Origin of the sequence: Pseudomonas sp. NPDC087626, from assembly GCF_044743405.1 — a bacterium.
Taxonomy (GTDB): Bacteria; Pseudomonadota; Gammaproteobacteria; order Pseudomonadales; family Pseudomonadaceae; genus Aquipseudomonas.
Genome location: NZ_JBIUWJ010000001.1, coordinates 55878 through 112491, shown reverse-complemented (window position 1 = coordinate 112491; position 56614 = coordinate 55878). Strand labels below are relative to the sequence as shown.

Here is a 56614-nt window from a genome sequence, read left to right as displayed (position 1 = left end):
GATCAAGGACGACCAGGTCACCGGCCTGCTGTGCGTGGCCATGGATGAACGCTGCGTGGCGCCCACTGGTCGCACCATTACCGTCAAGGCACGGCACTATGTGCTGGCCGGTGGCGGGATCAACAGCCCGGGGCTGTTGCTGCGTTCCAAGGCACCCGACCCTCACGAGCGCCTCGGCAAACGCACCTTCCTGCACCTGGTGAACATGTCTGCCGGGCTGTTCGATGAAGTCATCAACCCGTTCTACGGCGCGCCGCAGTCGATTTACTCCGACCACTTTCAATGGCAGGACGGCGCCACCGGCAAAATGTCCTACAAGCTCGAAGTGCCGCCGCTGCACCCGGCGCTGGCCGCGACCCTGCTCGGCGGCTTCGGCGCCGAGAACGCGGCGCACATGCAGCAACTGCCCCATACCCACGCCATGCTCGCCCTGCTGCGTGACGGTTTCCACCCGGACAGCAGCGGCGGCAGCGTCGAGTTGCGCGGCGACGGCACGCCGGTGCTCGACTATCAGGTTTCCGACTACGCCTGGGACGGCCTACGCCGGGCCTTTCACAGCATGGCCGAGATCCAGTTCGCCGGTGGCGCCAAGGCCGTCATGCCGATGCACGCCGATGCGCGCTACGTCAACAGTCTCACCGAAGCCCGCACGTTGATCGACGGCCTGAGCCTGGAGCTGTATCGCACCCGCCTGGGCAGCGCCCACGTCATGGGCGGTTGCGCCATGGGTGAAGACCCGACCCACGCCGTGACCGATAGCCTCGGACGACATCATCAACTGCGCAATCTGTCGGTGCATGACGGCTCGCTGTTCCCCACCAGCATTGGCGCCAACCCGCAACTATCGGTCTACGGGCTGACCGCGCAATTGGCCAGCGCACTGGCCGAACGCCTGCGAAATCCATGAAAAAACTGCATATTCGCCTGGTCTATAGTGCGTTCTTAGCCCAATGGCGACTTGGCCGACCGGGAAGGCTGCGATACCATCCGACTCCCCAACGGATTCCCGCCAGGACGACGCGATGAACCGAGTGTTGTACCCAGGTACCTTCGACCCTATTACCAAGGGCCATGGCGATCTGGTCGAACGCGCCGCGCGCCTGTTCGATCATGTGATCATTGCTGTCGCCGCCAGCCCCAAGAAAAACCCGCTATTCCCCCTGGAACAGCGTGTGGAGCTGGCCCGCGAGGTCACCAAACATCTGCCGAACGTCGAAGTCGTCGGCTTTTCGACGCTGTTGGCGCACTTCGCCAAAGAGCAGAATGCCAATGTATTCCTGCGTGGTTTGCGTGCGGTGTCGGATTTCGAGTACGAATTCCAGCTGGCCAATATGAACCGCCAGTTGGCCCCGGACGTGGAAAGCCTGTTCCTGACGCCGTCCGAGCGCTATTCGTTTATTTCTTCGACGTTGGTCCGTGAAATTGCAGCCCTGGGCGGCGATATCACTAAATTCGTCCACCCGGCCGTGGCCGATGCTCTTACACTCCGGTTCAAGAAATAGACCCCGACTGTAGGAGCTGGCTTGCCAGCGAAAAACGTCAACGATTACGCAGTGCTATCAGAAAGTACACAGCGCCCTGACGTTTTTCGCGAGCAAGCTCGCTCCTACAGCGTCAATGCGGCACAATTGTGCGCATTAGTTTTCAGATGCCCGGGCCGACGACCCTGGCTGGAGTCCCCAATGTCCCTGATCATCACCGACGATTGCATTAACTGCGACGTCTGCGAACCCGAGTGCCCGAACGCCGCCATCTCCCAGGGCGAAGAGATCTACGTGATCGACCCGAACCTGTGCACCCAGTGCGTCGGCCACTATGACGAGCCGCAATGCCAGCAGGTCTGCCCGGTCGATTGCATTCCGCTGGACGAAGCCCATCCGGAAACTGAAGAGCAGTTGATGGAAAAGTACCGGATCATTACCGGCAAGGCGTAAGGACCCCATCGCGAGCCTGCTCGCGATGAGGCCATAAGCAACCTCACCGCCACATCTGGATCAGCGCTGGCACCTGGGGCAAAACACACTCGCCCGCTGCCCCAGCTTCACCTCGCGAAGTTCTGTCCCGCAGACCTTGCAGCCCTCGCCGCCGCGGCCATAGACGAACAGTTCCTGCTGGAAATAGCCCGGCTGGCCGTCGCCGCCGACAAAGTCGCGCAAAGTGGTGCCGCCGCGCTCGATGGCGGCGGCCAGGATGCGCTTGATCTCGATCGCCAGCTTCAGGTAACGCGCCCGGGAGATGCCCTTGGCCTCGCGGCGCGGGTCGATCCCGGCGGCGAACAGCGCTTCGGTCGCGTAAATATTGCCGACCCCCACCACCACCGCGTTGTCCATGATGAACGGCTTGACCGCCATCGAACGCCCACGTGACAGTTGAAACAGGCGATCGCCGTCGAACAGGTCCGTCAGCGGCTCCGGCCCCAGGCGCAGCAGCAGTTCGTGGTTGAGCGGGTCAAGGCTCCAGAGCATCGCCCCGAAACGGCGCGGGTCGGTGTAGCGCAGGGCCAGGCCGGACTCCAGCTCGATGTCCACATGCTCATGCTTGGCCGCCGGCAGGCCGATTTCCACCAGGCGTAGATTCCCCGACATGCCCAGGTGACTGATCAAGGTGCCGACCTCGGCGTTGATCAGCAAATACTTGGCACGCCGCTCCACCAGCACAATGCGCTGCCCGGAAAGGCGCACATCGAGGTCCTCGGGGATCGGCCAGCGCAGGCGCCGCTCACGCACCACCACCCGGCTGACGCGCTGGCCTTCCAGGTAGGGCGCAATCCCGCGGCGGGTGGTTTCGACTTCCGGTAATTCAGGCATGGCGTACTCGGCTCAGGAAAGGTCCGGCGCTCAATGGTGCGCGCCGAGTTCACGGATCGTCTGTTTGAGGTTCTCGAAGTCGTAGTCCGAGAGGCCGACATAGTCGAGCACCAGGTGACCGATGCTGTCCCACTCGTGGTCTTCGGTCTGGTTGCCCAAGACCCGGTACGAGGCACAGATGTGTTCCGCCATCTTGAGGATCGCCAGCAGGTTCTTCAACTGACTGTTGCGCGAGGACTCGTCACTGAAGATCGCCAGGGCGTTGTGGTGATTGGCGATGGCGTGGCTGACATGTTCCGGCAGGCGCCAGGACTTTGCCGTGTAGTAGCCGACCACCGCATGGTTGGTGTTGAACGCATGGTTTTCCGTGTCCACCACCCGGCAATCGACGCCGGCGTTGGCATAGGCCTGTTCCAGCACCGCCATATAGTTGGGGAAGCGCTTGAGCATCAGCGGCACGCCACAGTCGTGGAACAGCCCCAGGGCATAGGCTTCGTCCACCGCTTGCGAGCCGATGCGCTTGGCCAGGCTGAGGCTGGTCATGGCCACGTCCTGCGCCGTGTCCCAGAAACGGTTGAGGGTGACGATGGTGTCGTCATTCATCTCACCCTTGATCGACTGCGCGTTGATCATGTTGATCACCGAGCGGCTGCCCAACAGGTTCACCGCCCGCTGGATCGAGGCAATCTTGTTGCTCAGGCCGAAATACGGCGAGTTGACGATTTTCAACAACGCGCCGGAGAGACCCGGGTCCTGGGAGATCAGCTTCGCGATCACTTCAAGGTCCGGGTCCGGCATGTACTGCTCCATCTGCAAATCCACCATGATTTGCGGTTGAGGCGGAACGCTGATGCCTTGCAGGGCCTGCTGAATCTGTTCGGAAGATAGCTCTTGGGACATAAGTACTCACTCTGGACAGGCGGCGATTCTACCCCTTAAGCGCAGGTTGCCGACACCTCAAACCGCTCCCGCAGTCCATCCGGTGAGCCCGCCAACGGCTGCGCAACAGGGTATACTCCCGCTCTTTTTTCTGGAGCGACGTCATGTCCCTGCCAAGCTTGCGCCTCAAAGCCAATGCCGACCGTCGCCTGCGCGCCGGCCACCTGTGGGTCTACAGTAACGAAATCGACGTAGCCGCCACCCCGCTGCACGGCTTCAAGGCCGGCGACCAGGCGATCCTGGAAGCCGCCGGTGGCAAGCCGCTGGGCATCGTCGCCATGAGCCCGAACAACCTGATCTGCGCCCGCCTGCTGTCGCGCGACATCAAGCTGCCACTGGACAAGTCGCTGCTGGTGCACCGCCTGAACGTCGCCCTGTCGCTGCGCGAGCGTCTGTTCGACAAGCCGTTCTACCGTCTGGTCTACGGCGATTCCGACCTGCTGCCGGGCTTGGTAGTCGACCGTTTCGGCGACATCCTGGTGGTGCAGATCGCCTCGGCGACCATGGAAACCCATAAAGACGACGTGATCGCCGCGTTGACCCAAGTGCTCAAGCCGAGCGGCATTCTGTTCAAGAATGACTCCGCCGCGCGCGACGCCGAAGGCCTCGAGCGCTACGTCGACACCGTGTTCGGCCTGGTGCCGGAGTGGGTTGCGCTGGAAGAGAACGGGGTGAAATTCGAAGCACCGGTCATTCAGGGCCAGAAAACCGGCTGGTTCTATGACCACCGCATGAACCGCGCCCGCCTGGCCCCGTACGCCAAAGGCAAGCGTGTACTGGACCTGTACAGCTACATCGGTGGCTGGGGCGTGCAGGCTGCCGCATTCGGCGCCAGCGAAGTGTTCTGCGTCGACGCCTCGGCCTTCGCCCTCGACGGCGTTGAGCGCAACGCTGCGCTGAACGGCTTTGCCGACAAAATGACCTGCATCGAGGGCGACGTATTCGAAACCCTGAAAGAGTTGAAAGCCAGCGAAGAACGTTTCGACGTGATCGTGGCCGACCCGCCGGCGTTCATCAAACGCAAGAAAGACATGAAGAACGGCGAAGGCGCCTACCGCCGCCTGAACGAGCAAGCCATGCGCCTGCTCAACAAGGACGGCATCCTGGTCAGCGCCTCGTGCTCGATGCACCTGCCCGAAGATGACCTGCAGAACATCCTGCTGACCAGCGCCCGCCACCTGGACCGCAACATCCAGCTGCTGGAACGCGGCGGCCAGGGCCCGGACCACCCGGTACACCCGGCCATTGCTGAAACCCGCTACATCAAGAGCATCACCTGCCGGCTGTTGCCCAACAGCTGATAACGCAAAACCTATGTAGGAGCGAGCACCCGCTTGCGGCGCCCGCTTGCGGCGCCCGCTTGCGGCTTGCTCGCTTGCGGCTTGCTCGCGATGCGGGTCAACGATAACGCGGGGAACCTGATACTCCGCGGTGTCATTGAACTCATCGCGAGCGGGCTCGCTCCAGGTGCAGGTGCAGGTGCAGGTGCAGGTGCAGGACACATTCTGATCCACTGCCGAAGCGACAACCTCCCACCCAACGCCTACCGTTTTCTCTTCCCATCACCGAAGAGGACAACGGAATGTCCAACACGCCAAAAGCCCATCGATTACGCACAGGTCGGCACTCGCAATCCGGTCGTATCTATCACCTGACCGCTGTCACCCATGAACGACAACCGATCTTCAATGATTTGTACGTTGGACGCTTGGTAGTGAGTGAATTCAGAAGAGCTCATGAAGCCGGCAATGCCACCTCAATAGCCTGGGTCGTCATGCCGGATCACTTTCATTGGCTGGTTGAATTGCACAACGGTGATTTGCCGAGACTGATGCAGGCGGCCAAATCCAGAAGTGCTCGCGCCATCAACCAGCAAAGAGGTCGCCACGAAACGCTATGGCAAAAGGGTTACTTCGATCGGGCCTTGCGTCGCGAGGAAGATCTGAAAGCCATCGCCCGATACATCATCGCCAACCCTTTGCGCGCCGGGCTTGTGACTCGAGTTGGAGACTATCCGCTGTGGGATGCCATGTGGATTTAATACTGTAGGAGCGAGCTCGCTCGCGATGGTGGTCAACGATAACGCGGGGAACCTGACACCCCGCGGCGTTCTCGGGTTCATCGCGAGCGAGCTCGCTCCTACGGGGGTGGTCGCCGAACGTATTGTGAATGCTTGCAGCCATTCCTTCCTGACGCCAGCGGTGTAGAATCGAACGATTCATCGCCAGTCATCCCCCGGCGGGTTTATGAGCTCAAGCTGAAGCGCGCGGCGATCCCGCAAAGTTCTCGGCAACTTCCGGACACCCGGCTATTTCTGAGTGTTCCAGACGTCAATAGAAGCTCACTTCCCTTTTGATACCTGATTAGCCGCCCGGAGTGCTTCATGCCAGATTACCGCTCGAAAACATCCACCCACGGTCGCAACATGGCCGGTGCTCGCGCTCTGTGGCGCGCCACGGGGATGAAAGATGACGACTTCAAAAAGCCGATCATCGCCATTGCCAACTCCTTTACCCAATTCGTCCCGGGCCACGTGCACCTCAAGGACCTGGGTCAACTGGTTGCCCGCGAGATCGAACGCGCTGGCGGTGTGGCCAAGGAATTCAACACCATTGCAGTCGATGACGGCATCGCCATGGGTCACGACGGCATGCTCTATTCGCTGCCGAGCCGCGAGATCATCGCCGACTCCGTCGAGTACATGGTCAACGCCCACTGCGCCGACGCGATCGTCTGCATCTCCAACTGCGACAAGATCACCCCCGGCATGCTGATGGCCGCCTTGCGCCTGAACATCCCGGTGATCTTCGTTTCCGGCGGTCCGATGGAAGCCGGCAAGACCAAGCTCGCCTCCCACGGCCTGGACCTGGTTGACGCCATGGTGATCGCCGCCGACTCCAGCGCTTCTGACGAGAAAGTCGCTGAGTACGAGCGCAGCGCCTGCCCGACGTGCGGCTCGTGCTCCGGCATGTTCACCGCCAACTCGATGAACTGCCTGGTTGAAGCCCTCGGCCTCGCGCTGCCGGGCAACGGCTCGACCCTGGCCACCCACAGCGACCGCGAACAGCTGTTCCTGCAAGCCGGGCGCACCATCGTCGAACTGTGCAAACGCTACTACGGTGACAACGACGACTCGGTACTGCCGCGCAATATCGCCAACTTCAAGGCGTTCGAAAACGCCATGACGCTGGACATCGCCATGGGCGGTTCCACCAACACCATCCTGCACTTGCTGGCCGCAGCCCAGGAAGCCGAGATCGACTTCGACCTGAAGGACATCGACCGCCTGTCGCGCCACGTACCGCAACTGTGCAAGGTCGCGCCGAACATCCAGAAGTACCACATGGAAGACGTGCACCGCGCCGGCGGGATCTTCTCGATCTTAGGCTCGCTGGCCCGTGGCGGCCTGCTGCACACCGAGCTGCCGACCGTGCACAGCAAGACCATGGCCGAAGGCATCGCCAAGTGGGACATCACCCAGACCACCGACGAAGCCGTGCACCACTTCTTCAAGGCCGGCCCGGCGGGCATCCCGACCCAGACCGCATTCAGCCAGTCGACCCGTTGGGAAACCCTGGACGACGACCGTGAAAACGGCTGTATTCGCAGTGTCGAGCATGCCTACTCGCAAGAAGGCGGCCTGGCCGTGCTGTACGGCAACATCGCCCTGGACGGCTGCGTGGTGAAAACCGCCGGTGTCGACGAGTCGATCCACGTGTTCGAAGGTCGCGCCAAAATCTACGAAAGCCAGGACAGCTCGGTGCGCGGCATCCTCGCCGACGAAGTCAAAGAAGGCGACATCGTGATCATCCGTTACGAAGGCCCGAAAGGCGGCCCGGGCATGCAGGAAATGCTCTATCCGACCTCCTACCTCAAGTCCAAGGGCCTGGGCAAAGCCTGCGCCCTGCTCACCGACGGTCGCTTCTCCGGCGGCACCTCGGGCCTGTCCATCGGCCACGCTTCGCCAGAAGCCGCTGCCGGCGGTGCGATTGGCCTGGTGCAGGATGGCGACAAAGTGTTGATCGACATTCCCAACCGCTCGATCAACCTGTTGGTCAGCGATGAAGAACTGGCGGCACGCCGCATCGAGCAGGACAAAAAAGGCTGGAAGCCGGTTGAAGTGCGCCCACGTAAAGTGACCACCGCACTGAAAGCCTACGCCCTGCTGGCCACCAGCGCCGACAAGGGTGCCGTGCGCAACAAGGCGATGCTCGACGGGCTGTGATCGTTAGCCGTTGAACTGAAAATGCCCCGCCAAGTGCGGGGCATTTTTGTTTGTGCCGATCCACTGTAGGAGCGAGCGCCCGCTTGCGGCTTGCTCGCGAAGAACTCAAAAACAACGCGTTTATTCAGGTAATACGCGTCATCGTTGGGGTCCATCGCGAGCAAGCTCGCTCCTACAAAGTACTGCGCATTTGTGCAGCCCTTGTAGGCGCTGGTTTGAGAGCGCAAGTCTCAGGGCATTCAGAACTGCGGCTTGTAGGTCACGCTGAACATCATGTTGCGCGGGTCGCCGTAGTAGTTGTTGCCGGCGAGTTGCGCGTACGAGGGGATGAAGTATTTCTTGTCGAACATGTTGTTCAGGTTCACCGCCAGGGTCACTTCGTCGCTGGCGTCATAGGCCACGCGTGAGTTCCAGATGGCAAAGCCGGCCTGTTCGAAAGCGCGCTCGAAACTCAAGGTGCTGCTCTGGGCATTGACCCCCGCACCGACACGAACCCGGTCCAACTCACCCGGCAAGCGGTAATCACTCCACACCCGCAGCATGTGCATCGGGGTCGCGGTGCTGAAGATCTTGCCTTCGAGCTCCGTGTCCTTGAGGAATTTGGTGGTGTTGTAGGTGTAGCTGCTGGTCAGTTGCAGGTTCGGCAGCACTTCGCCGCTCAACTCGGCCTCGATGCCCTGGCTGCGCACCTTGCCCGACGCCGTCGAGCAGTACCAGCCGCCGCACGCATTGGGGCCTTCAATGTCGGTAGTGAAGTCAGTCACTGCGCGGTTTTCGTGGATATAGCGGAACATTGCCAGCGAGGCGTTGAGCTGGCCGTCCATCAGCTCGCCCTTGATGCCCACTTCATAGTTCTTGCCCTCGACCGGTGGCAGGCCGGTTTTCTGCTGGGTTATCTGGACCTGAGGGATGAACACCTCGGCGTAACTGCCATAGACCGACCATTGATCGTTGAGCGCATAGATCAGGCCCGCGTAAGGCGTGACCTTGCCGCTGGCCTTGACCGAATTCTTCTCGCCGCCTTCCAATTGCTCGCGGGCGAAATAGTTGTCCTGGGCAAAATCGAAGTCGTACCAACTGCTGCGCGCGCCCAGCACCAGGGTCAGCGGATCGGTCAGGTGGATATTCCACGAACCATAGAGGCCTTTCTGCCGGACATCGTAGGTGCTGACGGCCAGGTTGGCCTTGTCGGCGATACTGTCGAAGCTCTGGAAGGGCCGATGGTGGTCAATGTTGAAGATATCGACGCCCGGGGCAAATGCGCGAGCGTAGCTGTCATCAGTGGTGTACTTGGAGTAGTTGCCGCCCAGCACCACGCTCTGCTTGAACGACAGCGCCTCGAAATCGCCATTGATGTAGATGTCCAGGCCACGGTTGCCATAGAAGTCGGTGGAATAGTCAGCGAACCGCGAACCGCTCGAAGTGCCAGGGGTGATCGCGCCAGTGGTGAATTGATAGGTCGCCTCATTGGACTCGTTCATCGCCGTCGCCGACGCCTTGAGCTTCCAGCTGTCGTTGAAGTGGTGCTCAAGATCCATATACACCGCCGTCTGGTCGTTCTCCGAGCGGTTCCAGGTGGCGCCGGTGTAGGTGGAGCGCGACAGGTCGACCGCGCTGCCATCGGTGTAGCGCGGCAAGGCGATGTAGTACGGTCGGCCATGACTTTTCTTGTTGCTGAAACCGACGCCGAGCACGGTGTCTTCACTCAGGTCGAAATCCAGCGCGCCATACACAGTCTGTTCCCAGCTCCACGTATAGTCGGAAAACGAGTGGCCCTTCTCGTAGTTGACCACTGCGCGGCCGCGCACGGTGCCGGCTTCATTCAACGGTCCGCCGACATCCGCCTGCGAGGCATAGCGGTCCCAACTGCCGGCCTTGGCGCTCAGGGTCACGGTCGGTGCCGCCTGTGGGCGCTTGCGCACCAGATTGATCGCGCCGCCCGGGCTGTTGGCGCCTTGCAACAGAGCGGCAGAGCCGCGCAGCACTTCCATGCGGTCGTAGATCACCATGTTCTCGGTGATGTAGCTGCCCAGCGCATAGACGTTGCGGGGCACCGGGACGCCGTCATATTGCAGCGCCTCGATGTCGAAACCGCGGGAGAACATGAACATCCCCGGCCCCGGGGACTTGACCGACGCCAACCCCGGCACCGCTTCGATGGCCTGGGTCAGGGTGGTGATGTTCTGGTCATCCATGGCCTTGCGGGTCAGGACGCTGACCGACTGCGGGATGTCCTTGAGCTTCTGGGTACCCTTGCCGATGGTCACGGCACCGGTGGTGTAGGAACCACTGCCTTCGGTGGTCGTCCCCAGACGCTGGGCACCAATCTTGGTCGCCCCCAGTTCCAGGGCCGAACCGCTGCTCTGCGGCTGGTGCAGGGTGACGCTGTCATCGTCTATGAAGCTAGCCACCAGGCCGGTGCCGGCGAGCAAGTGCGAGAGCGCCTCGGCACCGGAGAAACTGCCCTTGACCCCAGGGGACAACACGCCTTGGGTGACGTCGGCGGACACCAGCACTTGCAGGCGCGTCACCGAGGAAAACGCCGTCAATGCGCCATCCAGCGACTGCCCGGCAATCTCGAAGCGATAGACCTGCGTCTGCTCGGCGGTCGCCGCCTGCAGGTACAACGGCGCTGCGCCCGAGGCCAGGCCGATAGCCAGCGTCAGCAAAGTCGGCAGGCCAGGCAGGCGACGCGTGGCGGTCAGATGTCCCATGAGTGTTTCCCCAAAGATCGAAGTCGGTGATTCAGCGCCGCACTACTTGAGAGTGCTTATTATTTGCGCGTCTCTGATCAAGGACGACCACGCCCGGAGAAACCCTGAAAGTTTTTGAGAATTATTTACAAAAGACAGCGAATCGCTTTCAACCCGCGCGCAGCACCAACAGATACGGCGTGTAATGCTCGGCCTGCAGGTTGAGGGTGTGGACCAATGCCTTGAGCACGGCGTCTGGTTTATCGATATCGAATACCCCCGATACCCGCCGCTCGCGCAGCTCATCACCGAGCACCAGGGTGCGACCGGGCCAGTAGCGGTTCAACTCCGCCACCACGTCGGCCAGCGACTGCTGGCGAAACACCAGTTGCCGCTGCCGCCAGGCAAACCCGGCGGCCGGGTCGAAGCCGTGGACCTCGCTCAACCGGCGATCCTGATACTCGACCGCCCTGCCCGGCTCCAGGTACACCGGCGCCCCATCGCCAGCGCTGACTGCAACCTTGCCCTGGGCCACCTGCACCTGAGTGCGAGCGTTGCGCTGGGCAACGCTGAACTGGGTGCCGACAACCGTCACCGTTCCCGTGCCGGACTCGACGACAAAAGGCCGGGCCGGGTCCTTGGTGACCTCGAACCAGGCTTCGCCGCGCAACAGGCGAACCTGGCGCTGACCGGCACTCAGGTGGATCTGCACGGCACTGTCGGTATTGAGTTGCAGCCGCGAGCCATCGGCCAGTTCGATCCGCCGAGTTTCCCCGGTACCGGTGGCATAGTCCGCGCGCCAGCGATCCAGCCAGGGGGTCTGCGCCGCCAGCAGACCGATCGTCATCAGCACCACCGCCGCCGCGCAGGCCTTGGGCAGCCAACGCTGGCCAGCAGGTTTTTTCCAGCGCGCCTGCTCGGCCTCGCGCATCTGCCGGGCGGGCTCGCGCAGACTGCCCAGCAGCAACTGCACCTCCTGCCAGGCCTCGTACTGCGCAGCGCCCTGAGCCAGCCAGCAGGCAAAGCGGTCGCGCTCGGCCGTGGTCACGTCTTCGGCCTGGAGGCGGAAATACCAGCCAGACGCCTCGGCGAACAGGTCATCGCGGTCCGGTGCAGCGGGTTCGGTCATCAGGGTTTCCACAGCCACAGGCGCGTCAGTCATGGGCGCGCGCCTCGCTTGTCGTTGGCCAGTCGCGCCTGGATAAAGGCCCGGCAATCGATCAGCGCACGCCGCAATTGGTACTCGACACTGCGCGGACTGATTGCCAGACGCTCGCCAATCTCGCGGTAGGAGCATTCGTCGACATGATAAAGCAGGAAGATGTTTCGAGTCGCTTCGGGGAGCGCCGCAATTGCATCATGCATCAGCCTTTGCTCCTGCAGCGCCGATAGCTGGTCCACCGCCGATGGCGTGCTGCAAGGCAGTTCGTCGCTAGGCTCACCCGCTTCCACCCGCTCACGACGAATCGCCTGGCGCTGATGATCGCGCACCAGGTTGCTGGCAATGGTGAAGAGAAAGGCCGGGAGATTGTCGATCTTCTCACCGGACTCGAGCCGCGCCAGGCGCAGGAAAGATTCCTGGGTCAAGTCGGCCGCCACCTGCGCACTACCGGTGCGCCGGGTGACGAACGCTTCCAGGGCTTTCTTCTGTTCAGCGAACAGGCGCGCGATCTGCGTATTCCAGGAGGACACAGCACTACCTTGATCGAAAGGGTCGTTCAGGAGCGCGCACGCTAGCAGAAGATGCGAGTGATTCGCAATTGATATGTTTTTGTCGATAGCCCTGCCGCTGCTGAGACAAAGGCAAAAAATCGTTATTTTCCGGAGCAGGAGATCTGCACAACTTGCCACATGTAGTGAAGTGCCAATAGTGTTGGCCCCAGGATTGTCCAGCTAATCCATAGGTCGTGGTTAGGGTCTGTAAACAACATCAGCAGCGCAGGAGACATCGCTAGCAATCCCATCATTAACATTGCTGTTATAGCCAGCCTACGTCTTGAATCAGTAGTCATGGGCCTGTTTAGCGCCGCCAAAACAAGTCCACAGGTTCCTATCCATGCGAGCGTGATAAATAACACGTAAAAAAATCCACCGCTCCCCATAAAAACCAAACTGAGTAACGCCAGCCCTAAGGCAGGCAGGACACCTCCAGCCATATACATAGCTGACCGAAGGATGACGTTTACTAAACGCAGACTCATGGTCTTCCCCATGGAGTGGCAAGCTGCAACGTGATGAGGTAGCGCTCTTCTGTGGGCCGCTTATCGTCCCTGAACCGATTAACTCCCAGCATCACCTGGTACTTGTCGTCAGCTCGCCAGTAGGCCGTGCCACCCGTGTTCACGTCTCGTAATCTGGCACGCCATTGAGGTGTGTCGGCGAACGATGGAAAGTCATTGAGCCGGATTGGTGCCCACCCCCCTTGGCGCCATTGGTCTTGCAGATCCAACAGAACCTTGAGCGTGTCGTCGAGCAATAGCGGCTCTATCTGCGGGGACATACGGACACTGCTGACTAACCCACCCCTATCGAAACTAACCGTGAAAAAACGAGCTAGCGGGGTCTCGAATCCGAGTTGAGGGTCGATAAAACGTAGACGCGCATCAGATATGGGCATATTGAACCAGGAATACCCAGGGAAAGCCGGAGCGATAACCGCAGAGGAGCGCTGACGCATGGTTTCCCAAGGCTCGCCAATCATCAACGCGATTTCAGGCTCATCCGAAAGCGCTCGAATCACTGCCACGATCAGCAGAACCGCGGCTGCCATTGCCAGAACCTTGCGTCGCCAATCTATGCGACGTAGCAGACTCATCGCACGCCCAGACCTGCGGCAATGTCGAGAATCGCATGTTCAATCAGGTGGCGATCAGAGCGCCGCAGCAGCTCATCAAATTGCGCCGCGGCCTTGAGTACGAAGGGCATGCGCTGATGGATGTCGGCCAGATTGGCAAAGTAATTGTTGCTGAAGCCAACGGTGCGTCCATCTTCGCTGGGGCGGCATTGGCTGGCCAGAGTCAGTTCGACGGCTGCAGCGGCGCCGGACGGAAAATTCGTCACATAAGAGAGGTGATTGCCAACGAGCAAAGCCACCAGATTCAGGTCACCGTACATTGCTGGCTGAAGGATGTTCTTCTGTTCATGCTCGGCAAGAAAAACAACACTTTCGACAATGCTGCCTGCATCAATGGCCTCGAAGGCTTGCAGGATTTCCTTATGGTCATAACCGAATCTCAACCTCTGCTGCTCAATCGGCCACAGGACTGGATGCTGATCATTACCATAAATTTTTTGACGTGAGTCCAGGCAAGTCGTGAGCGCCAACAACCCCTGCTCCTTGTAAAACACATGCAGCGGATACACATCCAGAAACAACGTGGTATTACCCAATGCCAGCATGTCATGCACCGACTGCAGTTGCTGCTGCACCAGCGACAGCGGTTCGCCGTCGCGCCTGAGGTCGATGCCCGGCACCGGGTTGTTTTTGCGGGTTTGCTCGTAATGGTGTTGGGCCTGTTGATCTGTCTTGCCGAAGAGGGTCAGCCCCGGCAGTTGCCAACGGCGTTCGGCGCTATCGAGTAAGTCTTGTGCCGCTTCGTGTTGCGCCTGGATCTTTTCGATCGAGTCGGTCGCGTGCAACAGGCCGCAACCGACCTGCTTGGAAGCAAATGCCGCAAGCCCGGCCCACTGGAACCGCCGATCATCCAGCCACAACCGGGCATAGGCGGCATTGATCGCGCGATTGCGCGCCCGGGGGTCGGCGAGCAGCCTGCCGCCGGGCGCCACGATAGCTTCGGCGCGCTGCTGGTAACCCCGCCAGAGGTTCTCGCAGCCCAGCCCAGGTCGTTCGCCAAAGGGCATCGAGGGCGCAACGCCGTGAGTACCCGGCGTAGTGGATGCAGGGCGATTGAGGTGGTTGTTGAGCGGCTGGCCTGTGGTTGGGCCACGGGGCGTCAAGGTGCGATCCTCGAACAACTGACTCCTGAGGGTCTGGTTGGCAATCAACCGCGGCGGCGGGTCACATTGGCACTGGCAGAGGTCGCCATCGAGGGCGGCGTTGCGCCCATCCATCAGGTCCACCAGGTGCGGGCCGTCGCAAACGATCAATCCGGTGCTGGCGCACTGTGGGCAATCGACTTCATCGCCTTCGCGGGCAATGGCCTGACCATCGATGGTGCTGTACGCCCAGCCCGTGCGTACGGTGCCGCCGGCGGTGGTTTTCGCCCCGACGGTGATGTGATAGCGCTTCATGCGTGAGTTGTCCTTGTCTGATCTGCAGGGACAAGCACGCTAGGCGAAGGGAAATGTGGCGGGCTATCAGACGTTTCGTTATCTGGTGTGGGGTGCGTCTTTAATCAGGCGATGAGGTGATTGGCACAGCGTAGGTTTTTGCCCAGAGGTGCCCAGCTCGCTGCGATGCAACGAGCCAGGCGCCTGCGTGTTACTGAATCTCCTCCGGCTTGACGATCACCCAGTTCTTGTCCGCCGTCACCGGCAGCCCTTCTTTGGCCTGGGCCGCAGCGTGCTTGGCCATCATGCCGTTGATCTGGGCCATGTATTTGTCCTTGCGGTTGACCCAGAGGTGGATGCCGCCCTTGGCCACGTCGACACTGTGAAACAGCATGTAGCCGTCGCTGGTCGGAGTGTCGCCGCCCACCAGCACTGGTTTTTTCCACTCGTCGATGTAGGTCAGGATGGCGGCCTGCTTGCCAGCCATCCAGGTCGCAGGGGTCCACAGGTATGGGGTCAGCTCCAGGCCCAGGTTGGCCTTCTCGTCGTACTTGCCGGCCGTGATCTGCTTGCGCGCGGTGGTCAGCTCGCCGCTTTTGCGGTCCTTGAGCAGCATCGTCACGCCGATCACGTTTTGCGGTTTGACGTTGTAGCCATACTTGGGATCGGAGGCGACCATGCGCACCAGCTCTTCCGAGGCGGCGGTCATCACGTAGACCTCGATGCCGTTTTCCATCAGCTTGTTGTACAGCTCGGCTTGCCCGGTGAAGATCTTCGGCGGGTTGACCTCGATGGTCTTGACCACGTCGCCTTCGTAATAGGTGCTAGGCACCGGCTTGCCGGAGGCCATCAACTCGTCGACGTAGCCCTTGAGTTCCTTGAGGGTGAAACCGGAAAAGACCTGGGCGACCCATGGGTAGCAGACCATGTCATCGAGCTCGCACAGCCGGTAGTAGTAACTGAACAGGCTTTCCTGGTGCTCGGCGGTGTCCTTGAACGGGATCAGTTTCAGGGAGGGGTCCAGCTTCTCGCGGGTGATCAGGCCTTTGTTTTCCATGAACGGCAACAGCGACTCTTCCAGGTCGTAGCGGTAGCTGGTGTTGTCCATGTCGAACACCGCGTAGTTACCCTTGTTGGCGTTGGCCGCGATCATCGCGTCCAGCTGCTTGGCCTGTGCCTGGGGCCAATGTTTGAGATCGGTGGCGAACACCTGGCCGGCAAGGCCCAGGCACATGGCGACGGCTAACACTTGCGTAGCGACTTTCATGTGCATTTCTCCCTGAATGAAAGCCATCGACGCTAACAAATCTGCATCGCCGCCCTCGTCTGAGCACGACCGCTTGCGTGCTGATTCCGTCACCGGCATAACCGACAGCGTCAGGCGTTTATTCCAAAAACGACAGTCACCATGCGTTTTTGGTATTAATTTTATAGATATCAAGCTGTTAGGCTTGCCGGTTCGCAATTGCCCCGCGAGGCGATTGGCACAAGTCTTTTTTGGAGTCTCGATGAATCTGCCGCTGATCCTCAATCTGCTGGTGTTCCTGGCCTTGCTGTTTGGCCTGGCACAAACCCGCCACACCACCTGGAGCCTGGCCAAGAAAGTGCTGCTGGCGCTGGTCATGGGCGTGGCGTTTGGCGTGGCCTTGCACACGATTTACGGTGCCGGCAATCCAGTGCTCAAAGCCTCCATCAGCTGGTTCGACCTGGTGGGTAACGGTTACGTGCAATTGCTGCAAATGATCGTGATCCCCCTGGTATTTGCTTCGATCCTCAGTGCTGTTGCCAGGCTGCACAACGCGTCCTCCCTGGGCAAGATCAGCTTCCTGACGATCGGCACCCTGCTGTTCACCACCGCTATCGCGGCGCTGATCGGCATCGGCCTGACCAACCTGTTCGGCCTGACCGCCGAAGGCCTGGTGGCCGGCACCCAGGAAATGGCGCGCCTGCAAACCATCCAGAGCGACTACGCGGGCAAGGTTGCCGACCTGAATGTGCCGCAGTTGCTGCTGTCGTTCATCCCGCAGAACCCGTTCGCCGACCTGGCCCGGGCCAAGCCGACGTCGATCATCAGCGTGGTGATTTTTGCCGCCTTCCTCGGTATTGCAGCCCTGCAACTGCTCAAGGATGACGTGGAAAAAGGTCAGAAAGTGATCAACGCCATCGACACCCTGCAAGCCTGGGTGATGCGCCTGGTACGCCTGGTGATGAAGTTGACCCCCTACGGTGTGCTGGCGCTGATGACCAAAGTGGTCGCCGGTTCCAACCTGCAGGACATCATCAAGCTCGGCAGTTTTGTGGTGGTGTCGTACCTGGGCCTGGGCTTGATGTTCGTGGTCCACGGCCTGCTGGTGGCGCTGGCCGGGATCAACCCGCTGCGCTTTTTCCGCAAGGTCTGGCCGGTACTGACCTTCGCCTTCACCAGCCGCTCCAGCGCCGCGAGCATCCCGCTGAGCATCGAAGCGCAAACCCGCCGCCTGGGGATTCCGCAGTCGATCGCCAGCTTCGCCGCTTCGTTTGGCGCCACCATTGGCCAGAACGGCTGCGCTGGTCTCTATCCGGCGATGTTGGCGGTGATGGTCGCCCCGACCGTGGGCATCAACCCGCTCGACCCGCTGTGGATCGCAACGTTGGTGGCGATTGTGACGTTGAGTTCAGCCGGGGTGGCCGGGGTCGGCGGTGGTGCAACCTTCGCCGCGCTGATCGTGTTGCCGGCCATGGGTTTGCCGGTGTCTTTGGTGGCGTTGCTGATTTCCGTCGAGCCGCTGATCGACATGGGCCGCACGGCGCTGAACGTCAGTGGTTCGATGACAGCCGGGGCAATTACCAGCCAGATCATGCAGCAGACGGATAAAGACGTGCTGCTGGCTGATGAGCATGAGGAGTTGGCGCACGCTTGAGTCTTTGAGCGGCTGAGCGGGCCTCATCGCGGGCAAGCCCGCTCCCACATGGGTCTTGGTCGAACACAAATATGTGTTCACCGCAGATCCCTGTGGGAGCGGGCTTGCCCGCGATGCTTTTAGGCTTTTTCCCAGATTTCGAAGCTGTACGCCGGCTTGTCGCCTTCGGCCGGATTCGGCACATTCGACACCAGCTTCCACTGGTTCAACTCAAACTGCGGAAACCACGCATCACCCTCGGGGCTCAGCGCCACGCGGGTCAGGTACAGCCGATCGGCCTGGGCCAATCCTTGCGCATACAGTTGCGCACCGCCAATCAGCATCAGCTCATCGACACCTTGTTCCAGCGCCCACTCCTGCGCTCGCTCGACGGCGGCCTCCAGCGACGGATAGACCTCGGCGCCCTCCAGCTGCAAGTCGGCCTGGCGACTGACCACGATGTTCAACCGCCCCGGCAGCGGGCGACCGAGAGAATCCCAGGTCTTGCGACCCATGATGATCGGCTTGCCCAGGGTAGTGGCCTTGAAGTATTTGAAATCCCCCGGCAAGTGCCAGGGCATGCTGTTGTCGACGCCGATCACGCGGTTTTCACCGAGGGCTGCGATCAGGCTGAGGGGGAGTGTTTTTTTCATGGCGAGGAGGATACCAGAGCCTCGCTTTCCCCGATAAGCGCCACAGCGGTTATGCTCAGCACTCACTTAAGCGACGGGATGACGCGTGACTGATCTGCACACACTCTGGCTGACCGAAACCATCCGTCTGCGCGAGGAACACGCCGGCGCCCTGGAGGATTCGCAAGCCAACCGCCTGGCCCGCAATGCCGGTGGCGACCTGCCCAGCCGCATCCAGGCCCGTGCACACTGGCTGGCCGAACGCGATGGCCTGACCGCGGCCCTGCGCCATTGGCTACAAGGCGCGCGCCTGGCACTGCTGGTCCTGGCCGTGCTGGCGATCCTCAGTGGCGCCGGCCTGGCATTTGCCGCCCTGGGCGATGGCCAGGCTCCGGTCAATGTGTTCTGGGCCCTGGGCAGCCTGCTCGGGCTGAACCTGATTCTGCTGCTCAGTTGGGCCTCGGGGCTGATCCTCGCCGCCGACTACGGCGCCACCCTCGGGCGCCTGTGGCTGTGGCTCAGTGAAAAACTCGCCCGCGATGCCAAGGCCGCCCACCTGGCGCCGGCCCTGCTGCTGTTGCTACAACGGCACAAACTCAATCGCTGGTTGCTGGGCCTGCTGGTCAATGGCCTGTGGCTGGTGGTAATGCTCAGTGCGCTAGTCATGGTCCTGACGCTGATGGCGACCCGGCGCTATGGGTTTGTCTGGGAGACCACCATCCTCAGCGGTGAAACCTTCGTCGCCCTGACCCAGGCCCTCGGTGCTCTGCCTGCGCTGCTGGGGTTCAGCGTGCCTACCGAAGAAATGATCCGCGCCAGCGGTGACGCCGCCCTGAACCTTGAAAGCGCCCGCCAAGCCTGGGCCGGCTGGCTGGTCGGCGTGGTGCTGGTGTACGGTGCATTACCGCGCCTGCTGCTGACCCTGCTGTGCCTGTGGCGCTGGAACCGTGGCCGCGCGGGCTTGCAACTGGACCTGAAATTGCCCGGCTACGCCCAATTGCGTGAACGCCTGATGCCCAGCAGCGAGCGCCTTGGTGTCAGCGATGCCGCGCCAGAGCGCCTGCATCAGGTCGAAAGCGCGAGCAGCGCCCTGCACAGTGACGGCGCGCTGCTGGTAGCCATCGAGCTGGACGACCAGCGCCCGTGGCCGCCGGCCCTGGCGAAGAACGTCAAGGATGCCGGGATCCTCGACAGCCGCGAGTCGCGGCAAAAGCTTCTCGAACAACTGACCCGCTTCCCGCCGGCCCGCCTGCTGATCGCGTGCGACCCCCGGCGCTCTCCGGATCGCGGCAGCCTGGCGCTGATCGCCGAACTGGCCCAGAGCGCCAGCGCTACCCGCGTCTGGCTGCTGCAGGCACCGCCCGGCCAGGCGCTGGACGCCGACCGCCTGGGGGACTGGCATGCCGCCCTGCAGCAATTGGGCTTGCCCTTCGCCGATTGCGCACCGATGAACTGGCTGGAGTCGGGTCATGACTGATGCTCAACCAAAACCGCTGAAGCTCGCCGTCGTCGGCCACACCAACGTCGGCAAAACCTCCTTGTTGCGCACCCTGACCCGGGATGTCGGCTTTGGCGAAGTGTCCCATCGCCCCAGCACCACCCGGCATGTCGAAGGCGCGCGTTTGTCGGTCGATGGCCAGGCCCTGCTGGAGCTCTACGACACGCCCGGCCTGGAAGACGCGATCGCCCTGCTCGACTACCTCGAACACCTGGAACGCCCCGGCGAACGCCTCGACGGCCCTGAGCGCCTGGCGCGCTTCCTCGACGGCAGCGAGGCGCGCCAGCGCTTTGAGCAGGAAGCCAAGGTGCTGCGCCAACTGCTGGCATCCGACGCCGGGCTGTATGTGATCGATGCCCGCGAACCGGTGCTGGCCAAGTACCGCGACGAACTGCAGGTGCTGGCCAGCTGTGGCAAGCCGCTGCTGCCGGTGCTGAATTTCGTCAGCAGCGCCGACCATCGCGAGCCGGATTGGCGTGAAGCCCTGGCGCGCCTGGGGCTGCATGCGCTGGTGCGCTTTGACAGTGTCGCGCCGCCGGAAGACGGCGAACGCCGGCTGTATGAAAGCCTGGCGCTGATGCTGGAGAACTCGCGCGGACAACTCGAGCGCCTGATCGCCGACCAGCAGGCGCAACGCCTGGCGCGCCAGCAAAGTGCCGCCCGCTTGATCGCCGAGCTGCTGATCGACTGCGCCGCCTGCCGCCGCAGCGTGGCCAGTGACGCCGGGCAGGAACAGCAGGCCATCAGCGATCTGCGCAAAGCCGTACGCCAGCGCGAACAGCGCTGCGTCGAGGCACTGCTCAAACTCTACGCCTTCCGCCCGCAGGACGCCGCCGCCAGCGATTTGCCGCTGCTGGACGGACGCTGGGGCGATGATTTGTTCAACCCCGAAACCCTCAAGCAACTGGGTGTGCGGGTCGGTAGCGGGATCGCTGCAGGAGCGGCGGCTGGGGCAGGCGTCGACCTGCTGGTGGGCGGCCTGACCCTCGGCGCAGCCGCGCTGGCCGGCGCGATTGCCGGCGGCGCCCTGCAAACCGCACGCAGTTATGGCAGTCGTTTGCTGGGCAAGATCAAGGGACAACGCGAATTGACCGTCGATGACAGCGTGTTGCGCCTATTGGCACTGCGCCAGCGCCAACTGGTTCTGGCCCTCGACCAGCGCGGGCATGCCGCGATGGACAGCATCAAGGTGGATACGCCGCAGGATAAAGGCTGGCGCGAAGGTAAGCTGCCCGAAGCCTTGAACAAAGCCCGGGCGCATCCACAATGGTCGTCGCTCAATCCCCATGGCAAGTTGAGCCAGGCCGAGCGCCAGGAGCAGGTGGAGCTTTTGGCGCAGAAGGTGATCGGGGAATAACCTCTGCGCATTGGCCAAAACCTGTAGCAGCTGCCAGTAACTGCAACGCCTTCCCCTTTAAAACGTCCAGGTCGACTACCGGCACCCGCATCTCCTTCGCCTGCTCATCCCACTGGCGCATGCGCAAACTGACAGCGCACAATGGGTCCTGCTTGAACGCTTCGGCTTCGGCGGGTGTCATCACCCCGCCCTGATATTCCAGCGTGCGACGGCTGGCTTCGCTCAGGCGCTCGTAGTACCCAGGCTCGGTCAGCGTCAGGTAACGCTTGGCTTGCACGTGATACTCCACCAGCCGCGCCATGCGCTCACCAAAACCCAGGCGACGCAGGTAGTCGGCGCCGAGGCGTTCGTGGCTGACCACCCCGAAGCCGCCCATGTTCTCGGCATTCTCGGTGCAGATGTGCCCGATATCGTGGAAGAACGCCGCCAGCACTACTTCATCGTCGAAGCCCTCGGCCATGGCCAGTTCGGCAGCCTGGGACATGTGCTCGATCTGCGACACCGGCTCGCCGATGTAGTCACTGGCACCGAAGCGCTCGTACAAGCCGAACACCTCGGCAATCACCTGCTCATTGCGATCCATCAGTGCTCCCCCAATATCGCCTTGAGATTACGTTCGGCCATCGCCGGCCCGACACTCATGCCCACACCGGTGTGCATCAACGCCGCATGCACGCCGGGTGCGGCCTGCAGAAACGAAAAAGGCGTAGGCCCTTGAGCACCATAGACGCCCTGCCAGCGCTCGACCACCTGCACCTTGCAACCCAGGGTCTGCTCGGCCAGTTCGAGCATCCAGTCATCCACCTGCTCGGCATTGAACGGCGACGGATCGCTGCCGTAATGGTGGGAGTCGCCGATGATCAGTTCGCCATGGGGTGTCGGGCTGATCAACAGGTGAATGCCCTGTTCATGCAGGTGCGGGGTCTCACGCAGGATCTGCGCCTGCACGGCCTGCGCTTGCGGCAAGTCGGCGAAAGCGCCGTAGTGCACGCAGCTCAATCCGGTGAGCAAGGCGTGTTGCAGGTTGAGGTCGATCAGCGGCCGGGCGCGGAGCATTTGCAAGCGACAGACCTGTGGCTTGAGCGCGGCGATGGGCTCGGCCAGCAGGGTTTGATAGTCGTGACCGGAGCAGACAATGATCTGCTCGCCACTGAAGCTGCCTGCAGTGCTGTGCACCCGCCCGGGTTCGACGTCGCGTACCAGTGTCGAGAAGTGGAACTCGACCGCCAACTCCCGACGCAGGTAGTCGATCAAGGCCGGGATGGCCTCGCGGGAATACAGTTGCTGATCGTCCAGGCCATGCAACGCCGCGCGGTGATGGCTGAACTGGCCGCCATACAGGTCACGCAATGCCGCGCCGCGCAGCAGTTCGACGCGGTAACCGTGCTCGATCGCGCGGCCTTCGCAGAAGGCTGACAACAGCTGCTCTTCAGCTTCGGTGCGGGCAAACAAATAGGAGCCGTTGCGCTTGAGCTGCAAACCGGCGAGCTGTGCCCATTGGCCCCAGATCTCGCGACTGGCCTTGGCCAGCTCGAGCATCTGGCCGGGCGGCTGGCCGGTGACCAACGCCTGGCCAAAGTTGCGCACCGAGGCGCCCAAAGGCGTGGCGCTGCGCTCGAAGACCCTGACCTTGAGGCCACGTTTGGCGGCGGCATAGGCGTGAGACAAACCGAGAATGCCGGCGCCGACGATCAGCAGGTCGTTGTGTTGTGTCATTAAGAAATGTCCTGAATTCAAAGCCGCCTTCGCGGGCAAGCGGGGCGGCGCTCCGCTTGCCCGCGATAGGGCCCCTCAGCCAATAGAGCGCTTACTTGGCTGCCACTTTCTCGGACTTGCCGTCATACCGCTTGCGCCACTCGGTCAGGATCTCATCGCGGTTTTTCGAGGCCCAGGCGAAGTCGTTCTTGATCAGGCGCTGCTCGTAGTCGGCCGGCAGCTCGGTCTGCGGCTTGGCGATGCCAGGCTGGGCGAGCACGGCGAAGTTTTCCTTGTACAGCTCCATTGCCGCGGTGCTTGCAGAGAAGTCGGCGAGTTTCTTCGCAGCCTCTTCATGGGGCGTGCCCTTGATGACCGCGGTGGCTTCGATTTCCCAGCCCAGGCCCTCTTTCGGCAGGACGATGTCCAGCGGTGCGCCCTGGCGCTTCAACTGCACGGCCGGGTATTCGAAGGAAATGCCGATCGGGAATTCCCCGGCGGCCGCCAGCTTGCAGGGCTTGGAACCGGAGTGAACGTACTGGCCAATGTTCTGGTGCAGGTCGTCCATGTACTGCCAGCCCTGCTTCTCGCCAAAGGTCTGCAGCCAGGCGCTGACGTCAAGGAAACCGGTACCCGAGGACGCCGGGTTGGGCATGACGATCTTGCCTTTGTATTCAGGCTTGGTCAGGTCCTGCCAGCTCACCGGCTTGCTCAGGCCCTGCTTCTCGGCTTCCACGGTGTTGAAGCAGATGGTCGCGGCCCACACGTCCATGCCCACCCAGGCTGGCGGGTTGGCGGCATCGCGGTAGTTGCCGCCGATCTTGCCCAGCTCCTTCGGCGCGTAGCTTTGCAGCATGCCTTGCTGATCGAGGATCGCCAGGCTCGACGCCGCCAGGCCCCAGACTGCATCCGCCTGCGGACGGGCTTTTTCCGCCAGCAGCTTGGCGGTGATGATGCCAGTGGAGTCACGTACCCACTTGATCTCGACATCCGGGTTGGCCGCTTCGAACGCCTGCTTGTAGGTTTTCAGCTGTTCGGCTTCCAGTGCGGTGTAGACAGTCAGTTCGGTTTTCGCCGCGAAGGCGTTCATGCTGAAAGCAGTGAGGACAGCAGCGGCTAGAGCCAAGGGCTTGAACATGGTGCGGTTCCTTTCAGGTGCGGATCAGAGAGTTGTGGGTTGGGTCGATTCAGTTGCCGGGCGCGGTCTGGCGCCAGGCCTGGGAGCGCCGCAGCAAACCGCGCGAAGCCCAGGCCAGGAGCAAGGACACGCCCGCCGAGGTGAACAGGATCAGGGTCGACATGGCGGCCGCGCCGCCGACGTTGCCGGCGTCATCCATGTTCAGTACCGCCACCGCAGCAAGGATGGTGTCGGGGCTGTAAAGGAAGATTGCCGCCGAGACGGTGGTCATGGCCGAGACGAACAGGTAGCGCACGATGTCCAGCAACGCCGGCAGGCAGATCGGCACGGTGACGCGCAGGTAGTGGCGGTACAGCGGCGCCTTGAGCGACAGCGCGGCGGCTTCGAACTCCGCGTCGAGCTGGCGCAGCGCGGTGGTGGCGGTCATTTGGGCGGTGGTCAGGTAGTGCGCAATGGTGCACACCACCAGCAGGGTCATGGTGCCGTAGAACACATGCAGCGGGTTGCCGTTGAGGTTGAAGAAGAATACGTAGCCCAGGCCCAGGACCAGCCCCGGCACCGCCATCGGCACGAAGCTGAGCATGCGCAGCGCCAGGTTCAGGCCACGCTGGCCACGGGTTTTTTCCATCAGGTAGGCGCCGGTGAAAATCAGCCCGCTGCCGATCAACGCCGTGCACAGGGCCATCTTCACGCTATTGCCGTAGGCCAGCCAGCCACCACCGGCGGTGTCGCCAAACTGATAGTGCTTGAGCGACAACGACAGGTTGTACGGCCAGAATTTCACCAGCGAGGAGTACACCGCCATGCCGAACACCAGCAACAGCACAGCGCAGATCACCAGCACGATGCCCAGGTAACAGCCATCACGCAGCCGCGAAGGCGCCGGTTGGAAGACTTGCGCCCGGCCGCTCATGGAGTCGCCATGGCGGCGACGCAACCAGGCATCGACCGCAAAGCTGAGCAGTGCCGGCACCAACAGGACCATACCGATCAGCGCACCGCGACCGAATTGCTGCTGACCGACCACCGCCTTGTAGGCTTCCAGCGCCAACACCTGATAGTCGCCACCGACCACCACCGGTACGCCGAAGTCGGTGATGGTCAGGGTGAACACCAGGCAGAACGCGGCGAACACGGCCTGGCGGGTCGCCGGCCAGGTGATGCTGCGAAAGGCCCTGGACGGACTGGCACCCATGCTCGAAGCAGCGTCGAACAGCCGCGCATCCGCCAGGGACAGCGCCGACAGCAAGATCATCAAGGCATGGGGAAAGGTATAGATCACCTCGCCCAGCACGATGCCCCAAAAACCGTAGATATTGTCCGACAGCAGCCCCCGCAACAGGCCCTGGTTACCGAACAGGTAGACCAGCGCAATACCCGGCAGCATCGACGGCGCCATCAGCGGCAGCAGCGACAGGCCGCGCCAGATAGGCTTGCCGGGAATCAACGTGCGTTGCAGGGCGTAGGCAAACAGGTAGGCCAGCGGGACCACGATGGCCGCGACGCTGAGGGACACTTTCAAGCTGTTACCGAGCAACCAGTGAAAGTTGGCGCTGGTCAGCAGCTCGCGGGCGGCGACCAGGCCACCGCCCTGCCCGGCATCGTTGCTGAAGCCGCGCCAGAAGATCGCCAGCAACGGCATCAACACCGCGACGCTGAGCAGGCACAGGAGCAGGACCTTGCCGCCGAGCACAAAAATCCGATCGCCGATCTGGGCTCGGGAAGTCTGCCGAACCTGCTTGTGCGGAATCGGCAGGGCCATCTGCGTGCTCATCAGGCAAACACCTGCAGGCTGCGCGGAGGCAAGGCGACCATGATGTCCTGGGCACCGAGGCGCGGCATGGCTTCGGGCGCCAGTTCGGCGAGCAACGCATGGCCCGGCAGGTGGTTGAGCTCAAAGCTCATGCGGCAGCGATTGCCCAGGAAGGTGATCTCGCGCACCTTGGCCGGGAACAGGTTTTCCTCATGCACCAGCGGGTTGACGCTGACGGCTTCCGGGCGACAGAACAGCCGGCCGGACGCGGCCTTGCCGCTGTTATCGGCCAGGCGCACGGGCATCCCGCCGACCTGGGCGTGGCTGTCACTGCTGCGCTGGAACGGCAACCAGTTGCCCTGGCCGACGAACTCGGCAACGAATGGGGTAGCCGGGCGGTTATAGATTTCCTGCGGGGTGGCGTACTGCTCGACCTTGCCGTTGTTCATCACGGCAATGCGGTCGGCCATCAGCATGGCCTCGTCCTGGTTGTGGGTCACCATCAGGGTGGTGATGCCCAGGCTGCGCTGCAGCTGGCGCAACTCAGTGCACAGATGCTCACGAACCCGGGCATCGAGGGCCGACATCGGTTCGTCCAGCAGCAACAGTGAAGGTGCCGGCGCCAGGGCCCGAGCCAGCGCCACGCGCTGTTGCTGGCCGCCAGACAACTGGCCGGGGTATTTCTTTTCGCTGCCGGTCAGGCCCACCAGCTCAAGCATCTGCGCCACACGCTGACGCACTTGCTCGCGGCCACTGCCGGCCAGGCCGTAGGCAATGTTGGCTTCGACGCTGAGGTTGGGGAACAGCGCGTAGGACTGGAACAGAATCCCGTAGTCCCGCGCCTGTGGGGCCAGTAGGGATACGTCACGATCACCCAGGTACAACTCGCCGCGATCCTGGCGCTCGAGGCCGGCAATGCAGCGCAGCAAGGTGGTCTTGCCGCAGCCAGAGGGGCCGAGCAGGCACACCAGCTCACCGGCCTGCACGTCCAGCGACACGTTATCCAGCGCGGTGAATGCGCCGAAGCGCTTCTCGATACCGCGCACCTTCATCGGGGTGCCGGGAAATACCTGGGCAGTTGCATTCGAGTGGTTCATGGACGGACCTCATCAAGCAGATGTCGGCCATCCTAGGGAGCGAATGCGTAGTTCGTGTGGCAGTGAGGCAAAAACCACTGATAGTGGTATTGGGGGATTTTGGTTCAAGTGAGTCAGCCATCGCGATCAAACGGAGCGCCGCCCGGCTCGCTCCCACAGAGGAGAGTTGTACACGCCGAGATTTGTGGTGTGGCGCAAATCGCCATCGCGAGCAAGCTCGCTCCCACAGGGTAGTGAACACCAGAAAAAAGCAGGCCGGCCGGTAGGCCGCCTCGCCCGCCCTTACCACTCAGGCCGACCGGCAGGTCGCCGTGCTTTTGCTCTTCATCCACCCGCCCCATCGGCAGGCTGAGCGAAGGTGTCCATCTGGGGGGAGGCGCGTAGCGCCGTGCGGCGAAGCCGCATACATCGAGAGGAGGTGCAGCGAAGCAAACCGGAGGCGATGCCCCCTGATGGGCACCGTAGCGAAGGTACCCCGAGCCTTAGCGAGGGGCCGTACGTCAGGGGCAAGAGCCCTTGGTTACTTGGGGCTTTTCCAAGTGACCCGCCGTAAGGGCGGAACCAATAGCCGCCGTTACCGCAGCAACGGATACACCCACAAAACCAAACCAAGTCGGAGCGCTCGCTCGCGATGAGGCAGCCCTGGCACAGGAGAACTCAGGCCGGGGCCATCTCCTGCGCCAAGCCAAGAAACGCCGCCGGCAACCGCGCGTTCTTGCGCTCCTTGAGGCAATACAGGTATTCCGCGATCTGCGGCGCGTTCTCGATGCTCAACACCCGTAGTTGCGGGTCATGGGGCACTTCCTGGCGGGCGATGATGCTGATGCCGATATTGCGCAGCACCGCCTCACGAATCGATTCGCGGCTGCCGATTTCCAGCAGGGGGCCAAAACTCACCCCGGCACTGGCGAGCAATTCTTCGGTCAGGCGGCGGGTGGTCGAGCCGCTCTCGCGCATTAACAAGGTATGCCCGGCCAAGGCGCTCAGCGGCACGTGATCGTGCACCGCCAGCGGATGGTTGCGGTGCACGGCCAGCACCAATGGGTCGGTGCCCAGCACCCGGCGGATCAGGCGGGCGTCTTCCACCAGTTGCGAGGACGCGGCCAGGTCCACCCGGTACTCCTCCAACGCTTCGAGAACCTGCTGGGAGTTGCCGATTTCCACCGAAACGTCCACCTGGGGCAGCCGCTCGCGGAAGGTTTTCACCAAGTCGAGGATGTAGTACGGCGCAGTCGCCGCGATGCGCAATGCACCCTGGACCTGACCACTGTTGCGCAGGAAAAACTCGATGTCGGCTTCCTGCTGCAGCAGCGTCTTGACCATGGGCAGCAGGCGCGCGCCCTCCTCGCTGACGGTCAGGCGGCGCCCGCCGCGGTAGAACAACTCGACCGAATACTGGCTCTCCAGGTGGCGAATCTGGGTGGTCACCGTAGGTTGGCTCAGGCCGAGCTTTTTCGCCGCCAGGGTAATACTGCCCAAACGCGCGACCATGTAAAAAGCCTTCAGCTCGGCACTCAGCACATCAGCCTCTCTTGATTTATTTGCGCAGCAGGCGCAGACCGTTGAACACCACCAGCAGGGCCACGCCCATGTCGGCAAACACTGCCATCCACATAGTGGCCAGCCCGAAGAAGGTTACCCCAAGAAAGATCGCCTTGATGACCAGGGCCAGGGCGATATTTTGCGTGAGGATATGGGAAGTCTGGCGAGACAGGCGGATAAACGCAGGAATCTTGCGCAGATCGTCGTCCATCAAGGCGACATCAGCGGTCTCGATGGCGGTATCGGTACCGGCCGCCGCCATGGCAAAACCGATCTCCGCCCGGGCCAGCGCGGGCGCGTCGTTGATCCCGTCGCCGACCATGCCGACTCGGTGCCCCTGGGCATACAAGGCCTCGATCGCCTTGAGCTTGTCGGTCGGCAGCAAGTCACCCTGGGCCTGGTCGATGCCCACCTGGGCGGCAATCGCCCTTGCCGTGTGCGGGTTGTCGCCGGTCAGCATCAGGGTTTTCACCCCCAGTGCGTGCAACTGCTCAATGGCCTCGCGGCTGGACTCCTTGACCGTGTCCGCGACGGCAAACAGGGCGAGCGGGCCCGAGGCATCAAGCAACAGGACCACGGTCTTGCCTTGTTCTTCCAGGGCAAAGAGTCGCTCTTCCAGCGCTGGCGAGCACAAGCCCAGCTCTTCCACCAGGCGATGATTACCCAGGTGGTAGACCTGGCCGTCGATCTCGCCGCGCACCCCGCGACCGGCCAGGGCTGCGAAGTTATCCACAGCGAGCAGGCTCAAGTGTTTATCCACAGCCGCCTTGGCGATGGCCAGCGATACCGGGTGATCGGAGCGTCCAGCGAGGCTGGCAGCAAGCACCTGAGCGCGGCTCTCGACCGTAGGGTCCAGTGCCAGGTAGTCGGTTTGTACCGGCTTGCCGTGGGTGATGGTGCCGGTCTTGTCCAGGGCCAGGAAGTCGAGCTTGTAGCCGCCCTCCAGGTACACGCCACCCTTGATCAGGATGCCTTTGCGCGCCGCCGCCGCCAGGCCGCTGACGATGGTTACCGGGGTGGAGATCACCAGCGCACAAGGGCACGCCACCACCAGCAGCACCAGCGCGCGGTAAATCCAGTCGAACCAGGCCGCGCCCATGAACAACGGTGGGATCAGCGCCACGCCCAGGGCAAAGACGAATACCACCGGGGTATAGATTTTCGAGAAGCTGTCGACAAAACGCTGGGTCGGCGCACGCGCGCCCTGGGCTTCTTCCACGGCGTGGATGATTCGCGCCAGGGTCGAGTTGTTGGCGGCCGCGGTCACCCGGTACTCCAGCGCGCCGGCCTGGTTGATGGTGCCGGCAAACACCTTATCGCCCAGCGTCTTCTCGACTGGCAGGCTTTCCCCGGTAATCGGCGCCTGGTCAATGGTCGAGTTGCCGGCAACTACTTCGCCGTCCAGACCAATGCGCTCACCCGGGCGGACCCGCACCAACGCACCCAGTTCGACACTTTTAGCCTCTCGTTCGACCCACGAACCATCAGGCTGCTGCACGGTGACCTGTTCCGGGGTCATCTGCATCAGGCCGCTGATGGCGTTGCGCGCGCGGTCGAGGGATTTGGCTTCGATCAACTCGGCCACGGTAAACAGGAACATCACCATCGCCGCTTCCGGCCACTGGCCGATCAGCACGGCGCCAGTCACCGCGATGCTCATCAGGGCGTTGATGTTCAGGTTGAGGTTCTTCAGGGCAATCCAGCCCTTTTTGTAGGTGCCCAGACCGCCGCTGAGGATCGACACCAGCGCGACCAGCGCCACCACCCAGGTCGGCGCAGCGCTGGTGAAGTGGATCACTTCGGCGGCCAGTGCCGTGACGCCGGAGAGCGCCAGCGGCCACCAGGGCTTTTTCACCGGCGCCGCGCGACTGTCATCCGCCTGCGCGCCGTCTTCGATCGGCTCGGCCAACATGCCGATGGATTTGATCGCCTCGATGATTGGCGCCGTGCTTGGCAGGTCGTGGGTCACGCCCAGCACCCGGTTGATCAGGTTGAACTCCAGTTGCTGCACGCCGGCCAGCTTGCCGAGCTTGTTCTGGATCAGCGTCTGTTCCGTCGGGCAGTCCATGGCCTCGATGCGGAAACGGCTCAGGCGCGCACCGTCGGTGGGCGCCTCGCTGATCCGCACCAGTGCCGGCGCTGCGGCGCTGGAGCAGCAGGAGCCGGCGTGGCTGGCGTGGTCGTGTTTTTTTACCGGCTGAAGTGTTGCCCCATGATTGTGCTCATGCGCAGTACCGGGTTTGTGGGTGTGCTGGGAATCGCTCATCAGGTCGCGTCCATGTAGGTGCCTGTTGCCAAGTAAAGACCCTGTAGCCACTATAGGGTCAAGCACCCATTTGGAGATTGTCGCGATGAAGATCGGAGAACTGGCGAAACTGACCGATTGCGCCGTCGAAACCATCCGCTACTACGAACGTGAAGGCCTGCTGCCAGAACCGGCCCGCAGCAACGGCAACTACCGCGTCTACACCCAGGCCCATGCCGAGCGCCTGACCTTCATCCGCAACTGCCGCACCCTGGACATGACCCTCGAAGAAATCCGCAGCCTGCTGGGCCTGCGCGACAGTCCGCAGGATCAGTGCGAAAGCGTGAATGCGCTGATCGACGAACACATCCACCACGTCAAGGCACGGATCGACGGCTTGCTCGCCCTGCAGGCGCAACTCATCGACCTGCGCCAACGCTGCAGCGAAGGGCCGGACATCGAACAGTGCGGGATCTTGCAGCGCTTGGAAGTGAGTGGTGGAGTGGTTGCAACGGAAGTCGAACATTCCCACGTAGGCCGCAGCCACGGCCACTAGGAACACCACAAAACACTGTGGGACCGGGCTTGCCCGGGATGGCGGTGGGTCAGGGGCCATAAATATTGGCTGTGCCGACCCCATCGCGGGCAAGCCCGCTCCCACAGGGGTGTTGCGTATTGCTTGTCAGACCGCCATTGGCGCGGTCATCGGCGCGTGGTGTTCGTAACCTTCCAGCGAGAAATCACCCGGCTCGATCAGTTCCAGCCACTCCGGCTGGTACACCCCGGTCTTGGCGAACTCCGGCACACGATCGGCGATTTTCAGGTGCGGCATCGGGAACGGCTCGCGCTTGAGCTGTTCGTTGAGCATGTCCAGGTGGTTTTCGTAGACGTGGGCATCGCCGATGAAATAGGTGAACCAGCGCGGTGTGTAACCGGTCAGGCGACCGATCAGGCTCAGCAACGCGGCGCCTTCGGTTAGGTTGAACGGCGTGCCCAGGCCCAGGTCGTTGGAGCGGATGTAGAGGGTCAAAGAGATCTCTTTGGTCTCGACATTCGGGTGGAACTGGTACAGCAAGTGGCACGGCGGCAGGGCCATTTCATCGAGCTGGGCGACGTTCCAGCCGTGGAACAGGATACGCCGGCTGCCCGGGTCCTTGATGATGGTATCGACACACTGGCGAACCTGGTCGATGGCCTTGTACAGCACCACGTAGGCCTGGCCGTCTTCTTCGCCTTCGGCAATCTGCCGGTAACCCTGGGCCAGGGTCTGCTCGATGGCGGCCGGGTTGCTCAGGGGGATCTGCTTGTACGCCGGCCACTTGCGCCATTGCACACCGTAGATCTCGCCCAGGTCGTCTGCGCCCTGGCGGAACGGGTTGGCCAGCCACTGCGCGTTTTCATTGGCATTCTGGTCCCAGACCTTACAGCCCAGGGCGCGGAACTCGGCGGCGTTGTTGACCCCGCGCAGAAAACCGCACATCTCGCCGATGGCCGACTTGAAGGCCATCTTGCGGGTGGTGATCGCCGGAAAACCTTCTTTCAGGTCATAGCGCAGCATCGCACCGGGGAAGCTGATGGTGTTGACGCCGGTGCGGTTGGCTTGCTTGGTGCCGTTCTTGATGACGTGGGCGACCAGATCGAGATATTGCTTCATGTATTACCTGTGTCCTTGAAGGCAGGGCTCGCGGCCCTGCGCTTCGAATATAAAGCGTCAAGCGGCCGGGACAGCCGGTGCCTTGGGTGCGCGGTGATAGGCCAGCCAGATCAGGAACAGTCCGCCAACGATCATCGGGATGCACAATACTTGGCCCATGGTCAGCCAGTTCCACGCCAGGTAGCCCAACTGGGCGTCCGGCACGCGGTAGAACTCGACGATAAAGCGGAAGATTCCGTAGAACAGCGCGAACATCCCGGAGACCGCCATGGTCGGCCGCGGCTTGCGCGAGAACAGCCAGAGGATGGCGAACAACGCCACGCCTTCGAGGGCGAACTGGTACAGCTGCGACGGGTGGCGCGCCAGCTGGGCCGGGTCGCTGAACGACGGGAAGACCATGGCCCACGGCACGTCGGTCGGCTTGCCCCACAACTCGGCGTTGATGAAGTTACCGATCCGCCCGGCACCCAGGCCGATTGGCACCATCGGGGCGACGAAGTCCATTAGCTGGAAGAACGACTTGCCGTTCTTTTTGCCGAACCACAAGGCCGCCAGCATCACGCCGATGAAACCACCGTGGAACGACATGCCGCCCTTCCACACCTCGAAAATCAAGGTCGGGTTGGCGAGGTAGGCACTCAGGTCGTAAAACAGCACATACCCCAGGCGGCCGCCGACGATCACGCCCATCGACATCCAGAAGACCATGTCGGAGAGTTTTTCCTTGGTCCAGGTCGGATCGAAGCGGTTCAACCTGCGTGACGCCAACAGCCAGGCACCGCCGATGCCGACCAGGTACATCAGGCCGTACCAGTGGATTTTCAGCGGGCCAATGGCCAGGGCCACCGGGTCAATCTGCGGGTAAGGCAGCATTGCGACTCCTCGTTAGAGTTGAAACCTAAAATTCCTGGCGCGACCCTGCCACGCCGAGATTAAGCCAGGATTGCGCCCTGCCTCAGAGCAGGAAACTGGTGCCCACGCACAGCAGCAAAGCGGCAAACAGCCGTTTCAGCAATCGCGGCGACAACCGGTGGGCCAGTCGCGCGCCAAAGCGGGCGAAGACCATGCTGGTCAGGGCAATGCCCAGCAGCGCCGGCAAATAAACGAAACCCAGACTATGAGCGGGCAACAGGGGATCATGCCAGCCCAGAATCATGAAACTTAATGCACTTGCCAAGGCGATCGGCAACCCGCAGGCGGACGACGTCGCCACGGCCTGCTGCATCGGCACACTGCGCCAGGTCAGAAATGGCACGGTCAGCGAGCCGCCACCAATCCCGAAGATCGCCGAGGCCCAGCCAATCACGCTACCGGCCACGGTCAGACCGAACTTGCCGGGAACCGTTCGACTGGCCTTGGGCTTGAGCTCCAGGGCCATCTGCACGGCGATCACCAGGGCAAACACACCAATGATCTTCTGCAGGTGCGGACCGGAAATCGCCTCGGCGGTCAGCGCGCCGAAGCCGGCCCCGAGCAGGATCCCCAGGGTCATCCAGGCAAAAATCGGCCAGCGCACCGCGCCTTTGCGCTGGTGTTCACGCACCGCGTTGATCGAGGTGAATATGATGGTGGCCAGCGAAGTGCCGACGGCCAGGTGGGTCAGCACCGACGCATCAAAACCCTGCAAGGTAAAGCTGAACACCAACACCGGCACGATGATGATCCCGCCACCCACCCCAAACAGCCCGGCCAGCACGCCTGCACAGGCGCCCAGCAGCAAATAGAGCAAAAATTCCATGATCGTCCTTGTCCGCTTCGCAAAAAAAGCAGCCGCATGGTAACGGATGCGGGGCCCCAGGCTCCACTGTGGATGACGATGGATCGATGAGCGATGTCTGCGTACAGTGGGCAGAAAAACACACAAGGACCACCTTATGTGCCTGATTGTTTTTGCCTGGCGCCCGGACCACGGCACTCCCCTGATCGTCGCGGCCAACCGTGACGAGTTCTATGCCCGCCCCAGCCTGCCGCTGGCGGCATGGCCCGAAGCGCCGCAGGTGCATGCCGGGCGCGACCTGGAGGCCGGAGGTACTTGGCTGGGCATTGGCGCAGACGGACGTTTTGCCGCCCTGACCAACATCCGCAATCCGCACCAGCCGCCGGCGCGCAAATCCCGTGGCGAACTGGTGGCGCGGTTTCTCACCGGCGAATTGCCCATAGACCAGTATTTGGCCGATGTTGTCGGCAGATCGCTGGAGTATGCCGGCTTTAACCTGCTGATCGGCAATCGCCAGGAACTCTGGCACTACAACGCGCAAGAGACCGCGCCGCGCCAACTGACGGCCGGAGTCTACGGTGTGTCCAACGCCGGGCTCGATACCCCCTGGCCCAAGCTGCTCAAGGCCAAGGCGGCGCTGAGCGAAGTACTCGATGATCCGCAGCCGCAAGCGCTGCTGGCTTTGCTGGGCGATCCCCAGACGGCACCGTTCGGTGACTTGCCGGATACTGGGGTCGGGCTGGCGACCGAGAGCCTGCTGTCCAGCGTGTTTATTGCCAGTACCACCTACGGCACGCGCGCGAGTACCGCGCTGATTGTCCAGGCGGATGGTTCACGGGTGATGGTGGAGCGCAGTTTCGGGCCGTATGGCGGGCATCTTGGGGAAGTGCAGATCAGGCTTTGAGGTGGTGTGGTGTTGCCTGGACTGGCCCCATCGCGGGCAAGCCCGCTCCCACAGTGGATTTGTGTAGGCCCACTATTTTGTGATCAACACCAAACCCTGTGGGAGCGGGCTTGCCCGCGATGACACCGCCGCAGGTTCAGAGCGGCTTGATCGCCGCCGGATTGGTCATCCGCGCCAGGCCGAGGTTCTTCAGCGCCAGTTGCAGCGAGCTGTGGATAACTTGCGGGTTGTCGATGGTCATCAGCTCGGCCAGCAGGTCCTTGGCCCAGCTGAGGTTGATCTGGCGCAGCATCCACTTCACTTTCGGCAGGTTGGTGGCGTTCATCGATAGGCTGTCAAAACCCATCGCCATCAACAGCACGGCCGCAGCCGGGTCGCCGGCCATCTCGCCGCAAATACTCACCGGCTTGCCTTCGGCGTGGGCATCGCGCACCACGGTCTGCAGGGCCTGCAGCACCGCTGGGTGCATGTAGTCGTACAGGTCCGCTACCCGCGGGTTGTTGCGGTCCACGGCCAGCAGGTACTGGGTCAGGTCGTTGGAGCCGACCGACAGGAAGTCCACCTGCCGCGCCAATTCCTTTGTCTGGTAGACCGCCGCCGGAATCTCGATCATCACGCCCACGGGCGGCATCGGCACATCGGTGCCTTCGTCGCGCACTTCGCCCCAGGCACGGTGAATCAGGTGCAGGGCTTCTTCGAGTTCGTGGGTGCCGGAGATCATCGGCAGGAGAATGCGCAGGTTGTTCAGGCCTTCACTGGCCTTGAGCATGGCGCGGGTCTGGACCAGGAAGATTTCCGGGTGGTCGAGGGTGACGCGAATCCCGCGCCAGCCGAGGAACGGGTTGTCTTCCTTGATCGGGAAGTACGACAGTGACTTATCGCCGCCGATGTCCAGGCTGCGCATCGTCACCGGTTGCGGGTGGAAGGCGGCGAGTTGCTCGCGATAGATCGCCAGCTGCTCCTTTTCGCTAGGGAACCGTTGATTGATCATGAACGGCACTTCGGTGCGATACAGGCCCACCCCTTCGGCGCCGCGCTTCTGCGCCCGCGCCACGTCCGCCAGCAGGCCGGTGTTGACCCACAGCGGCATGCGGTGGCCGTCGAGGGTCACGCAGGGCAGGTCGCGCAGGGAGTCGAGCCCCAGCGCCAGTTGCTTCTCTTCTTCGACCACCTCGGCGAATTGCTTGCGCAACACGTCGCTGGGGTTGGTGTAGACCTCGCCCCGATTGCCGTCGACGATCAATTCGATGCCATCGACCTTGGCATACGGCAGGTCGACCAGGCCCATCACCGTCGGGATGCCCATGGCTCGCGCCAGGATCGCGACGTGGGAGTTGCCGGAACCCAGGACCGAGACCAGGCCGACCAGCGTGCCTTCCGGCACCTCGCCGAGCATTGCCGGCGTCAGTTCTTCGCTGACCAGAATGGTCTTTTCCGGGTAGACCAGGTTTTGCTGGCGCTCTTCCTGCAGGTAAGCCAGCAGGCGGCGGCCGAGATCCTTGACGTCCGAGGCCCGCTCACGCAGGTAGGCGTCGTCCATCAGTTCAAAACGGTTGACGTGATCGGTGACCACCTGGCGCAACGCGCCCTGGGCCCACTGGCCGGTCTTGATCACGGTGGTGACTTCGCTGCCCAGCGCAGCATCGTCGAGCATCATCAGGTAGACGTCGAACAGTGCGCGCTCTTCCGGGCGCAACTGGGTCGCCAGCTTGGCCGACAAGGCCCGCATGTCGGCGCGCACACCTTCGATGGCGGTCTTGAACAGGCCCAGCTCGGCGTCGATGTCGGTGATGGTCTTGTCCGGCACCACATCGAGGTCCGCCGGTGGCAGCATGACCACCGCGGTACCGACCGCAGCGCCCGGCGAACCCGGGACGCCGACGAACTTGGCTTCCTGGATGCCCTTGCCCTGGCGCCCCAGGCCGCGGATCGAACCGGTGGCCTCGGCGTGGGCAATTACGCCGGCGAGCTGGGCGCTCATGGTCACGAGGAAGGCTTCTTCACCCTCATCGAACTGCCGCCGCTCTTTTTGCTGGATGACCAGGACGCCGACAACGCGGCGGTGGTGAATGATCGGCGCGCCGAGGAACGAGGCATAACGCTCTTCACCGGTCTCGGCGAAGTAGCGATAGCGCGGGTGGTCGGCGGCGTTTTCCAGGTTCAACGGTTCTTCACGCGTGCCCACCAGGCCCACCAGGCCTTCGTTGGGCGCCATGCTGACCTTGCCGATCGAGCGCTTGTTCAAGCCCTCGGTGGCCATCAGCACAAAACGGTTGGTTTCGGGGTCGAGCAGGTAGACCGAGCAGACCTGGCTGCCCATGGCCTCTTTGACGCGCAATACAATAATGCCCAACGCCGCCTTGAGATCCTTGGCGGAGTTAACTTCCTGGACGATCTTGCGCAGCGTATTGAGCATGGCTCGGGGTCGAACTCCGTCGTCAGTCGCGCGTTAGAAGGCGCGGGGCAAGCTCTTTGAGAGCGCGGCGATAAACCTCGCGCTTGAATGTCACCACCTGGCCCAACGGATACCAATAACTGACCCAACGCCAGCCATCGAATTCCGGTTTACCGGTCAAATCCATCCGCACCCGCTGCTCGTTGGAGACTAGGCGCAGGAGAAACCATTTCTGTTTCTGGCCGATGCACAGCGGTTGGCTGTGGGTACGGACCAGACGTTGCGGCAAACGATAGCGCAACCAGCCGCGCGTGCAGGCGAGAATTTCAACATCTTCGCGCTCCAGGCCGACTTCTTCGTTCAGCTCGCGATACAAGGCGTCTTCCGGCGTCTCCTGAGGGTTGATTCCACCTTGAGGAAACTGCCAGGCATCTTGATTGATACGGCGAGCCCATAGCACCTGGCCGGCATCATTCGTCAGAATGATCCCCACATTGGGGCGGAAACCATCGGGGTCGATCACGGCAACAACCTCGCAAACGCATGTCGCCGCATTGTTCCACAAAGGTTGTGAAGGCGGCAACGAAGCTTCCTACCTTATGTGCACTCTTGTGAAAAGACCGTATTCTTAACCCCTTTTTACTGACTTATCAGCGGGTAACTGCAATGCGCCTGGCTTTATTCGATCTGGACAACACACTTTTGGGCGGTGACAGCGATCACGCATGGGGCGATTACCTGTGTGAACGGGAGATCCTCGACCCCATCGCGTACAAAGCGCGCAACGACGAGTTCTACCAGGATTACCTGGCCGGCAAGCTGGACAATGCCGCGTACTTGAACTTCTGCCTGGAAATCCTCGGCCGCACCGAGATGGCCCAGCTCGATGAATGGCACCGCGACTTCATGCGCGACTGCATCGAGCCGCTCATGCTGCCCAAGGCTGTGGAACTGCTGGCCAAGCACCGCGCCGCCGGCGACAAGTTGGTAATCATCACCGCCACCAACCGTTTCGTCACCGCACCGATTGCCGAGCACCTGGGAGTGGAAACCCTGATCGCCACCGAATGCGAAATGCACGAGGGCCGCTACACCGGGCGCAGCACCGATGTACCGTGCTTTCGCGAAGGCAAGGTGACACGCTTGAATCGTTGGCTGGAGGAGACTGGGTTGTCGCTGGAAGGCAGTTATTTCTATAGCGACTCGATGAATGATCTGCCGCTGCTGGAGCAGGTGACCAACCCGGTGGCGGTTGATCCGGACCCGAATCTGCGGGCCGAAGCCGAGAAGCGTGGTTGGCCGGTGATTTCGTTGCGCGGCTGAGAATGCCATCGCGGGCAAGCCCGCTCCCACAGAGGGCTTGGGTGTGCATGCAATCTATGCCACCCGGCAAAACCTGTGGGAGCGGGCTTGCCCGGTAATTTCGCTGCGCGACTGAGAATGCCATCGCGGGCAAGCCCGCTCCCACAGGGGGCTTGGGTGTGCATGCAATCTATGCCACCCGGCAAAACCTGTGGGAGCGGGCTTGGCCGGTAATTTCGCTGCGCGACTGAGAATGCCATCGCGGGCAAGCCCGCTCCCACAGGGGGCTTGGGTGTGCATGCAATCTATGCCACCCGGAAAAACCTGTGGGAGCGGGCTTGCCCGCGATTAGGGTCACCTCGGTACCAAGCTGCTAAACCGGCTTGGCACCCATCAAGCCGGCAATCGCGATCAAGCTGACCAAGCTGACCAACGCCAGGGCAAAGGTGAATCTGCCGCTACCAACCGGCGCCGTGCGCTGGCGATTGAGCCGCGCCAGCAACCAGAAACCACTCAGCGCCGCCACGGTGTAGAGCACACTGGAGGCCAGCAACCAGGTTTGCCCCAGCGGCCAACCAATCAGGTGCACCATCCACCAGCCGGTGAACGGCATGCTCAGCAGCGCCAGGCCCATCAGCAGCCAGACGAACAGCCGTGGCCGTTGCAAGGTGCGCACCGGCGCCGTGGCATCACCATTGCGCTGGGTCCGCCAGACCCAGACCGCCAGGCCCAGAGCACCGGCCAGCAGCAACACGGTTGCCACCATATGAGCCATTTTCAGCGCGGTTAGAGTTTCCATACGTCAATTCCCTCAAGTCCTGTGCATCAGCGTAGCCGTTCAGCCCAGAAACAGCTGATAGGCCGGATTGTCGCTTTCATCCCAATACGGGTAGCCGATTTCCGCCAACGCCGCCGGCACCAGGTGGCGCTCGTCGTGCGGCACCTGCAGGCCCGCGACCACTCGGCCGTCGGCTGCGCCGTGGTTACGGTAGTGAAACATCGAGATGTTCCAGCGCCCACCGAGCTTGTTGAGGAAGTTGAACAGCGCGCCCGGGCGTTCCGGAAATTCGAAACGCAGGATCACTTCATCGACCACGTGGGCCGCACGACCGCCGACCATGTGGCGAATGTGCAACTTGGCCAGTTCGTTGTCGGTCAGGTCGAGCACCGGGAAACCCTGCTCGCTCAGGCTGGCGATCAGCGCACTGCGCGGATCGTTCTCCGGATGGGTCTGCACGCCGACAAAGATGTGCGCCTCACTGCCGGTGTTGTAGCGGTAGTTGAATTCGGTGATCTGGCGCTTGCCGATGGCTTCGCAGAACGCCTTGAAGCTGCCCGGCTGCTCCGGAATGGTCACCGCGATAATGGCCTCGCGACCCTCGCCCAGCTCGGCGCGCTCGGCCACATGGCGCAGGCGATCGAAATTGACGTTGGCGCCGGAGTCGATGGCCACCAGGGTCTGCCCGGTGACGCCGCGCAATTCGACGTACTTCTTGATCCCGGCTACGCCCAGGGCGCCGGCCGGCTCGGTGATCGAGCGGGTGTCGTCGTAGATGTCCTTGATCGCCGCGCAGATTTCATCGGTGCTGACGGTGATCACTTCATCGACATAGTCTTTGCAGATATCGAAGGTGTGCTGGCCGATCTGCGCCACGGCAACACCGTCGGCAAAGATCCCCACGGTCGGCAGCACCACCCGCTCGCCGGCGGCCATGGCCGCTTGCAGGCAATTGGAGTCATCCGGCTCGACGCCGATGATCTTGATGTCCGGGCGCAGGTATTTGACGTAGGCCGCGATCCCGGCGATCAGGCCGCCACCGCCCACCGGCACGAAGATCGCGTCTAGCGGACCCGGATGCTGGCGCAGGATTTCCATGGCCACCGTGCCCTGCCCGGCAATGGTGTGCGGATCATCGTAGGGGTGAATGTAGACGTAGCCTTTTTCGTCGACCAGCTTCAGGGAATAGGCCAGGGCCTCTGGGAACGAATCCCCGTGCAGCACTACTTTGCCGCCGCGCGAACGCACGCCTTCGACCTTGATCTCCGGGGTGGTCTTGGGCATCACGATGGTCGCCTTGACCCCCAGCACCTTGGCCGCCAGGGCCAGGCCTTGCGCGTGGTTGCCCGCCGAGGCGGTGACCACGCCGCGCGCACGCTCTTCGTCGGTCAACTGGGTCAGCTTGTTGTAAGCGCCGCGAATCTTGAACGAGAACACCGGCTGCAAGTCTTCGCGCTTGAGCCAGATCTTGTTGCCCAGCCGCTCGGAGAGCTGGCGGGCAGTCTGCAAAGGGGTTTCTACGGCAACGTCATAAACGCGCGAGGTGAGGATCTTTTTGACGTACTGTTCAAGCATCGGAAAGCATCACTGAGCGGGTTGGGCAGGACCACGGAGTCTAACCCGGCTTTTGCCCGGGCGACCACACGAATGCAGAGGTTTTAGCCGGCCATGGCGCTATAATGCCGGCCTTCTGTCCCCCTCATGGCACCTCGGAGCCCGCATGACCCAGGATCAACTCAAACAGGCAGTGGCGCAGGCCGCCGTCGATTTCATCCTTCCCAAACTCGACGACAAGAGCATCGTCGGGGTCGGCACCGGCTCCACCGCCAACTGCTTCATCGACGCCCTGGCCCAGCACAAGGGCGCCTTCGACGGCGCGGTCGCCAGCTCCGAAGCCACCGCCGCGCGCCTCAAGGGCCACGGGATCCCGGTGTATGAGCTCAATACGGTCAGCGACCTGGAGTTCTACGTCGACGGCGCCGATGAAAGTGACGAGCACCTGAACCTGATCAAGGGCGGCGGCGCTGCCCTGACCCGCGAGAAGATCGTTGCGGCCGTGGCCAAGACCTTCATCTGCATCGCCGACGCGAGCAAGCTGGTGCCGGTGCTGGGCAATTTCCCGTTGCCGGTCGAAGTGATCCCGATGGCCCGCAGCCACGTGGCTCGCGAGCTGGTGAAACTGGGCGGCGACCCGGTGTACCGTGAAGGCGTGTTGACCGACAACGGCAACATCATCCTCGACGTCTTCAACATGCAGATCACCAACCCGGTGGAGCTGGAGCAGCAGATCAACGCCATCGTCGGCGTGGTCACCAACGGCCTGTTCGCCGCCCGTCCGGCGGACTTGTTGCTGCTGGGCACCAGCGAAGGCGTGAAGACCCTCAAGGCCTGAGGCAGGCGCCACCCTGCTCGCGATAGCGGTATGCCAGGCACCATGGATGTTGGCGGTGCCGGCCTCATCGCGAGCAGGCTTGCTCCTACGGATTGGGCTTCTTGAAGACGTAGAACAGGTTCGGCTCGCTCACCAGGTACAAGGTCCCGTCGTCATCCATGGCGATCCCCTCCGCTTGCGGCACGGTCTTTTGCAGGCCCTGACGCCCCTTGTTCAACGACATGGTGCTTAGCGGCCGCCCGTCGATATCCAGTTCCAACACCAGGAACGACTCGTCCGACAGCGCCAGTAAATGGCCGCTGCGCTCATCGTATTGCAGGCTCGAGAGATCGCGCACAAACAGCCCGGCATCACGCTTGGGATTGTTGATCACGTGCACGGCGTAGGATTTCTCCGGGTTGTAATGGGGGAAACCCTGCACTTCATAGATCAGCATCGGGTCGCGTTCCTTGGCGACAAACAAGCGCTTGCCCTTGGAGTCGTAGGCCAGACCCTCGAACCCTTTGTTGCGGGTCATGTGCACGCCCAGGGTCATCTGCTCGGCATCTGCGGCGTCGAGGAAGGTGGTGTCGTCTTCGAGATGAATCTTGATCAGCCTTTGCTGGCGCTCATCACTGATCACGTAGGTGTCGGCGCTGATGAACTCCACGGCTTCCGGGTCGCCAAAGCCGATCAGCGCGACCCGGCGCAGGATGCGCCCGTCGAGGGACATCTCGACCAGTTCGGAATTCTTGTTGGTGACGGTGAACAGGCTTTTACGCACCGGATCAAAGGTCAAGGCCGAGACGTCATCGTCCAGGCCTTCGATCGGCTTCGCCTCGATCACCACTCTATAGTCGTTGAGCGCCATCGAATGCTCACCGGCCGGGTGCAACCAGGCTTGCAGGTTGAACCAGCTGCGCTCGTAAAGGCGGTAGTACTGGCCCAGCATGGCCAACGCCAGCAAGGCGGCGATCAACACGAGCAGGGCAAGGGGCTTGGGGCGGGCAAGTCGGCGCATGGGGCGAGCTCAAAAAGCAATCGGGCGGATGAAATATCACGCGTTGATGAATTCAAGCTTAATGGCATAGGAGGAACCTGTGGGAGCGGGCTTGCCCGCGATGGCGTAGGCACATTCAGCATCAATGTGTCAGATACACCGCTATCGCGGGCAAGCCCGCTCCCACAGGTTCAGTGCTGTGCCGATCAGCGCACGCTGCTGGCGAAGCTGCCGGCACCCGGCAGTTCCAGGACCAGTTCATCCCCGACATTCAGCGGGCCGACGCCCACCGGCGTACCGGTGAGGATCACGTCGCCGGCCTGCAGCGAGAAGCAGCCGGCCATGTGCTGGATCATCGGCACGATCGGGTTGAGCATGGCACTGCTGTTACCGTCCTGGCGGACTTCGCCATTGATGGTCAGGCGAATGCCGATATCAGTCAGGTCGGCAAAGGTGCTGCTGACCACGAACGGCGCCAGCACACAGGCACCGTCGAACGACTTGGCGATTTCCCACGGCAGCCCCTTGGCCTTGAGCTCGGCCTGCTTGTCGCGCAGGGTCAGGTCCAGGGCCGGGGCGAACCCGGAGATCGCATCCAGCACTTCTTCACGGCTTGGCTTGGTTGACAAGGGTTTGCCGATCAACACCGCGATTTCCGCCTCGTAATGCACCGAGCCGCGCTCGGTCGGAATCGCAAAACCACCTTCCAGCGGCACCACGCAACTGCCCGGCTTGATGAACAACAACGGCTCGGTCGGTACCGGGTTATCCAGTTCCTTGGCGTGTTCGGCGTAGTTGCGCCCGATGCACACCACTTTCCCCAGTGGGAAATGAATACGGGTACCGTCGACATACTGGTGCTGATAGCTCATTACCGCCTCCTGCCTTAGGGATTCTTCAGGTACCGCACCTTCAAACAGCGAAGATCTTGCCCGGGTTCATGATGCCGTTCGGGTCGAACACAGCCTTGACGGCTTTCATGTACTCGATTTCCACCGGCGAACGGCTGTAGGTCAGGTAATCGCGCTTGGTCATGCCCACGCCGTGTTCGGCCGAGATCGAGCCGTTGTATTTCTCGACGGTTTCAAACACCCACTTGTTGACCGTCGCGCACTTGGCAAAGAACTCGTCCTTGCTCAGGTTTTCCGGCTTGAGGATGTTCAGGTGCAGGTTGCCGTCGCCGATGTGGCCGAACCAGACGATTTCGAAGTCCGGGTAGTGTTTGCCGACGATCGCGTCGATTTCCTTCAGGAATGCCGGGACTTTCGACACAGTGACCGAAATGTCGTTCTTGTACGGAGTCCAGTGGGAAATGGTCTCGGAGATGTACTCGCGCAGTTTCCACAGGTTTTGCAGTTGGGATTCGCTCTGGCTCATCACGCCATCGAGCACCCAGCCCTGTTCAACGCAGTGTTCGAAGGTTTCCAGGGCGTGGTTGGCCACTTCCTCGGTGGTCGCTTCGAATTCCAGCAGCGCGTAGAACGGGCATTCTGACTCGAACGGCGCCGGCACGTCGCCACGAGCGAGGACCTTGGCCAGGGCCTTGTCGGAGAAAAACTCGAAGGCGGTCAGGTCCAGCTTGCTCTGGAAGGCGTGCAGCACCGGCATGATCGAATCGAAATCGGTGGTACCGAGGACCATCGCAGTGAGGTTTTTCGGCGCGCGATCCAGGCGCATGGTCGCTTCGACCACAAAACCCAGGGTACCTTCGGCGCCGATGAACAGCTGGCGCATGTCGTAGCCGGTGGCGTTCTTGATCAGGTCGCGATTCAACTCCAGCAGGTCGCCCTTGCCGGTGACCACTTTCATGCCCGCCACCCAGTTGCGGGTCATGCCGTAGCGAATGACCTTGATCCCGCCGGCATTGGTGCCGATATTGCCGCCAATCTGACTGGAACCGGCCGAGGCGAAGTCCACCGGGTAATACAAGCCCTTTTCTTCAGCCACGTTCTGCAGATGCTCGGTGACCACGCCTGGCTGGCACACCACGGTGCGATCAGTCAGGTTCACATCGAGGATCTGGTTCATGTAGTCGAACGAAACCACCACTTCGCCATTGGCGGCCACCGCAGCAGCCGACAGCCCGGTACGCCCGCCGGACGGCACCAGGGCAACCTTGTGCTGGTTGGCCCAGCGCACGATGGCCTGGACCTGCTCGGTGGTCTTGGGGAACACGATAGCCGTCGGGGCTGGGGCGAAATGCTTGGTCCAATCCTTACCGTAAGCATTCAGGGAGTCGGCGTCGGTCAACACCTTGCCAGGCTCAACCAGGGTCTTCAGCTCATCAATCAGGGCAGGATTGGTCATCGAAAGAACTCTCGAACAATTCATGGTCATCCTGAGAACGCTTCACGTCGCAGGAATGAGTGTTTAGCGGGGTGCATATGCTAGCATACCGACCCCGCAGGGTAGTGCCCAAAGGCTGTTCTGCGGTGACGGCGTTCCTGCCGTTCGGGTCAGCTCTGGGCTGCTCCCCTCCCTGCCATTTTTCTCCGGGATACAGGTTTACGCAGATGAGCAAGACTTCTCTCGATAAGAGCAAGATCAAGTTCCTTCTTCTCGAAGGCGTCCACCAATCGGCTGTCGACGTTCTCAAGTCGGCTGGCTACACCAGCATCGAGTACCTCACCGGTTCTCTGCCGGAAGCCCAGTTGAAGGAAAAGATCGCTGATGCGCACTTCATCGGCATTCGCTCACGCACTCAACTGACCGAAGAGATCTTCGATCACGCGAAGAAGCTGGTCGCCGTCGGCTGTTTCTGCATCGGCACCAACCAGGTGGATTTGAACGCTGCCCGCGAACGCGGTATCGCTGTGTTCAACGCGCCGTACTCCAACACCCGCTCCGTTGCCGAGCTGGTGCTGGCCGAAGCGATCCTGCTGCTGCGCGGCATCCCGGAGAAGAACGCCTCCTGCCACCGTGGCGGTTGGATCAAGAGTGCGGCCAACTCCTTCGAAATCCGGGGCAAGAAGCTGGGTATCGTCGGCTACGGTTCGATCGGCACTCAACTGTCGGTGCTGGCTGAAGGCCTCGGCATGCAGGTTTACTTCTACGACACCGTGACCAAGCTGCCACTGGGTAACGCCACCCAGGTCGGCAACCTGCACGAGCTGTTGGGCATGTCCGACATCGTCACCCTGCACGTTCCGGAAACTGCTGCGACCCAGTGGATGATCGGCGAGAAGGAAATCCGCGCCATCAAGAAGGGCGGCATCCTGATCAACGCCGCTCGCGGCACCGTGGTTGAACTGGACCACCTGGCCGCAGCGATCAAGGACAAGCACCTGATCGGCGCTGCCATCGACGTATTCCCGGTGGAGCCACGCTCCAACGACGAAGAGTTCGAAAGCCCGCTGCGTGGCCTGGACAACGTGATCCTGACCCCGCACATCGGCGGCTCCACCGCTGAAGCGCAAGCCAACATCGGCCTGGAAGTGGCCGAGAAGCTGGTCAAGTACAGCGACAACGGTACGTCGGTGTCCTCGGTCAACTTCCCGGAAGTGGCCCTGCCGGCTCACCCTGGCAAGCACCGCCTGCTGCACATCCACGAGAACATCCCGGGTGTGATGAGCGAGATCAACAAGGTCTTCGCCGAAAACGGCATCAACATTTCCGGTCAGTTCCTGCAGACCAACGAGAAAGTCGGCTACGTCGTGATCGACGTCGACGCCGAGTACTCGGACCTGGCGCAAGAGAAGCTGCAACACATCAACGGCACCATTCGTTGCCGCGTGTTGTTCTAACGCTCAAGCGTCAATAAAAAGGGAGCCCCGCGGGGCTCCCTTTTTTATGCCTGGACGGATTACTTCACCGTCACAGTGATTTTTTCCGAAATGATCGGTGGCTCGAAGGCCATGTGATTCTTGTCGCCCAACTCCAGCTGCAAGGTGTGTGTGCCGGGAGTCAGGGTCAGTTCGGTTTCGGTCTGGGCCTTGCCGAAATGCACGTGCTGGGCGTCAGCCGGAATCACCTGGCCTGCGGCGATCGGGCCGGTGTCGATCAGCAGGTGGTGGTGGCCGGTGTTTTTGGTGGCATCGCCCGCCGGAGCCAGCGCTACGCCTTCAATGCCGAACTTGACCTTGAAGGTCTTGTCCACGGTGGCGCCATTTTCCGGGGTGACGATAAACGCCTTGGCCCCAGCCGGGGCGGGGGTCGCAGCGCTGGCCATCATAGAAGCACCGAGTAACAGACTGGCCAAAACAGCACGTGACATAAAGGTTTTCATTCTTTTCTCCAGTTTTACGCTTAATCTTTATGAGTGTGACAACTTCGTGGCGATTCGTTGTCGAAGGACCTCAACACCATAGCAAAGCGCGCCGCAGCAGCGCGCCGCACATAACGAATTCAAGGAGTGACCATGCGCTTTTTGCCTGGCCTGATACTGTTGCTGCCCCTTGTGAGCCCATTGGCTCATGCTGAACTGATTGACGATGTAAACGACCGTGGCGAACTGCGCATTGCGCTGGAAGCCGACACCCCGCCGTTCAACTTCAAGGATGACGGCCGGCTTACCGGCTTCGAAGTCGAGCTCGGCCAACTGCTGGCCAGGGAACTGGATGTACGCGCCGACTTCGTGGTGACCGATTCCACGGACCTGCTGCCAGGCGTCGAGAGCGGCAAGTACGACATCGCCATCAATCACATAGCACTGACCCCGGAACTCAAGGATCGTTTCGATTTCAGCGAACCTTACAGCTATTCCAGTGCACAACTGATCGTGCGCCAGGAAGAACAACGTCCGCTTGGCTCCCTCCTGGCCCTCAACGGCAAGGCCCTGGGCGTGGCGCAAGGCAGCCAGTTCGTCGACCAGGCCCGCAGCGTCGAAGGCATCGACCTGCACAGCTACCCCGACGCGCAGCAGCCCCTCAAGGACGTGGCCGACAAACAGCTCGACGCCGCCATCAGCGATCGCCTGCTGATCCCCTATGCCATCCGCGACAGCCGGCTGCCGGTCAAGGAAGGCGCCAAGGTCGGCCCGACCCTGAGCCTGGCGATACCCTTCCAGAAGGGCAACCCGGCCTTCCAGGCCAGCCTCGACCAGGCCCTGCAACGGATCAAGAAAGATGGGCGCCTGATGGCGCTGTCGGAAAAATGGTTCGGCATGGACGCGACCCAGCCGCCAAAACCTTAATTGTCGATGGGTCCTTGTGGGAGCAAGCAGACGGAACGCCGCCCGGCGCGCTCCCACAGCGAATCTGCACAGCCCGTCAGGCAAGGCCAGCCAGCGCAGCCGCAGCTTCAGCCAGTTGCAGCTCGCTGAACACCTGCACCCCATGCCGGGTCAGCAGGGCTGCGGTGACGCCTTCACCGCTGACCTTGACCCCGCTGAAGGTCCCGTCATACGTCAGCAGATTGCCGCAGGACGGGCTGTTAGCCTTGAGCACGGCGATCCGGATGGCGTGCTGCTGCACCAGCGCCAGGGCCTGCTGTGCACCTGACAGGAACTCGGCGCTGACATCCTCGCCTTCAGTGGTGATCACCCGAGCGTGACCGTCCAGCACCTGCGCACCCTGACCGCCGGGAATCTCCGCCGCCGCCCGTGGCGTGGGCAAGCCACCGGCGACTTCCGGGCACAACGCGACCACCCGCCCTTCGGCGATCCACTGCTGCAATTGATCGAACGGGCCGCTGGCCCCACCGTCGTAACGTACGCGGTGGCCGAGCAGGCAGCGGCTGACCAGGATTTTCTGCATCATCAGAACAACTCGTTACCGCGACGACGAAACCAGCCGGTCAATGACAGGCGATCGCGGGTCGCGGGCAGGACTTCATGGGGCACTTCACCCGACAGGAATACCACCAGGCAACCACCGATGGGTACCACATCGTGCTCCATGCCCTCCTCCAGGTACATGCGCAACTGACCGCCATGCTCCGGCAGCCAAGCGTCGTTGAGGTAGATCACCGCCGAAACCATGCGCCGGTCGTCGTCGCGAAAGCGGTCGACATGCTTGAGGTAGAACGCCCCAGGTGGGTACAGCGCGAAATGGCTTTCGAAATCCTCAAGGCCCAGGTACAGGCCGCGATTCATGGCTTCGCGCAGGCTGTCCATCAAGCCCAGGTAAAGGTCGCACGCCTCGACCTGGCCCGGTTCCAGCCACTGGATGTGATCGCCACGGATACCCTCGCGAATCTCCGAAAACGGCCCGCGCCCGACAGCCGCCGGCGCCAGTTCACCTTCGGCCGCACGTTTACGGCACTCAGCCGCCAGTGCTCCGGTCAGAACCTGAGGCAGGAAAATGGGCTGCTGCGACCAGCCGCGCACAGCGAGGTCGTCCACGATACGTAACAGCAGCGGGTGATCGGAGGGTATTTGCATGGCGCGCATAGTATTCCTGCGCCAGCAAATCCGACAGCACCACATAGCGGAGGATCGTCGGATAAGCTGATGAACATGATACGAATTCTCGACAACCTGTGTCTGGCCCCGGAGAATAGTCGCCTGCCGACAGGAGTCCTTATGCGCCGTTTGCTTTTTTCACTGTTGATGCTCTGCACTTTCCCCTCCTGGGCAGACGGCCACGACCAGTTGTACAAGGTCGCCGGTTGGCCCGACCAGCGCGCGCATTTTAGCGATGCCCTCAGCGCCGCCCAGCAACGCTACCAAAGCAGCTTGCCGCCGGCGGTGTTCCAGGCGCTGGTCAATAACAGCAATCAGCGTTTTGCGCCGCAGGCCATGGATCGTCGGGCCGAAGCGCAATTGCGCAAGAACCTCGCCGACCCCAAGCCCGCGCTGGGGTTTTTCCAATCGCCGCTGGGTCGCAAGATCATTGCCGCCGAACTGCTGGCGACCCGGCGCGACCAACTGGCGAAGAACGCCAAGGGCCTGCCGAAAATCGAAGCCAGCGACACCCGTCAGTTGATCATTGGTCATCTGGCCCGTGCACTGCCGGCCCGTGAAGCCGGTGCCGAGGTCAGCCTGGCGATCGCCGGCGTGGCGGCGGACAGCCTGAGCCAGATGATTCCCGGCCTGCTCGGCGGCGGTCAGGCCCAGAGCATGTTGAACGGCCAGCGCCAGCGCCTGATGGAACAGATCGGCAGCGACCTGAACAACACCCTGCTGTATGTCTATCGCGACCTATCGGACGCGGAACTGGAAGAGTTCGCCAGCTTTGCCGAATCGGCCGAAGGCCAGGCGTATTACCAGGCAGCACTGGCCGCGATCCGCGCAGGCCTGGCCGTAGGCCAAAGCACCTCGAACCTGAATCAGTAAAGGTCGATGCCGGCAGGGGCGTTACGGATTACGCCCCTTGATCCGCTTGGTCAGAAACCCGAAGTACTCCTGGCGCAACGCCAGGGTTTCATTGGCCAGATGATGCCGAGCCTCGGGCAGCTTCAACACCTGGGGCCGATCGAACTTGCCCGCCAACACTTCAAGGTTGTGCTGCCAATCCACCGTCATGTCCGCCTGGCCTTGAATGATCAGCGGCCGCCGGTGGCTGCGTGGGGCCGCTTCGATACGCTTGATCCAGCGGGCTAGCGCGCCGACCCAGGCGGTCGGCAGACGCAGCGGTTGCAGCGGGTCGGCTTGCAGGAACGGCAGGAAAGCCGGGTCGTTGGAGTTTTCACTGAAGCGCCGGGCGATGCCTTTGACGAAGGGCTTGAGCAGGTAGTAACTCAGGTGCGACCAACCCCAGGCACGCGGCCGCACCAGCGGCGACAGCAGCACCACCTGACCCTGCGCCGGGCTGTCTTGTCCCTGGTTGAGCACATGATCGATCACGATCGCCCCGCCGGTACTCTGCCCGCACAGGTGCCACGGCTGCGGCAAATCGATGGATTGCGCCTCGACGAACAGCCCCTGCAGGGTGTCCTGGTACTCGGCAAAATCGCGGATGCTCGCGCGCTCGCCGCTGGACAGGCCATGCCCCGGCAGGTCGCAGGCAATCACCGCAAACCCCTGATCCAGCGCCCACTCGATCACATGCCGATAGAGCCCGGTGTGGTCGTAGAAACCGTGAAACAGAAACAGCGTCGCCTTGGCCTGCTCGGGCCACCAGAACTGACTGACCAGCTCATAACCATCGACCTCGAACCGCCCCAGCCCGGTACGCAGGGTACGGCCCGCAAAGTCCAGGCCGTAGAACCGCTGATAGGCCCGGCCCTCCTCCGACAACGGCTGCGCGCAGGCCAGGGCTTGCAGGCTGGCGCGCAAATGATCGGCATTGAAGGTGGCAGGCATATCGGGATTCCAGCGCGAAACGGACTTTATGGGCCTGCGATATTCTTCTGTCGCGGCAAGCATGGCAAGCTACGCGACCTTCGAGGAAGCTTTCCCATGCGCCCGCACGCCCGCACGACACTGCTTGCCACCCTGCTCGCCCTGCTATGCGCCGGCGTCCTGTGGGCGGCCTATGACTGGTTCCAGGGACGCTACCTGCGGGCCTTCAGTTCGCACACGGCGGTGTTTTCCGGTGACCCCTTGCGCCTTCCCGAGCACCTGGCCGGCCCCGGGGCGATTCGCGTGGTGCATTTCTGGGACCCGGCCTGCCCCTGCAACGTCGGTAATCAACAGCACCTCGCCGAACTGCTCGAGCACTACGGGCCACAAGGCGTGCAGTTCTACGCGGTGCAAAAGCCCGGCAGCCAGGGCCAACTGCCCAGCACCTTGAGCAACCTCAAACCCCTCGAACTCCTCCCAGGCTCCGAGCAAGTCCCCGCCAGCCCCGCCGTAGCGATCTGGGACCGCGGCGGCAAACTGGCGTACTTCGGCCCCTACAGCGAAGGCCTGACCTGCAACTCCAGCAACAGCTTTATCGAGCCGATCCTGCAGGCCCTGAGCGACGATCGTCCGGTGAATGCCATCAACACTTTGGCGGTGGGTTGTTATTGCCCATGGGCCAGTGACGCACCCTAGGGCATTCCGGACTTTTCAAAGTAGTGGCTGCCCGGCGCGCCAGCTCTGTGCTACATGTTGACCGCCCCGACAGGCGGTACCCTGACAAGAACAAGGAGTCACCATGAAACGCGCCCTGAGCTCACTGGCCCTGGTACTCGTGCTGCTGGCCGCCGCAGCCGGCTGGTATGTGTACAGCAAACAACCATCGCGTCACGGTCAGGTGCAGTTGCAGCACCTGGAGGGCTCCGTGACCGTGCGCTACGACGAACGTGGCATCCCGCACTTGCGTGCCGGCAACGAGATCGACCTGTATCGCGCCCTGGGTTATGTCCAGGCCCAGGACCGGCTGTTCCAGATGGAAATCATGCGGCGCCTGTCCCGGGGTGAGTTGGCCGAGGTGCTCGGGCCCAAGCTGCTGGATACCGACAAACTGTTCCGCAGCCTGCGCATTCGCGAGCGTGCCGAGACTTATGTGGCCGCGCTGGATAAGGAATCTGCGGCGTGGAAGGCCCTGCAGGCCTATCTGGACGGGATCAACCAGTATCAGGACACGCACGCCGCGCCCGTGGAGTTCGATGTGCTGGGCATCGCCAAGCGGCCGTTCACCGCCCAGGACAGCGTCAGCGTCGCCGGCTACATGGCCTACAGCTTTGCCGCGGCCTTTCGTACCGAGCCGTTGCTGACCTACGTGCGCGATCAACTGGGCAACGACTACCTGAACATCTTCGACCTCGACTGGCAGCCCAAAGGCGTGCTGGCCCAGCAACACAGCAGCGCACCGGCCCTCAGCAGCGCCGACTGGCAAGACCTCAACGCCATTGCCCGCCTCAGCCAGCAGGCACTGGCCGAGCACGGCCTGCCGCAATTCGAGGGCAGCAATGCCTGGGTAGTTGCCGGCAGTCGCACCAAGAGCGGCAAACCGCTGTTGGCCGGCGACCCGCACATTCGCTTCGCGACGCCTTCGGTGTGGTACGAAGCGCAGCTGTCGGCCCCTGGTTTCGAACTCTATGGGCACCACCAGGCACTGGTGCCGTTTGCCTTCCTTGGCCACAACCTGGACTTCGGCTGGAGCCTGACGATGTTCCAGAACGACGACCTCGACCTGATCGCCGAGAAGGTCAATCCGGACAACGCCAATCAGGTCTGGTACCGCGGCAAGTGGGTCGAACTGATCAACAGCGAGCAACAGATTGCCGTCAAGGGCCAGGCCCCCGTAACCCTGACCCTGCGGCAATCGCCCCACGGCCCGATCATCAACGATGTCCTGGGCGCCAGCGCCGGCAAGACCCCAATCGCGATGTGGTGGGCGTTCCTCGATACCCAGAACCCGATCCTCGAAGGTTTTTACCAACTCAACCGCGCCGATACCCTGGCCAAGGCCCGAGCCGCGTCCGCCAAGGTCCAGGCTCCTGGGTTGAACATCGTCTGGGCCAATGCCAAGGGGGATATCGGCTGGTGGGCAGCCGCGCAACTGCCCAAACGCCCGGCAGGGGTCAAGCCAGGCTTCATTCTTGACGGCAGCAGCAACCAGGCAGACAAGGACGGCTTCTACCCGTTCAGTGCCAACCCGCAGGAAGAGAACCCGACCCGTGGCTACATCGTCTCCGCCAACTTCCAGCCATTGTCACCGACCGGCATGGAGATTCCCGGCTACTACAACCTGGCCGATCGCGGTCAGCAGCTCAATCTGCAACTGAGCGACAAGAACCTCAAGTGGGACCTGGACAACACCCAGGAGCTGCAACTGGGCACCACGACCGCCTACGGTCAACGCCTGCTGGCGCCGTTGCTGCCGGTATTGCGCGAGGTGGTCAGCGACCCGCAGGAACGCCAGTGGCTGGATCAACTGAGCGCCTGGCAAGGCGATTACCCGCTGGAGTCGACTAGCGCCACGCTGTTCAATCAGTTCCTGTTCAACCTGGCCGACGGGGCGCTGCACGATGAACTGGGCGATAGCTTTTTCGACACTCTGCTCACGACCCGGGTGATCGATACCGCCCTGCCCAGGCTTGCGGCCAACCCCGATTCCCCTTGGTGGGACAACCGCGACACCCTGGGTCAGGAAACCCGTGCCGACGTGGTCAAGGCCGCGTGGCACGCCAGCATCGCCCACCTGAAAACCACCCTCGGCGCAGACGCCACGCAATGGCAATGGGGCAAGGCCCACACCCTCACCCACGGCCATCCGCTGGGCACGCAGAAACCCCTGGAGCGGATTTTTAACGTCGGCCCGTTCGAAGCCCCGGGCAGTCACGAGGTGCCGAACAACCTCTCGGCGAAAATCGGCCCGGCGCCTTGGACCGTGATCTATGGCCCGTCGACCCGACGCATCATCGATTTCGCCGACCCGGCCCACGGCCTGACCATCAACCCGATCGGCCAGAGCGGCGTGCCGTTCGATGCGCACTATCAAGACCAGGCCGAGGCGTACATCGAGGGTGTCTACCACCAGGCGCATTTCAGCGAAGAAGAAGTGACCGCCAATACTCGCAGCACCTTGAAGCTATTGCCGGCGCGTTGACGTTGCAGGCACACGGCGGGCAGGCGCAGCCTCTCAAAGCACCGACGAAAAGTTCAGCCGGAACTGCAGCGGCGTCACGCCCAGGCGTCGATTGAACACGCTGCGCATGTGCTGGGCATCGCGAAATCCACACTGGTAAGCGACGGTCTTGAGTGCCGCCCGCGAGCTTTCCAGCATCACCCGGGCGGCGTCCACCCGCGCCTGCTCCACGAACTCGGCCGGGGTCACCCCGGCTTCTCGGGTGAACACCCGGGAGAAATTGCGCGCACTCATGTTCGCCGCCACTGCCAGGTCGACAATGGCCAGGTCGCCCGTAAGGTTCGCCATCACGTAATGCTGGACCCGCGCCACCGGCGAGGTTTCCTCGGCATAGGGCGTGAGGAACGGGCTGAACTGCGACTGCCCGCCCGCGCGCTGGGTAAACACCACCAGGCGCTTGGCCACGCTCAAGGCCACCTGCGGACCGTGGTCCTTTGCCAGCAGGTACAGCGACAGGTCGATCCCGGCCGTGACCCCGGCCGAAGTGAACAGCTCGCCGTCCTCGACATACAACCGGTCGGCCTCGACGCGGGTAGTCGGGCACAGTGCCGCCAACGCCGCGGCATCGCCCCAATGGGTGGTGACCGTCCTGCCGTCGAGCAATCCCGCGCGGGCCAGCAGGAAGGCGCCGTTGCAGATCGAGCCAAAGCGCCGGGCCCGGGCGCTGGCATCGCGCAGCCAATGGTCGAACGCCGGACCAAAATCGACAAAGGGCAATTGCGGCCCACCGGCCACCAGCAGCAAATCGTAGGCCTGCAGCGCCGCGCTGAAGTGCTGGTGAGCCTGCAGGGTCAGGCCGTTGGAACATGGCAGCAGACCCTGTTCGACGCCGATCACCTGTAACTGGTAATGCTCCTCGGGCTCGAGAAAGCGGTTGGCCTCGGAAAACACATCCATGGGGCCGGTCACGTCCAGCGCCTGGACGCCGGAGAACACCACGATGGCAACGGTTTTACTCATGGTTCGAAACGCCTCTCATGGCATAGATTGCAACGCTCGCGATGTGCGTGAGGACGCCGCGTTCACCCCGACAGCCGAGGTCATCGTTGACGTCCATCGCGAGCAAGCCGCAAGCGGGCACTCGCTCCTACAGGGTCTGCATGCACCGTAGCCAATCCAGGCCCAACAAGCGAGGCTGGCGCGATATGCATGCTCATTGGCCGGGATTGCAGCCATGGATCGATTGTCCGGTTTCAGGGGGGCGAACAGACTGGTGACCTCAGCGCCGCCATGGCGCTCACCATGAGGAAACTCCCATGAGCACCACCATTGCCGGCATCAAGATTCCTGACAGCGCATTGGCCAAAGCCACCACCGAGTACATCCGCGACATCGAGTCCGACCTGCTGTACCACCACTCACGCCGGGTATTCCTGTTCGGTGCCTTGAGCGGCGAACGCCAGCAGTTGGCCTACGATCCGCAGTTGCTGTACGTCGGCGCGATGTTCCATGACCTCGGCCTGGTGGCTGGGTATCGCAGTGACGATGAGCGCTTTGAAGTCGACGGCGCCAACGCCGCAGCGGCCTTTCTCAAACCCTATGGCTTGAGCGATGACGACATCGAGCAGGTCTGGCTGTCGATCGCCCTGCACACCACCCCCGGCGTACCCAAACACCTGCGCCCGACCGTCGCACTGGTGACCGCCGGAGTCGAGATGGACGTGCTGGGCCTGGACTACGCGGCCTTTACCAGCACGCAGCGCAGCGCGGTGGTGCATGCCCACCCACGGGGTGAAGGGTTCAAGGAGTGCATCATCTGCGCCTTTGCCGACGGCTTGCGCCATCGTCCTCAGACGACCTTCGGCAACGTCAAGACGGATGTGCTGGTGGATCAGGAGCCGGGGTTCCAGCCGATGAACTTCGTCCAGGTCATCCGCCAATCCCCTTGGGTCTCGTAAACAACGGTGGGTGTATGCGGGATCCGTGAGCAGCAAAAACTACTGAGGGTGTGCAGGAAATGTGAGCACCAAAAACCACTGTGGGAGCGGGCTTGCCCGCGAAGGTCGTCAACGATGACGCGCCAAGCCAGGCTAAGCGCGGTGTCCTGACGTCCTTCGCGAGCAGGCTCGCTCCCACAGGGTTGATGGGTGTATGCGGGATCCGCGAGCAACCTGAATCACGCTGAGGCGGGGTAGAGAGGTTGACCACAGGATTGTGGTCAACCCTCCCGACTCAAGCCGCTTCCGGCGCCTGGGCCCGACGTGCGTCCGGCTGTTTCCAGGAGTCGGCAGCACTTTCTTCGATGGCCTGCTGGATCGCCCGCTTACGGTTTTCTTCGGCGCGGCGGCTGAAGAACCAGACCAGGAACGTGACGATCGACACCGCCAACAGGATCAGGCTGGCCACGGCGTTGATCTCCGGTTT

At 62.2% G+C, this 56614-nt stretch carries 51 protein-coding genes and 1 pseudogene (2 of these 52 only partly in view); 19 read left to right on the top strand and 33 right to left on the bottom strand.

Annotated features, from left to right (window positions below):
• The 3 genes from ACIOVD_RS00520 to ACIOVD_RS00510 form a co-directional block, all read left to right on the top strand.
• Positions 1 to 907: the 3' portion of a GMC family oxidoreductase N-terminal domain-containing protein gene (locus ACIOVD_RS00520; RefSeq protein ID WP_401125487.1), read on the top strand. 689 nt of this gene lie to the left of the window's left edge; 907 of the gene's 1596 nt are visible here — the last part of the coding sequence; its start codon lies off the left edge, out of view; it ends in the stop codon at positions 905 to 907.
• Positions 908 to 1022: 115 nt separating this feature from the next.
• On the top strand, positions 1023 to 1502 hold the full coding sequence (gene coaD / locus ACIOVD_RS00515) for a pantetheine-phosphate adenylyltransferase (RefSeq protein WP_040071510.1): 480 nt from the start codon (positions 1023 to 1025) through the stop codon (positions 1500 to 1502).
• A 180-nt stretch (positions 1503 to 1682) separates the two neighbouring features.
• Complete coding sequence (locus ACIOVD_RS00510; RefSeq protein ID WP_038358877.1) at positions 1683 to 1934, top strand: YfhL family 4Fe-4S dicluster ferredoxin; 252 nt, start codon at positions 1683 to 1685, stop codon at positions 1932 to 1934.
• Positions 1935 to 1994: 60 nt separating this feature from the next.
• On the opposite strand, the gene mutM is transcribed toward ACIOVD_RS00510, so the two are convergent.
• Entirely contained in the window at positions 1995 to 2807 is an 813-nt protein-coding gene (gene mutM, locus ACIOVD_RS00505; RefSeq protein ID WP_095164595.1) for a bifunctional DNA-formamidopyrimidine glycosylase/DNA-(apurinic or apyrimidinic site) lyase, read from the bottom strand.
• A gap of 30 nt (positions 2808 to 2837) precedes the next feature.
• A complete protein-coding gene (locus ACIOVD_RS00500) occupies positions 2838 to 3707 on the bottom strand; it encodes an HDOD domain-containing protein (protein ID WP_095164599.1) in 870 nt (289 codons plus the stop codon).
• Between the two features lie 143 nt (positions 3708 to 3850).
• On the opposite strand from ACIOVD_RS00500, the gene ACIOVD_RS00495 reads away from it, so the two are divergent.
• From ACIOVD_RS00495 to ilvD, 3 genes are all read left to right on the top strand, one after another.
• Positions 3851 to 5047 carry a class I SAM-dependent rRNA methyltransferase gene (locus tag ACIOVD_RS00495; RefSeq protein ID WP_401125482.1) on the top strand — a complete coding sequence of 399 codons (1197 nt, stop codon included), beginning with the start codon at positions 3851 to 3853 and terminating at the stop codon, positions 5045 to 5047.
• A 281-nt stretch (positions 5048 to 5328) separates the two neighbouring features.
• Complete coding sequence (locus ACIOVD_RS00490; protein WP_095164603.1) at positions 5329 to 5787, top strand: REP-associated tyrosine transposase; 459 nt, start codon at positions 5329 to 5331, stop codon at positions 5785 to 5787.
• A 342-nt stretch (positions 5788 to 6129) separates the two neighbouring features.
• The gene (gene ilvD / locus ACIOVD_RS00485) at positions 6130 to 7971 is read left to right on the top strand and encodes a dihydroxy-acid dehydratase (RefSeq protein ID WP_095164607.1); all 1842 of its coding nucleotides are present in this window, start codon (positions 6130 to 6132) and stop codon (positions 7969 to 7971) included.
• 239 nt (positions 7972 to 8210) lie between these two features.
• On the opposite strand, the gene ACIOVD_RS00480 is transcribed toward ilvD, so the two are convergent.
• From ACIOVD_RS00480 to ACIOVD_RS00450, 7 genes are all read right to left on the bottom strand, one after another.
• On the bottom strand, positions 8211 to 10685 hold the full coding sequence (locus ACIOVD_RS00480) for a TonB-dependent siderophore receptor (RefSeq protein WP_401125478.1): 2475 nt from the start codon (positions 10683 to 10685) through the stop codon (positions 8211 to 8213).
• Between the two features lie 148 nt (positions 10686 to 10833).
• On the bottom strand, positions 10834 to 11826 hold the full coding sequence (locus ACIOVD_RS00475; protein WP_256585372.1) for a FecR family protein: 993 nt from the start codon (positions 11824 to 11826) through the stop codon (positions 10834 to 10836).
• Entirely contained in the window at positions 11823 to 12356 is a 534-nt protein-coding gene (locus ACIOVD_RS00470) for an RNA polymerase sigma factor (protein WP_095164611.1), read from the bottom strand. The genes ACIOVD_RS00475 and ACIOVD_RS00470 overlap by 4 nt, the downstream gene beginning before the upstream one ends.
• A gap of 122 nt (positions 12357 to 12478) precedes the next feature.
• A complete protein-coding gene (locus ACIOVD_RS00465) occupies positions 12479 to 12865 on the bottom strand; it encodes a hypothetical protein (RefSeq protein ID WP_401125474.1) in 387 nt (128 codons plus the stop codon).
• A complete protein-coding gene (locus ACIOVD_RS00460; protein WP_401125472.1) occupies positions 12862 to 13479 on the bottom strand; it encodes a hypothetical protein in 618 nt (205 codons plus the stop codon). The genes ACIOVD_RS00465 and ACIOVD_RS00460 overlap by 4 nt, the downstream gene beginning before the upstream one ends.
• Complete coding sequence (locus tag ACIOVD_RS00455; RefSeq protein WP_401125470.1) at positions 13476 to 14915, bottom strand: PAAR domain-containing protein; 1440 nt, start codon at positions 14913 to 14915, stop codon at positions 13476 to 13478. The genes ACIOVD_RS00460 and ACIOVD_RS00455 overlap by 4 nt, the downstream gene beginning before the upstream one ends.
• Positions 14916 to 15105: 190 nt before the next feature.
• On the bottom strand, positions 15106 to 16161 hold the full coding sequence (locus ACIOVD_RS00450; protein ID WP_095164613.1) for a phosphorylcholine phosphatase: 1056 nt from the start codon (positions 16159 to 16161) through the stop codon (positions 15106 to 15108).
• A 241-nt stretch (positions 16162 to 16402) separates the two neighbouring features.
• On the opposite strand from ACIOVD_RS00450, the gene ACIOVD_RS00445 reads away from it, so the two are divergent.
• A complete protein-coding gene (locus tag ACIOVD_RS00445; RefSeq protein ID WP_159998436.1) occupies positions 16403 to 17794 on the top strand; it encodes an L-cystine transporter in 1392 nt (463 codons plus the stop codon).
• Between the two features lie 119 nt (positions 17795 to 17913).
• Here ACIOVD_RS00445 and ACIOVD_RS00440 read toward each other — a convergent pair whose 3' ends face one another.
• Positions 17914 to 18426 carry a dihydrofolate reductase gene (locus ACIOVD_RS00440; RefSeq protein ID WP_095164617.1) on the bottom strand — a complete coding sequence of 171 codons (513 nt, stop codon included), beginning with the start codon at positions 18424 to 18426 and terminating at the stop codon, positions 17914 to 17916.
• Positions 18427 to 18511: 85 nt separating this feature from the next.
• Here ACIOVD_RS00440 and ACIOVD_RS00435 point away from each other — a divergent pair, with 85 nt between their 5' ends.
• A complete protein-coding gene (locus ACIOVD_RS00435; RefSeq protein ID WP_095164619.1) occupies positions 18512 to 19882 on the top strand; it encodes a DUF2868 domain-containing protein in 1371 nt (456 codons plus the stop codon).
• Positions 19875 to 21260: a DUF3482 domain-containing protein gene (locus ACIOVD_RS00430; RefSeq protein WP_095164620.1), complete on the top strand. Its 1386-nt coding sequence runs from the start codon at positions 19875 to 19877 to the stop codon at positions 21258 to 21260. Before ACIOVD_RS00435 ends, ACIOVD_RS00430 begins: the two co-directional genes overlap by 8 nt.
• A 28-nt stretch (positions 21261 to 21288) precedes the next feature.
• Here ACIOVD_RS00430 and ACIOVD_RS00425 read toward each other — a convergent pair.
• From ACIOVD_RS00425 to ACIOVD_RS00395, 7 genes and pseudogenes are all read right to left on the bottom strand, one after another.
• Positions 21289 to 21843 (bottom strand): annotated as a pseudogene (locus ACIOVD_RS00425) (phosphonate degradation HD-domain oxygenase); the annotation flags it as partial.
• Positions 21843 to 22976: a TIGR03364 family FAD-dependent oxidoreductase gene (locus ACIOVD_RS00420; protein WP_159998450.1), complete on the bottom strand. Its 1134-nt coding sequence runs from the start codon at positions 22974 to 22976 to the stop codon at positions 21843 to 21845. The gene ACIOVD_RS00420 and the pseudogene ACIOVD_RS00425, both read right to left, overlap by 1 nt.
• A gap of 91 nt (positions 22977 to 23067) precedes the next feature.
• A complete protein-coding gene (locus ACIOVD_RS00415) occupies positions 23068 to 24093 on the bottom strand; it encodes a putative 2-aminoethylphosphonate ABC transporter substrate-binding protein (protein ID WP_159998452.1) in 1026 nt (341 codons plus the stop codon).
• Between the two features lie 49 nt (positions 24094 to 24142).
• Entirely contained in the window at positions 24143 to 25867 is a 1725-nt protein-coding gene (locus ACIOVD_RS00410) for a putative 2-aminoethylphosphonate ABC transporter permease subunit (protein ID WP_095164628.1), read from the bottom strand.
• Entirely contained in the window at positions 25867 to 26943 is a 1077-nt protein-coding gene (locus ACIOVD_RS00405; RefSeq protein WP_320333219.1) for a putative 2-aminoethylphosphonate ABC transporter ATP-binding protein, read from the bottom strand. The genes ACIOVD_RS00410 and ACIOVD_RS00405 overlap by 1 nt, the downstream gene beginning before the upstream one ends.
• Positions 26944 to 27600: 657 nt before the next feature.
• Positions 27601 to 28464 carry a LysR family transcriptional regulator gene (locus ACIOVD_RS00400; RefSeq protein ID WP_095164633.1) on the bottom strand — a complete coding sequence of 288 codons (864 nt, stop codon included), beginning with the start codon at positions 28462 to 28464 and terminating at the stop codon, positions 27601 to 27603.
• A gap of 16 nt (positions 28465 to 28480) precedes the next feature.
• Positions 28481 to 30751, bottom strand: a complete 2271-nt coding sequence (locus ACIOVD_RS00395; RefSeq protein WP_159998458.1) for a heavy metal translocating P-type ATPase — start codon at positions 30749 to 30751, stop codon at positions 28481 to 28483.
• Positions 30752 to 30836: 85 nt separating this feature from the next.
• On the opposite strand from ACIOVD_RS00395, the gene cadR reads away from it, so the two are divergent.
• Complete coding sequence (gene cadR, locus ACIOVD_RS00390) at positions 30837 to 31286, top strand: Cd(II)/Pb(II)-responsive transcriptional regulator (RefSeq protein WP_401125463.1); 450 nt, start codon at positions 30837 to 30839, stop codon at positions 31284 to 31286.
• A gap of 126 nt (positions 31287 to 31412) precedes the next feature.
• Here cadR and ACIOVD_RS00385 read toward each other — a convergent pair whose 3' ends face one another.
• From ACIOVD_RS00385 to ACIOVD_RS00375, 3 genes are all read right to left on the bottom strand, one after another.
• Positions 31413 to 32384, bottom strand: a complete 972-nt coding sequence (locus ACIOVD_RS00385; RefSeq protein ID WP_095164639.1) for a thymidylate synthase — start codon at positions 32382 to 32384, stop codon at positions 31413 to 31415.
• Between the two features lie 57 nt (positions 32385 to 32441).
• The gene (gene lgt / locus ACIOVD_RS00380; RefSeq protein ID WP_159998460.1) at positions 32442 to 33257 is read right to left on the bottom strand and encodes a prolipoprotein diacylglyceryl transferase; all 816 of its coding nucleotides are present in this window, start codon (positions 33255 to 33257) and stop codon (positions 32442 to 32444) included.
• 82 nt (positions 33258 to 33339) lie between these two features.
• Complete coding sequence (locus tag ACIOVD_RS00375) at positions 33340 to 34122, bottom strand: sulfite exporter TauE/SafE family protein (protein WP_095164642.1); 783 nt, start codon at positions 34120 to 34122, stop codon at positions 33340 to 33342.
• Between the two features lie 136 nt (positions 34123 to 34258).
• Between ACIOVD_RS00375 and ACIOVD_RS00370 the strand changes: the two genes are divergently transcribed.
• Positions 34259 to 35005 (top strand): NRDE family protein, encoded by a 747-nt coding sequence (locus ACIOVD_RS00370; protein WP_095164644.1) that lies wholly within the window; start codon positions 34259 to 34261, stop codon positions 35003 to 35005.
• A gap of 136 nt (positions 35006 to 35141) precedes the next feature.
• Here ACIOVD_RS00370 and ptsP read toward each other — a convergent pair whose 3' ends face one another.
• A complete protein-coding gene (ptsP, locus tag ACIOVD_RS00365) occupies positions 35142 to 37421 on the bottom strand; it encodes a phosphoenolpyruvate--protein phosphotransferase (RefSeq protein WP_095164646.1) in 2280 nt (759 codons plus the stop codon).
• A gap of 22 nt (positions 37422 to 37443) precedes the next feature.
• The gene (locus ACIOVD_RS00360) at positions 37444 to 37923 is read right to left on the bottom strand and encodes an RNA pyrophosphohydrolase (RefSeq protein ID WP_095083604.1); all 480 of its coding nucleotides are present in this window, start codon (positions 37921 to 37923) and stop codon (positions 37444 to 37446) included.
• Positions 37924 to 38066: 143 nt separating this feature from the next.
• On the opposite strand from ACIOVD_RS00360, the gene ACIOVD_RS00355 reads away from it, so the two are divergent.
• The gene (locus ACIOVD_RS00355; RefSeq protein ID WP_320333222.1) at positions 38067 to 38723 is read left to right on the top strand and encodes an HAD family hydrolase; all 657 of its coding nucleotides are present in this window, start codon (positions 38067 to 38069) and stop codon (positions 38721 to 38723) included.
• Positions 38724 to 39075: 352 nt separating this feature from the next.
• Here the strand turns inward: ACIOVD_RS00355 and ACIOVD_RS00350 are convergent, their stop codons facing one another.
• Both ACIOVD_RS00350 and ilvA read right to left on the bottom strand, forming a co-directional pair.
• Complete coding sequence (locus ACIOVD_RS00350; protein WP_095164648.1) at positions 39076 to 39501, bottom strand: DUF2269 family protein; 426 nt, start codon at positions 39499 to 39501, stop codon at positions 39076 to 39078.
• Between the two features lie 39 nt (positions 39502 to 39540).
• The gene (gene ilvA, locus ACIOVD_RS00345) at positions 39541 to 41055 is read right to left on the bottom strand and encodes a threonine ammonia-lyase, biosynthetic (RefSeq protein WP_095164649.1); all 1515 of its coding nucleotides are present in this window, start codon (positions 41053 to 41055) and stop codon (positions 39541 to 39543) included.
• A 145-nt stretch (positions 41056 to 41200) separates the two neighbouring features.
• Here ilvA and rpiA point away from each other — a divergent pair, with 145 nt between their 5' ends.
• The gene (gene rpiA / locus ACIOVD_RS00340) at positions 41201 to 41872 is read left to right on the top strand and encodes a ribose-5-phosphate isomerase RpiA (RefSeq protein WP_095164650.1); all 672 of its coding nucleotides are present in this window, start codon (positions 41201 to 41203) and stop codon (positions 41870 to 41872) included.
• Between the two features lie 85 nt (positions 41873 to 41957).
• Here the strand turns inward: rpiA and ACIOVD_RS00335 are convergent, their stop codons facing one another.
• The 3 genes from ACIOVD_RS00335 to ACIOVD_RS00325 all read right to left on the bottom strand — a co-directional run bounded on the left by ACIOVD_RS00335 (position 41958) and on the right by ACIOVD_RS00325 (position 45158).
• Complete coding sequence (locus ACIOVD_RS00335) at positions 41958 to 42872, bottom strand: SdiA-regulated domain-containing protein (protein ID WP_095164651.1); 915 nt, start codon at positions 42870 to 42872, stop codon at positions 41958 to 41960.
• Positions 42873 to 43057: 185 nt separating this feature from the next.
• Positions 43058 to 43723 (bottom strand): fumarylacetoacetate hydrolase family protein, encoded by a 666-nt coding sequence (locus tag ACIOVD_RS00330; RefSeq protein ID WP_095164652.1) that lies wholly within the window; start codon positions 43721 to 43723, stop codon positions 43058 to 43060.
• A gap of 40 nt (positions 43724 to 43763) precedes the next feature.
• Positions 43764 to 45158: an FAD-binding oxidoreductase gene (locus tag ACIOVD_RS00325; protein WP_095164653.1), complete on the bottom strand. Its 1395-nt coding sequence runs from the start codon at positions 45156 to 45158 to the stop codon at positions 43764 to 43766.
• Between the two features lie 206 nt (positions 45159 to 45364).
• On the opposite strand from ACIOVD_RS00325, the gene serA reads away from it, so the two are divergent.
• The gene (gene serA / locus ACIOVD_RS00320) at positions 45365 to 46594 is read left to right on the top strand and encodes a phosphoglycerate dehydrogenase (RefSeq protein ID WP_095164654.1); all 1230 of its coding nucleotides are present in this window, start codon (positions 45365 to 45367) and stop codon (positions 46592 to 46594) included.
• A 59-nt stretch (positions 46595 to 46653) separates the two neighbouring features.
• Here the strand turns inward: serA and ACIOVD_RS00315 are convergent, their stop codons facing one another.
• Positions 46654 to 47076, bottom strand: coding sequence for a DUF4399 domain-containing protein (locus tag ACIOVD_RS00315; protein WP_095164655.1), 423 nt, complete (start codon positions 47074 to 47076; stop codon positions 46654 to 46656).
• A gap of 132 nt (positions 47077 to 47208) precedes the next feature.
• Between ACIOVD_RS00315 and ACIOVD_RS00310 the strand changes: the two genes are divergently transcribed.
• Positions 47209 to 47982: a transporter substrate-binding domain-containing protein gene (locus tag ACIOVD_RS00310; protein WP_095164661.1), complete on the top strand. Its 774-nt coding sequence runs from the start codon at positions 47209 to 47211 to the stop codon at positions 47980 to 47982.
• Positions 47983 to 48058: 76 nt separating this feature from the next.
• Here ACIOVD_RS00310 and ACIOVD_RS00305 read toward each other — a convergent pair whose 3' ends face one another.
• Together ACIOVD_RS00305 and ACIOVD_RS00300 are read right to left on the bottom strand one after the other, a co-directional pair.
• Positions 48059 to 48544, bottom strand: a complete 486-nt coding sequence (locus ACIOVD_RS00305; RefSeq protein WP_320334514.1) for a DUF523 domain-containing protein — start codon at positions 48542 to 48544, stop codon at positions 48059 to 48061.
• A gap of 2 nt (positions 48545 to 48546) precedes the next feature.
• Complete coding sequence (locus ACIOVD_RS00300) at positions 48547 to 49179, bottom strand: 2OG-Fe(II) oxygenase (RefSeq protein ID WP_162530217.1); 633 nt, start codon at positions 49177 to 49179, stop codon at positions 48547 to 48549.
• A gap of 132 nt (positions 49180 to 49311) precedes the next feature.
• Here ACIOVD_RS00300 and ACIOVD_RS00295 point away from each other — a divergent pair, with 132 nt between their 5' ends.
• A complete protein-coding gene (locus ACIOVD_RS00295; RefSeq protein ID WP_095164665.1) occupies positions 49312 to 50064 on the top strand; it encodes a DUF2059 domain-containing protein in 753 nt (250 codons plus the stop codon).
• 21 nt (positions 50065 to 50085) lie between these two features.
• Here ACIOVD_RS00295 and ACIOVD_RS00290 read toward each other — a convergent pair whose 3' ends face one another.
• Positions 50086 to 51033 carry an alpha/beta hydrolase gene (locus tag ACIOVD_RS00290; protein ID WP_401125451.1) on the bottom strand — a complete coding sequence of 316 codons (948 nt, stop codon included), beginning with the start codon at positions 51031 to 51033 and terminating at the stop codon, positions 50086 to 50088.
• 96 nt (positions 51034 to 51129) lie between these two features.
• Here ACIOVD_RS00290 and ACIOVD_RS00285 point away from each other — a divergent pair, with 96 nt between their 5' ends.
• Together ACIOVD_RS00285 and ACIOVD_RS00280 are read left to right on the top strand one after the other, a co-directional pair.
• Entirely contained in the window at positions 51130 to 51708 is a 579-nt protein-coding gene (locus ACIOVD_RS00285) for a DUF6436 domain-containing protein (protein WP_159998468.1), read from the top strand.
• A 103-nt stretch (positions 51709 to 51811) separates the two neighbouring features.
• Positions 51812 to 54211 (top strand): penicillin acylase family protein, encoded by a 2400-nt coding sequence (locus ACIOVD_RS00280; RefSeq protein ID WP_401125448.1) that lies wholly within the window; start codon positions 51812 to 51814, stop codon positions 54209 to 54211.
• Positions 54212 to 54244: 33 nt separating this feature from the next.
• Here ACIOVD_RS00280 and ACIOVD_RS00275 read toward each other — a convergent pair whose 3' ends face one another.
• Positions 54245 to 55210, bottom strand: coding sequence for a GlxA family transcriptional regulator (locus ACIOVD_RS00275; RefSeq protein ID WP_401125445.1), 966 nt, complete (start codon positions 55208 to 55210; stop codon positions 54245 to 54247).
• Positions 55211 to 55506: 296 nt separating this feature from the next.
• Between ACIOVD_RS00275 and ACIOVD_RS00270 the strand changes: the two genes are divergently transcribed.
• Positions 55507 to 56148, top strand: a complete 642-nt coding sequence (locus ACIOVD_RS00270; RefSeq protein WP_095164686.1) for an HD domain-containing protein — start codon at positions 55507 to 55509, stop codon at positions 56146 to 56148.
• Between the two features lie 274 nt (positions 56149 to 56422).
• On the opposite strand, the gene ACIOVD_RS00265 is transcribed toward ACIOVD_RS00270, so the two are convergent.
• Positions 56423 to 56614, bottom strand: partial view of an ABC transporter permease subunit gene (locus tag ACIOVD_RS00265; RefSeq protein WP_095164687.1) — the 3' portion only. It continues 699 nt past the right edge of the window; only the last 192 of its 891 coding nucleotides appear in the window; the start codon falls outside the window, past its right edge; its stop codon occupies positions 56423 to 56425.

Bases quoted from the DNA above. Each gene is read 5' to 3' on its own strand.
- coaD (WP_040071510.1), top strand. From the start codon at position 1,023: ATGAACCGAGTGTTGTACCCAGGTACCTTCGACCCTATTACCAAGGGC.
- ACIOVD_RS00510 (WP_038358877.1), top strand. From the start codon at position 1,683: ATGTCCCTGATCATCACCGACGATTGCATTAACTGCGACGTCTGCGAA.
- mutM (WP_095164595.1), bottom strand. From the start codon at position 2,807: ATGCCTGAATTACCGGAAGTCGAAACCACCCGCCGCGGGATTGCGCCC.
- ACIOVD_RS00500 (WP_095164599.1), bottom strand. From the start codon at position 3,707: ATGTCCCAAGAGCTATCTTCCGAACAGATTCAGCAGGCCCTGCAAGGC.
- ACIOVD_RS00495 (WP_401125482.1), top strand. From the start codon at position 3,851: ATGTCCCTGCCAAGCTTGCGCCTCAAAGCCAATGCCGACCGTCGCCTG.
- ACIOVD_RS00490 (WP_095164603.1), top strand. From the start codon at position 5,329: ATGTCCAACACGCCAAAAGCCCATCGATTACGCACAGGTCGGCACTCG.
- ilvD (WP_095164607.1), top strand. From the start codon at position 6,130: ATGCCAGATTACCGCTCGAAAACATCCACCCACGGTCGCAACATGGCC.
- ACIOVD_RS00480 (WP_401125478.1), bottom strand. From the start codon at position 10,685: ATGGGACATCTGACCGCCACGCGTCGCCTGCCTGGCCTGCCGACTTTG.
- ACIOVD_RS00475 (WP_256585372.1), bottom strand. From the start codon at position 11,826: ATGACTGACGCGCCTGTGGCTGTGGAAACCCTGATGACCGAACCCGCT.
- ACIOVD_RS00465 (WP_401125474.1), bottom strand. From the start codon at position 12,865: ATGAGTCTGCGTTTAGTAAACGTCATCCTTCGGTCAGCTATGTATATG.
- ACIOVD_RS00460 (WP_401125472.1), bottom strand. From the start codon at position 13,479: ATGAGTCTGCTACGTCGCATAGATTGGCGACGCAAGGTTCTGGCAATG.
- ACIOVD_RS00455 (WP_401125470.1), bottom strand. From the start codon at position 14,915: ATGAAGCGCTATCACATCACCGTCGGGGCGAAAACCACCGCCGGCGGC.
- ACIOVD_RS00450 (WP_095164613.1), bottom strand. From the start codon at position 16,161: ATGAAAGTCGCTACGCAAGTGTTAGCCGTCGCCATGTGCCTGGGCCTT.
- ACIOVD_RS00445 (WP_159998436.1), top strand. From the start codon at position 16,403: ATGAATCTGCCGCTGATCCTCAATCTGCTGGTGTTCCTGGCCTTGCTG.
- ACIOVD_RS00440 (WP_095164617.1), bottom strand. From the start codon at position 18,426: ATGAAAAAAACACTCCCCCTCAGCCTGATCGCAGCCCTCGGTGAAAAC.
- ACIOVD_RS00430 (WP_095164620.1), top strand. From the start codon at position 19,875: ATGACTGATGCTCAACCAAAACCGCTGAAGCTCGCCGTCGTCGGCCAC.
- ACIOVD_RS00420 (WP_159998450.1), bottom strand. From the start codon at position 22,976: ATGACACAACACAACGACCTGCTGATCGTCGGCGCCGGCATTCTCGGT.
- ACIOVD_RS00415 (WP_159998452.1), bottom strand. From the start codon at position 24,093: ATGTTCAAGCCCTTGGCTCTAGCCGCTGCTGTCCTCACTGCTTTCAGC.
- ACIOVD_RS00410 (WP_095164628.1), bottom strand. From the start codon at position 25,867: ATGAGCACGCAGATGGCCCTGCCGATTCCGCACAAGCAGGTTCGGCAG.
- ACIOVD_RS00405 (WP_320333219.1), bottom strand. From the start codon at position 26,943: ATGAACCACTCGAATGCAACTGCCCAGGTATTTCCCGGCACCCCGATG.
- ACIOVD_RS00395 (WP_159998458.1), bottom strand. From the start codon at position 30,751: ATGAGCGATTCCCAGCACACCCACAAACCCGGTACTGCGCATGAGCAC.
- cadR (WP_401125463.1), top strand. From the start codon at position 30,837: ATGAAGATCGGAGAACTGGCGAAACTGACCGATTGCGCCGTCGAAACC.
- ACIOVD_RS00385 (WP_095164639.1), bottom strand. From the start codon at position 32,384: ATGAAGCAATATCTCGATCTGGTCGCCCACGTCATCAAGAACGGCACC.
- lgt (WP_159998460.1), bottom strand. From the start codon at position 33,257: ATGCTGCCTTACCCGCAGATTGACCCGGTGGCCCTGGCCATTGGCCCG.
- ACIOVD_RS00375 (WP_095164642.1), bottom strand. From the start codon at position 34,122: ATGGAATTTTTGCTCTATTTGCTGCTGGGCGCCTGTGCAGGCGTGCTG.
- ACIOVD_RS00370 (WP_095164644.1), top strand. From the start codon at position 34,259: ATGTGCCTGATTGTTTTTGCCTGGCGCCCGGACCACGGCACTCCCCTG.
- ptsP (WP_095164646.1), bottom strand. From the start codon at position 37,421: ATGCTCAATACGCTGCGCAAGATCGTCCAGGAAGTTAACTCCGCCAAG.
- ACIOVD_RS00355 (WP_320333222.1), top strand. From the start codon at position 38,067: ATGCGCCTGGCTTTATTCGATCTGGACAACACACTTTTGGGCGGTGAC.
- ACIOVD_RS00350 (WP_095164648.1), bottom strand. From the start codon at position 39,501: ATGGAAACTCTAACCGCGCTGAAAATGGCTCATATGGTGGCAACCGTG.
- ilvA (WP_095164649.1), bottom strand. From the start codon at position 41,055: ATGCTTGAACAGTACGTCAAAAAGATCCTCACCTCGCGCGTTTATGAC.
- rpiA (WP_095164650.1), top strand. From the start codon at position 41,201: ATGACCCAGGATCAACTCAAACAGGCAGTGGCGCAGGCCGCCGTCGAT.
- ACIOVD_RS00335 (WP_095164651.1), bottom strand. From the start codon at position 42,872: ATGCGCCGACTTGCCCGCCCCAAGCCCCTTGCCCTGCTCGTGTTGATC.
- ACIOVD_RS00330 (WP_095164652.1), bottom strand. From the start codon at position 43,723: ATGAGCTATCAGCACCAGTATGTCGACGGTACCCGTATTCATTTCCCA.
- ACIOVD_RS00325 (WP_095164653.1), bottom strand. From the start codon at position 45,158: ATGACCAATCCTGCCCTGATTGATGAGCTGAAGACCCTGGTTGAGCCT.
- serA (WP_095164654.1), top strand. From the start codon at position 45,365: ATGAGCAAGACTTCTCTCGATAAGAGCAAGATCAAGTTCCTTCTTCTC.
- ACIOVD_RS00315 (WP_095164655.1), bottom strand. From the start codon at position 47,076: ATGAAAACCTTTATGTCACGTGCTGTTTTGGCCAGTCTGTTACTCGGT.
- ACIOVD_RS00310 (WP_095164661.1), top strand. From the start codon at position 47,209: ATGCGCTTTTTGCCTGGCCTGATACTGTTGCTGCCCCTTGTGAGCCCA.
- ACIOVD_RS00305 (WP_320334514.1), bottom strand. From the start codon at position 48,544: ATGCAGAAAATCCTGGTCAGCCGCTGCCTGCTCGGCCACCGCGTACGT.
- ACIOVD_RS00300 (WP_162530217.1), bottom strand. From the start codon at position 49,179: ATGCGCGCCATGCAAATACCCTCCGATCACCCGCTGCTGTTACGTATC.
- ACIOVD_RS00295 (WP_095164665.1), top strand. From the start codon at position 49,312: ATGCGCCGTTTGCTTTTTTCACTGTTGATGCTCTGCACTTTCCCCTCC.
- ACIOVD_RS00290 (WP_401125451.1), bottom strand. From the start codon at position 51,033: ATGCCTGCCACCTTCAATGCCGATCATTTGCGCGCCAGCCTGCAAGCC.
- ACIOVD_RS00285 (WP_159998468.1), top strand. From the start codon at position 51,130: ATGCGCCCGCACGCCCGCACGACACTGCTTGCCACCCTGCTCGCCCTG.
- ACIOVD_RS00280 (WP_401125448.1), top strand. From the start codon at position 51,812: ATGAAACGCGCCCTGAGCTCACTGGCCCTGGTACTCGTGCTGCTGGCC.
- ACIOVD_RS00275 (WP_401125445.1), bottom strand. From the start codon at position 55,210: ATGAGTAAAACCGTTGCCATCGTGGTGTTCTCCGGCGTCCAGGCGCTG.
- ACIOVD_RS00270 (WP_095164686.1), top strand. From the start codon at position 55,507: ATGAGCACCACCATTGCCGGCATCAAGATTCCTGACAGCGCATTGGCC.